This is a genomic window from Hyalangium sp., assembly GCF_045802625.1.
Lineage (GTDB): Bacteria > Myxococcota > Myxococcia > Myxococcales > Myxococcaceae > Hyalangium.
Map to the genome: position 1 here is coordinate 1 of NZ_JBJMQP010000042.1, position 57,205 is coordinate 57,205.

General features: G+C 68.6%; 47 protein-coding genes (1 of these 47 cut by a window edge). 19 read left to right on the plus strand and 28 right to left on the minus strand.

Features of this window, described 5'->3' with window-relative positions; genetic code table 11:
- Positions 1–704: trypsin-like serine peptidase (locus ACJ8AT_RS07640; RefSeq protein WP_407736969.1), on the plus strand; the 704-nt coding region annotated here is incomplete at its 5' end.
- Between the two features lie 36 nt (positions 705–740).
- On the opposite strand, the gene ACJ8AT_RS07645 is transcribed toward ACJ8AT_RS07640, so the two are convergent.
- Positions 741–1,388: a hypothetical protein gene (locus tag ACJ8AT_RS07645; RefSeq protein ID WP_407736970.1), complete on the minus strand. Its 648-nt coding sequence runs from the start codon at positions 1,386–1,388 to the stop codon at positions 741–743.
- Between the two features lie 61 nt (positions 1,389–1,449).
- On the opposite strand from ACJ8AT_RS07645, the gene ACJ8AT_RS07650 reads away from it, so the two are divergent.
- From ACJ8AT_RS07650 to ACJ8AT_RS07680, 7 genes are all read left to right on the plus strand, one after another.
- Positions 1,450–1,932, plus strand: coding sequence for a tetratricopeptide repeat protein (locus ACJ8AT_RS07650; protein WP_407736971.1), 483 nt, complete (start codon positions 1,450–1,452; stop codon positions 1,930–1,932).
- 162 nt (positions 1,933–2,094) lie between these two features.
- Positions 2,095–3,192, plus strand: a complete 1,098-nt coding sequence (locus ACJ8AT_RS07655) for a 6-phosphofructokinase (RefSeq protein ID WP_407736972.1) — start codon at positions 2,095–2,097, stop codon at positions 3,190–3,192.
- An 18-nt stretch (positions 3,193–3,210) separates the two neighbouring features.
- Positions 3,211–5,043, plus strand: a complete 1,833-nt coding sequence (locus ACJ8AT_RS07660) for a protein kinase domain-containing protein (protein ID WP_407736973.1) — start codon at positions 3,211–3,213, stop codon at positions 5,041–5,043.
- Positions 5,040–6,026, plus strand: a complete 987-nt coding sequence (locus ACJ8AT_RS07665; RefSeq protein WP_407736974.1) for a hypothetical protein — start codon at positions 5,040–5,042, stop codon at positions 6,024–6,026. The genes ACJ8AT_RS07660 and ACJ8AT_RS07665 overlap by 4 nt, the downstream gene beginning before the upstream one ends.
- Positions 6,027–6,050: 24 nt before the next feature.
- Positions 6,051–7,931 (plus strand): sigma 54-interacting transcriptional regulator, encoded by a 1,881-nt coding sequence (locus tag ACJ8AT_RS07670; RefSeq protein WP_407736975.1) that lies wholly within the window; start codon positions 6,051–6,053, stop codon positions 7,929–7,931.
- Between the two features lie 72 nt (positions 7,932–8,003).
- Complete coding sequence (locus ACJ8AT_RS07675) at positions 8,004–8,594, plus strand: hypothetical protein (RefSeq protein WP_407736976.1); 591 nt, start codon at positions 8,004–8,006, stop codon at positions 8,592–8,594.
- Entirely contained in the window at positions 8,591–10,198 is a 1,608-nt protein-coding gene (locus ACJ8AT_RS07680) for a carboxypeptidase regulatory-like domain-containing protein (protein ID WP_407736977.1), read from the plus strand. The genes ACJ8AT_RS07675 and ACJ8AT_RS07680 overlap by 4 nt, the downstream gene beginning before the upstream one ends.
- Before the next feature lie 68 nt (positions 10,199–10,266).
- Here ACJ8AT_RS07680 and ACJ8AT_RS07685 read toward each other — a convergent pair whose 3' ends face one another.
- The 6 genes from ACJ8AT_RS07685 to mutL form a co-directional block, all read right to left on the minus strand.
- Positions 10,267–10,563, minus strand: coding sequence for a putative quinol monooxygenase (locus ACJ8AT_RS07685; protein WP_407736978.1), 297 nt, complete (start codon positions 10,561–10,563; stop codon positions 10,267–10,269).
- A 90-nt stretch (positions 10,564–10,653) separates the two neighbouring features.
- Positions 10,654–11,199: an ester cyclase gene (locus ACJ8AT_RS07690; protein WP_407736979.1), complete on the minus strand. Its 546-nt coding sequence runs from the start codon at positions 11,197–11,199 to the stop codon at positions 10,654–10,656.
- Positions 11,200–11,390: 191 nt separating this feature from the next.
- Positions 11,391–11,909 carry a hypothetical protein gene (locus ACJ8AT_RS07695; RefSeq protein ID WP_407736980.1) on the minus strand — a complete coding sequence of 173 codons (519 nt, stop codon included), beginning with the start codon at positions 11,907–11,909 and terminating at the stop codon, positions 11,391–11,393.
- Between the two features lie 151 nt (positions 11,910–12,060).
- Entirely contained in the window at positions 12,061–13,107 is a 1,047-nt protein-coding gene (locus tag ACJ8AT_RS07700) for a tetratricopeptide repeat protein (protein WP_407736981.1), read from the minus strand.
- 159 nt (positions 13,108–13,266) lie between these two features.
- A complete protein-coding gene (locus tag ACJ8AT_RS07705; RefSeq protein WP_407737051.1) occupies positions 13,267–13,944 on the minus strand; it encodes a hypothetical protein in 678 nt (225 codons plus the stop codon).
- Between the two features lie 128 nt (positions 13,945–14,072).
- A complete protein-coding gene (gene mutL / locus ACJ8AT_RS07710; protein ID WP_407736982.1) occupies positions 14,073–15,872 on the minus strand; it encodes a DNA mismatch repair endonuclease MutL in 1,800 nt (599 codons plus the stop codon).
- Between the two features lie 171 nt (positions 15,873–16,043).
- On the opposite strand from mutL, the gene ACJ8AT_RS07715 reads away from it, so the two are divergent.
- From ACJ8AT_RS07715 to ACJ8AT_RS07725, 3 genes are all read left to right on the plus strand, one after another.
- On the plus strand, positions 16,044–17,363 hold the full coding sequence (locus ACJ8AT_RS07715) for a DUF418 domain-containing protein (protein ID WP_407736983.1): 1,320 nt from the start codon (positions 16,044–16,046) through the stop codon (positions 17,361–17,363).
- A 70-nt stretch (positions 17,364–17,433) separates the two neighbouring features.
- Positions 17,434–18,396 carry an SDR family oxidoreductase gene (locus ACJ8AT_RS07720; protein ID WP_407736984.1) on the plus strand — a complete coding sequence of 321 codons (963 nt, stop codon included), beginning with the start codon at positions 17,434–17,436 and terminating at the stop codon, positions 18,394–18,396.
- A 3-nt stretch (positions 18,397–18,399) separates the two neighbouring features.
- The gene (locus ACJ8AT_RS07725) at positions 18,400–20,325 is read left to right on the plus strand and encodes a 1-acyl-sn-glycerol-3-phosphate acyltransferase (RefSeq protein ID WP_407736985.1); all 1,926 of its coding nucleotides are present in this window, start codon (positions 18,400–18,402) and stop codon (positions 20,323–20,325) included.
- A gap of 4 nt (positions 20,326–20,329) precedes the next feature.
- On the opposite strand, the gene coaA is transcribed toward ACJ8AT_RS07725, so the two are convergent.
- The 3 genes from coaA to ACJ8AT_RS07740 form a co-directional block, all read right to left on the minus strand.
- Positions 20,330–21,283, minus strand: a complete 954-nt coding sequence (gene coaA / locus ACJ8AT_RS07730) for a type I pantothenate kinase (protein WP_407736986.1) — start codon at positions 21,281–21,283, stop codon at positions 20,330–20,332.
- Positions 21,284–21,323: 40 nt separating this feature from the next.
- Entirely contained in the window at positions 21,324–23,810 is a 2,487-nt protein-coding gene (locus ACJ8AT_RS07735) for an efflux RND transporter permease subunit (RefSeq protein ID WP_407736987.1), read from the minus strand.
- 220 nt (positions 23,811–24,030) lie between these two features.
- Positions 24,031–24,159: a hypothetical protein gene (locus ACJ8AT_RS07740; protein ID WP_407736988.1), complete on the minus strand. Its 129-nt coding sequence runs from the start codon at positions 24,157–24,159 to the stop codon at positions 24,031–24,033.
- Between the two features lie 214 nt (positions 24,160–24,373).
- On the opposite strand from ACJ8AT_RS07740, the gene ACJ8AT_RS07745 reads away from it, so the two are divergent.
- Complete coding sequence (locus ACJ8AT_RS07745) at positions 24,374–26,518, plus strand: M13 family metallopeptidase (RefSeq protein WP_407736989.1); 2,145 nt, start codon at positions 24,374–24,376, stop codon at positions 26,516–26,518.
- On the opposite strand, the gene ACJ8AT_RS07750 is transcribed toward ACJ8AT_RS07745, so the two are convergent.
- The 7 genes from ACJ8AT_RS07750 to ACJ8AT_RS07780 all read right to left on the minus strand — a co-directional run bounded on the left by ACJ8AT_RS07750 (position 26,482) and on the right by ACJ8AT_RS07780 (position 37,447).
- Entirely contained in the window at positions 26,482–27,345 is an 864-nt protein-coding gene (locus ACJ8AT_RS07750) for a M1 family aminopeptidase (RefSeq protein ID WP_407736990.1), read from the minus strand. The two genes, ACJ8AT_RS07745 and ACJ8AT_RS07750, sit on opposite strands and share 37 nt — an antisense overlap.
- Before the next feature lie 734 nt (positions 27,346–28,079).
- Positions 28,080–30,911, minus strand: a complete 2,832-nt coding sequence (locus ACJ8AT_RS07755) for a tetratricopeptide repeat protein (protein WP_407736991.1) — start codon at positions 30,909–30,911, stop codon at positions 28,080–28,082.
- 21 nt (positions 30,912–30,932) lie between these two features.
- The gene (locus ACJ8AT_RS07760; RefSeq protein WP_407736992.1) at positions 30,933–31,613 is read right to left on the minus strand and encodes a hypothetical protein; all 681 of its coding nucleotides are present in this window, start codon (positions 31,611–31,613) and stop codon (positions 30,933–30,935) included.
- A gap of 234 nt (positions 31,614–31,847) precedes the next feature.
- Positions 31,848–33,095, minus strand: a complete 1,248-nt coding sequence (locus tag ACJ8AT_RS07765; protein ID WP_407736993.1) for an OmpA family protein — start codon at positions 33,093–33,095, stop codon at positions 31,848–31,850.
- Positions 33,096–33,275: 180 nt separating this feature from the next.
- Complete coding sequence (locus ACJ8AT_RS07770) at positions 33,276–33,785, minus strand: N-acetyltransferase family protein (RefSeq protein WP_407736994.1); 510 nt, start codon at positions 33,783–33,785, stop codon at positions 33,276–33,278.
- Between the two features lie 93 nt (positions 33,786–33,878).
- Positions 33,879–34,757: a diguanylate cyclase gene (locus tag ACJ8AT_RS07775; protein ID WP_407736995.1), complete on the minus strand. Its 879-nt coding sequence runs from the start codon at positions 34,755–34,757 to the stop codon at positions 33,879–33,881.
- Between the two features lie 83 nt (positions 34,758–34,840).
- The gene (locus tag ACJ8AT_RS07780; RefSeq protein WP_407736996.1) at positions 34,841–37,447 is read right to left on the minus strand and encodes a dickkopf-related protein; all 2,607 of its coding nucleotides are present in this window, start codon (positions 37,445–37,447) and stop codon (positions 34,841–34,843) included.
- A gap of 124 nt (positions 37,448–37,571) precedes the next feature.
- Here ACJ8AT_RS07780 and ACJ8AT_RS07785 point away from each other — a divergent pair, with 124 nt between their 5' ends.
- Together ACJ8AT_RS07785 and ACJ8AT_RS07790 are read left to right on the plus strand one after the other, a co-directional pair.
- Complete coding sequence (locus ACJ8AT_RS07785; RefSeq protein ID WP_407736997.1) at positions 37,572–37,868, plus strand: DciA family protein; 297 nt, start codon at positions 37,572–37,574, stop codon at positions 37,866–37,868.
- Positions 37,865–39,373: a CAP domain-containing protein gene (locus tag ACJ8AT_RS07790; protein ID WP_407736998.1), complete on the plus strand. Its 1,509-nt coding sequence runs from the start codon at positions 37,865–37,867 to the stop codon at positions 39,371–39,373. The genes ACJ8AT_RS07785 and ACJ8AT_RS07790 overlap by 4 nt, the downstream gene beginning before the upstream one ends.
- 2 nt (positions 39,374–39,375) lie before the next feature.
- Here ACJ8AT_RS07790 and ACJ8AT_RS07795 read toward each other — a convergent pair whose 3' ends face one another.
- Positions 39,376–39,609, minus strand: coding sequence for a hypothetical protein (locus ACJ8AT_RS07795; RefSeq protein WP_224240941.1), 234 nt, complete (start codon positions 39,607–39,609; stop codon positions 39,376–39,378).
- 358 nt (positions 39,610–39,967) lie between these two features.
- On the opposite strand from ACJ8AT_RS07795, the gene ACJ8AT_RS07800 reads away from it, so the two are divergent.
- Positions 39,968–42,103 (plus strand): transglycosylase SLT domain-containing protein, encoded by a 2,136-nt coding sequence (locus ACJ8AT_RS07800; RefSeq protein WP_407736999.1) that lies wholly within the window; start codon positions 39,968–39,970, stop codon positions 42,101–42,103.
- Here the strand turns inward: ACJ8AT_RS07800 and cmk are convergent, their stop codons facing one another.
- Both cmk and ACJ8AT_RS07810 read right to left on the minus strand, forming a co-directional pair.
- Positions 42,104–42,793 carry a (d)CMP kinase gene (gene cmk / locus ACJ8AT_RS07805; protein ID WP_407737000.1) on the minus strand — a complete coding sequence of 230 codons (690 nt, stop codon included), beginning with the start codon at positions 42,791–42,793 and terminating at the stop codon, positions 42,104–42,106.
- 14 nt (positions 42,794–42,807) lie between these two features.
- Positions 42,808–43,776 carry an acetyl-CoA carboxylase carboxyltransferase subunit alpha gene (locus tag ACJ8AT_RS07810; protein ID WP_407737001.1) on the minus strand — a complete coding sequence of 323 codons (969 nt, stop codon included), beginning with the start codon at positions 43,774–43,776 and terminating at the stop codon, positions 42,808–42,810.
- Positions 43,777–43,889: 113 nt separating this feature from the next.
- On the opposite strand from ACJ8AT_RS07810, the gene ACJ8AT_RS07815 reads away from it, so the two are divergent.
- Positions 43,890–44,597 (plus strand): hypothetical protein, encoded by a 708-nt coding sequence (locus tag ACJ8AT_RS07815; protein WP_407737002.1) that lies wholly within the window; start codon positions 43,890–43,892, stop codon positions 44,595–44,597.
- A gap of 69 nt (positions 44,598–44,666) precedes the next feature.
- On the opposite strand, the gene ACJ8AT_RS07820 is transcribed toward ACJ8AT_RS07815, so the two are convergent.
- From ACJ8AT_RS07820 to ACJ8AT_RS07835, 4 genes are all read right to left on the minus strand, one after another.
- The gene (locus ACJ8AT_RS07820) at positions 44,667–46,625 is read right to left on the minus strand and encodes an ArsA family ATPase (protein ID WP_407737003.1); all 1,959 of its coding nucleotides are present in this window, start codon (positions 46,623–46,625) and stop codon (positions 44,667–44,669) included.
- A gap of 287 nt (positions 46,626–46,912) precedes the next feature.
- Positions 46,913–48,352, minus strand: coding sequence for an enhancer binding protein Nla6 (gene nla6 / locus ACJ8AT_RS07825; RefSeq protein ID WP_407737004.1), 1,440 nt, complete (start codon positions 48,350–48,352; stop codon positions 46,913–46,915).
- A 79-nt stretch (positions 48,353–48,431) separates the two neighbouring features.
- The gene (locus ACJ8AT_RS07830) at positions 48,432–49,013 is read right to left on the minus strand and encodes a histidine kinase dimerization/phospho-acceptor domain-containing protein (RefSeq protein WP_407737005.1); all 582 of its coding nucleotides are present in this window, start codon (positions 49,011–49,013) and stop codon (positions 48,432–48,434) included.
- Between the two features lie 335 nt (positions 49,014–49,348).
- Positions 49,349–49,801 carry a deoxycytidylate deaminase gene (locus ACJ8AT_RS07835; RefSeq protein WP_407737006.1) on the minus strand — a complete coding sequence of 151 codons (453 nt, stop codon included), beginning with the start codon at positions 49,799–49,801 and terminating at the stop codon, positions 49,349–49,351.
- Between the two features lie 198 nt (positions 49,802–49,999).
- Between ACJ8AT_RS07835 and ACJ8AT_RS07840 the strand changes: the two genes are divergently transcribed.
- Together ACJ8AT_RS07840 and ACJ8AT_RS07845 are read left to right on the plus strand one after the other, a co-directional pair.
- A complete protein-coding gene (locus tag ACJ8AT_RS07840; RefSeq protein ID WP_407737007.1) occupies positions 50,000–50,272 on the plus strand; it encodes a hypothetical protein in 273 nt (90 codons plus the stop codon).
- A gap of 94 nt (positions 50,273–50,366) precedes the next feature.
- Positions 50,367–50,984 (plus strand): nuclear transport factor 2 family protein, encoded by a 618-nt coding sequence (locus ACJ8AT_RS07845; protein WP_407737008.1) that lies wholly within the window; start codon positions 50,367–50,369, stop codon positions 50,982–50,984.
- Between the two features lie 76 nt (positions 50,985–51,060).
- Here ACJ8AT_RS07845 and msrA read toward each other — a convergent pair whose 3' ends face one another.
- The 4 genes from msrA to ACJ8AT_RS07865 form a co-directional block, all read right to left on the minus strand.
- On the minus strand, positions 51,061–51,762 hold the full coding sequence (gene msrA / locus ACJ8AT_RS07850; protein ID WP_407737009.1) for a peptide-methionine (S)-S-oxide reductase MsrA: 702 nt from the start codon (positions 51,760–51,762) through the stop codon (positions 51,061–51,063).
- Between the two features lie 65 nt (positions 51,763–51,827).
- On the minus strand, positions 51,828–52,223 hold the full coding sequence (locus ACJ8AT_RS07855; RefSeq protein ID WP_407737010.1) for a Kelch repeat-containing protein: 396 nt from the start codon (positions 52,221–52,223) through the stop codon (positions 51,828–51,830).
- 71 nt (positions 52,224–52,294) lie between these two features.
- Positions 52,295–53,170, minus strand: a complete 876-nt coding sequence (locus ACJ8AT_RS07860; protein ID WP_407737011.1) for a serine protease — start codon at positions 53,168–53,170, stop codon at positions 52,295–52,297.
- 116 nt (positions 53,171–53,286) lie between these two features.
- Complete coding sequence (locus ACJ8AT_RS07865) at positions 53,287–55,539, minus strand: PrkA family serine protein kinase (protein WP_407737012.1); 2,253 nt, start codon at positions 55,537–55,539, stop codon at positions 53,287–53,289.
- Positions 55,540–55,949: 410 nt separating this feature from the next.
- On the opposite strand from ACJ8AT_RS07865, the gene ACJ8AT_RS07870 reads away from it, so the two are divergent.
- Positions 55,950–57,205, plus strand: partial view of an Hsp70 family protein gene (locus ACJ8AT_RS07870; protein ID WP_407737013.1) — the 5' portion only. 268 nt of this gene lie beyond the right edge of the window; only the first 1,256 of its 1,524 coding nucleotides appear in the window; the start codon lies at positions 55,950–55,952; the stop codon falls past the right edge of the window.

Genomic DNA, 57,205 nt, shown 5'->3' on the forward strand with positions numbered 1-57,205 from the left:
ATCCTCGCCTCGTCCTTACGGCCGGACATTGCGTATGCCGAGGGCGCGAAGACAAAGACACCACCACCCTCGACAGCTCAACTTGCGAGAAGTTCGCGACGGTCATCGCGATTGCCTATGCCAGCCCAGGACAGCGCCCCTACATCCAGCGCTACACCGGAGTTGTGCGCGCCCATCACGACTTCAAAGCCATCCTCAAGAAGAAGAAACTCCTCGTTCCTCCCGATGCAGCGGTCGAGGGCAGCACGGTTGAAGGAGAAGCACGCTATGTTGTCGTGGACACCGTTCTGGAGAGCCAGGCGGATCTCGCTGTCATCTCCTTGGACAAGGCCGCGGAGAACAGATTCCCAGTCACTCCGCCAGCCAGGAGCGTCCTCAGGGCCAAGGATCCCATCGTCGTCGTTGGCTATGGCGCGGATGCCGTTGAGAACGGCCTCGTTGTGTTCAACGACAACCAGCCTACGCGCCGCTTCGGCAAGAACACGATCACCCTGCCCGGCACTGAAAAATTCACGATCGAGCCACCAGGCTCCCTGGCGCTCCCCGGCGACAGTGGCGGCCCCTGCTTTCGCGAAGACAAACGAGGCCTCTCGCTCGTCGGGATCAATTCGCGATCCGCCCCCGGCAGGAGGGCGACCTTTACGAGCACGTACTACTACCTGGAATGGTTGGATGCGGAGATCGGAAGAGTCACCAAGTTGTGAGTCGCAAGGGCCAAGGCCGCTTCACAAGTGCGCAGCTCAGTGCCTCCGACGGCGCCACGCTGCATAGGAAGCGACCAGCGCGCCCGCCAGCGCTCCCGCCAGCGCTCCCGCGGCCCGGCGTGACAGGCCTCCGTGCGTTGGCGCCTCCATCCGGAGCGTCTCCAGCGAGGCCTCCACCTGCGGCGCCAGTTCCTCCCATCGGGCCGCTGGCGCGCTCACCGTCACCACCGCGTGCCGGCCCTCGGAGGCCAGCCCCACCACCAGCACCGTCCGCACCTGCCCTGCTTCCCGGAGCGTCCCCAGCACCTCCACCCGTGGCGTAGGCCCTGTCATCCGCTCCACCCGGTCCGGCACCAGCGTCAGCCCCAGCTCCTTGTCGAAGTGCCGCACCACCGCCGCCCCGAAGTCGTCCCGCTCCGAAGGGCTGGCCGCCAACGTCCCCTCCACCACCGCCACCAGCAGCATCGCCGCCTCGGGCCCCTCCCCATCCGACAGTGCCGCCGACAAGAACCGCGGAGCCCCTGGGTCCAGCGTCACCGCTCCCGCCCTCGTCCCCGCATAGGGCTCCTGCCGCACCATCCGAAAGCCCGCGGGCGGACGGAAGCTGTAGCCGTCCTTGCGCAGCTCGGAGCCGAGCGCGCCCTGGACCAGCAACAGGCTGAGCGTGAGCGAGGAGAGGAGCATGGGCCTGCCCGAGGATAACCCCGTGCGCCCTGGAGGCCCCGCACGTTAACCTGCGGCTCCAATGACCCTTGAAGCCCGGGCCGACATGCAGGCGCGCGCCGAACGCGCCTTGCGGCGCGGAGATCTCGCCGAGGCGGTCGGCCTCTACGAGACGCTCGTCCAACAGTTCCCCCAGGACGAAGCCCTCGCCCAGAAGCTCGCCCTCCTCCGCGAGTCCCTCCAGCCCATGGAGCTCCACTCCCCCAAGGCCCGTGCGCCCGCCCCCGAGCAACCCGCACGCCAGGGTCCCTCCTCGCCCGTCCAGGAAGGCGAGCGCCTGTTCGCTCTCGGGGACTACGCCGGAGCCGCCGCCGCCTACCGCCGCGCCCTCCAGGAGCGCCCCGACAACGAGCTCATCAAGGAGCGCCTCGTCGAGCTCTACCGCCTGGCCACCACCGCTCCCGTGCACTCCCCCACGGATCGGGCGCTCCCCAAGGAGCCCCAACACCGGCTCCAGGCCTTGCTCGATCGCCTGGCTGCCCGGCGCCGGATCAAGCGAGACTGATTCGGCTCGTCTCCCGCCTTAATGAGGCCCTGAAGTTCGCGTCTCCTCTTCGACGCAGCGCGCGATTCGTGCGTTGCGCACCTGGGGGGTGGGTCCTACAATCCCGCCCCGACGCGGCTGTCATAGGCTCTCCCTTGTCCTCTGACAGCCGCGTCCGACTTTATGCCCCGACCTCTACGACTCGGAGTCCTCACCGGTGGCGGTGACTGCCCCGGCCTCAACGCCCTCATCCGAGGGCTGGTGAAGCGTGGGGTCCACGAGTTCGGCCACGAGTTCGTGGGCATCGAGAACGGCTACATGGGGCTCGTCGAGCCCGATCTCACCCGCCCGCTCACCGAGGAAGACACCCGGGGCATCCTCCCCAAGGGCGGCACCATCCTGGGCACCTCCAACAAGGCCAACCCCTTCCAGTACGCCGTGCTCGAGAACGGCACCTGGGTGGAGAAGGATCTCTCGGAGGTGGCCCTGCACCGCGCCGAGGAGCTGAAGCTCGATGGGCTGATCGCCGTCGGCGGGGACGGCACGCTGACGATCGGCCACAAGCTCACCGAGAAGGGGCTGCGCGTGGTGGGCTGCCCCAAGACGATCGACAACGATCTGTCCGGCACGGACCAGACCTTTGGCTTCGACACCGCCCGCGCCATCTGCACCGAGGCCATTGATCGGCTGCACTCCACCGCCGAGTCCCACGATCGCGTGATGGTGGTGGAGATCATGGGCCGCCACGCGGGCTTCCTCACGCTGGACAGCGGCATCGCCGGGGGCGCGGACGTGATCCTCATCCCCGAGATCCCCTACCGCGTGGAGTCCATCGTCGAGAAGATCCACCGCCGGGGCAGCCGCAAGCGCAGCTTCTCCATCATCGCCGTCGCCGAGGGCGCCTACCCCGTGGGCGGCACCCTGGCCGTGCTCGATCAGGCCGGAGACATCCCCGGGCGCGGCGTGGTGCGCCTGGGCGGCGCGGGCAAGGTGTGCGCGGACCTGCTGGCCAGGCACATCCCGGCGGAGATCCGCGTCACCGTGCTCGGCCACTTGCAGCGCGGCGGCAGCCCGTCGGCGGCGGACCGGCTGCTGGCGACCATGTACGGCTGCAAGGTGCTCGATCTGGTGCGCGACGGGCAGTGGGACTCGATGGTGGCGCTGAGGGAGGGCCGGATCGTCACCGCTCCGCTGAGCGAGTCTCGCAAGGAGCGCCGCGTGGATCCGGACGGCGAGCCCGTGCGTTTCGCCAAGAGCATGGGGATCAGCTTCGGGGACTGAGAGAGAAGCCTGGACACGATGACGCTCATTGGCCGCCAGATCGGTCGTTACCGGATCCTCGAGCAGCTCGGCTCGGGGGGTATGAGCGTCGTGTACAAAGGGCTCGACACCGCTCTGGATCGCGAGGTGGCGGTGAAGGTGCTGCACCCGCACCTGGCCGGCAAGGACGAGTCCCGCCGCCGTCTGGCGCGCGAGGCCAGGGCCGTGGCCCGGCTGCATCACCCCAACATCCTCGAGGTGTTCGACTTCTCCGCGGCCGACTCGCAGAACGCGTACATCGTCACCGAGTACATCCGCGGCCGCACGCTGCGGCAGTTCCTGGACGAGGGTGGGCTGGAGCCGCCCGAGCTCGCCGCGATGATCGTCCACGAGCTGGCCGCGGCGCTCGCCCACGCGCACGAGGAAGGCGTCATCCACCGCGATCTCAAGCCCGAGAACGTCATGATCCGCGAGGACGGCGTGCTCAAGCTGATGGACTTCGGGATCGCCAAGCTCCTGGAGACCGAGGAGCGGATGACCGTCACCGGCGGGCTGGTGGGCTCGCCCGCGCACATGGCCCCCGAGATCATCGAGGGCCTGGAGGCCGGCCCCGAGGCGGACGTCTTCTCGCTGGGCATCATGCTCTACGCCTTCGTCACCGGCCGGCTGCCCTTCAGCGCGCCCAACACGACGGCCACCCTCAAGCGCATCCTGGACGGGGCCTACGAGGATCCACGCCGCCGCGTGGCCGCGCTCTCGGACGAGCTGGCGGAGATCATCTCCCGGTGCCTGCAGCGGGACCGGTACCAGCGCTACCCGAACGCGGGCGGGCTGCGCGATGCGCTCGCCGACTACCTCACCGGGCTGGGCTTCCCTCGCGTGAACGAGGAGCTGACCTCCTTCTTCACGGATCCGGCCTCCTATAAGAAGACGGCTCGCCAGCGCATCGTCGCGACCCTGCTGGAGCGCAGCGAGCGGTTCCTCGCCGAGAAGCGCACCCCGCGCGCCCTGGCCTGCCTCAACCAGGTGCTCGCCCTGGATGGGCAGAACGCCCGCGCCCTCGCGATGCTCGATGGGCTCAACCGCGCCAAGCGCCGCCGGCTGTGGATGAAGCGTGGCGCCCAGGCGGGCGTGACGCTCGTGATCCTCGCGGCGCTCGTCACGGGTGGGTACTTCCTGTTCCGCTCGCGCCAGACGACTGTCGCTCCCCCCAATCCGAGCCCTCCCGAAACACCCACGACGCCACAGGTAACCGATCCAGGGCCGACCGCGCCCCTCCAGCCGCCGGCCTCGCTCTCCGCGACGCCTGAGCCCGCTCATCCCACTTCGGAGGAGCCCTCCTCCGAGGAGCCGGCCTCGACGAAGAAGGCCACCCCTCGCACCGAGACGCCTCGCGTTGAGAGCTCGCGCCCGGCGAAGGTGCACGTGTCGATCCTCGTGCGTCCCTACGGTGCCATCCAGGTCGACACGGAGGTTCCGAGCCCCCAAGCGCTGGCCCAGCATGATCTCCAGCTGGCACCCGGGCGCCACGCCATCACCGTGCGGTGCGAGTGGTGTGAGGACGCCGTGGAGACCATCAACGTGGTCCCGGGCACCGAGAACGTCTTCCGGCTGCGCGCCCAGCTCAAGCCGGCGCGGCTCTCCTTCGACTATCAGCCCGCCGAGGCCCAGGTCCGGGTGGGCAAGGAGCTGCGGACCGCGCGGGACAGCCAGGAGCACCCTTTCACCATCGAGTCGCCCCGAGGCCCCGCGAGCTTCCAGCACCGCGTGGAGTACGAGGTAAGCTCCCCAGGCTATCGGACGGAGAAGCGCATGGTGCTCGTCGAGCCCGGCAAGCCCGTCACCCTGCACGGGAGCCTCGTCGCCGAATGAGCCGCGGCCTGCCGCTCCTGCTCTGCCTGCTGCCAGCGCTGCTGGCACCGGTGGCCGCACGCGCGCAGGACACGAACACGGAGCTGGCCGGCATCCGCGCCGCCTTCGAGTATGGCAAGTACGCCGAGGTGCTCGAGCGCGCTGGCAGCCGGATCGATCGGGGCAGCCTGAGCGACGAGCAGCTCGTCGATCTGCACGAGCTCGCGGGCCTGGCCGCCTTCAACCTCCAGCGGATGAACGACGCCGAGCGCCACTTCAGCGCGCTGCTGCGGCTGGATCCGGACCACAGCCTGGACCCGTTCGTGGTGCCACCGCCCGCCGTGGCCTACTTCGACAAGCTCAAGCAGAAGATGGACTCGGAGCTGGACTTTCTCCGGCAGGAGCGCCGGCTCCAGCAAGAGCGGGCGCGCGTGGAGGCCGAGCGCCGGGAGCGCGAGCGGCTGACCGCCGAGGAGCAACGCCGCCGCACCGAGGCGCTCGCCCGCCAGGTGACGATCCGCACGGTGGAGAAGCGCAACTTCCTGGTGAACTTCGTTCCCTTCGGCGCGGGCCAGTTCCAGCAGGGCCGCACCAGCCTCGGCATCGTCTTCGCCGCCTCCGAGGGTGCACTCGCGGTGACGAGCGTCATCGCCTACTTCGCCTACGAGGCCCTCTTCGAGACATCCACCGTCGAGGTCGATGACGTGCTCACCGAGACGGGCAAGGCCACCCTCACCCTGCGCTACATCCCCACCAACCGCTCCCGGCAGGCGGATGTGTGGCGGCTGCTCAAAATCGGCTCGGCTGCGGGCTTCTATACCGTGTATGCGCTGGGTGTGTCCGACGCCCTCTACCACCACGAGGATCAGGTGGTGACCACCACCATCGAGGAGCGGCCTGCTCCGCTGCCCAGCCCTGCTCCGGCCCACAGTGGCCCCTCGGCCCGGCTTCGGCTCTTTCCCACCTCCGGCGGGCTCGGCGCCGGGCTCACCCTCACCTTCTAGCTCGGCTCACCCGGAGCCCTCACCATGGCCAGCCTCAGCGTCCGTACTCCTGATGGAAAGGTCCGAACGGTCCCCCTGCTCAAGCGCATCACCAGCATCGGGCGAGGCACGGACAACGATGTGCAGCTCAACGATCCGAGCGTCCCAGACAGCGCCCTCCACGTGCTCTTCGATGGCAGCCGCTACCAGGTAGGCAGCCTGGGGGCCACGTTCCAGATCAACGGCAAGAAGCGTGACTCGCACGTGCTGGCCTCCGAGGACGTCATCCGCGTAGGCGGCACCGAGCTGACCTTCACCCGGGACGATGCTCCCGCGCCGCGCCCCACGCCGCTGCCCTCCATCACCACGGAGGCCCCCGCCTCGGACGAGTCCCACACCGCCGAGATCCCCGGCGTCCCCGGCCGCGAGCTGGCCATGCTGCGCCGGCTCACCACGTTCAGCGAGCGGCTGCTGGGCAGCTACGATGTGGACAAGCTCCTCGAGAACCTGATGGACGAGGTCATCGAGGTGACTCGCGCGGACAAGGGCTTCCTCATCCTCATGGAGAGCAACGAGCCGCGGGTGAAGGTGGCGCGCAACCTCTCGCGGGAGAACATCGAGGACGCGGTGGAGAAGCTGTCGGACTCGATCATCTCCAAGGTGGTCAAGGACCAGAAGCCGCTGATCATCGCGGACGCCATCGACGCCCCCGAGTTCAAGGCCAGCGAGTCGGTGGTGAACCTCAAGGTCCACTCCGTCATGTGCGTGCCGCTGATGCACAAGGGCGAGCTGTTCGGCCTGCTCTACGTGGGCAATGACCGGCTGGTGAACCGCTTCGAGCCCAAGAGCCTGGACATGCTCACCATCTTCGCGGCGCAGGCCTCGCTGATCCTGCACAACGCCCTGCTGGTGAACGAGCTGAAGCTGGACAACACCGAGCTGCGCAAGAAGCTGGAGGACCAGCGCTACGGGGACATCGTCGGCGCCTGCCAGGGCATGAAGGACGTGTACAAGCGCATCGACAAGATCGCGCTCACGGACATCTCCGTGCTGATCACCGGCGAGACGGGCACCGGCAAGGAGCTGATCGCCCGGGAGATCCACCGGCACTCGCCGCGCGCCAAGGGCCCCTTCGTCACCATCAACTGCGGCGCCATCCCCGAGAACCTGCTGGAGAGCGAGCTGTTCGGCCACGTGAAGGGCGCCTTCACCGGCGCGGTGGCCACGCGGCCCGGCAAGTTCCAGGCGGCCATCGGCGGCACGCTCTTCCTGGATGAGATCGGCGAGATGCCGCTCCAGCTCCAGGTGAAGCTGCTGCGCGCGCTGCAGGAGAAGGTCGTCTACAAGGTCGGCGACAACCGCGGCGAGGCGGTGGACATCCGCGTGGTGGCCGCGACGAACAAGATCCTCGAGGAGGAGGTGAAGAAGAACACCTTCCGCGAGGATCTCTACTACCGGCTCAACGTCGTCACCCTGAAGCTGCCTCCGCTGCGCGAGCGCGGCGAGGACGTGATCGTCCTGGGCAGGTTCTTCCTCCAGAAGTACGCCAAGGAGTTCGGCTCCAAGGTGAAGGGCTTCACCCCCGCGGCCACCGTGGCCATGAAGAAGTACGCCTGGCCGGGCAACATCCGCGAGCTGGAGAACCGCCTCAAGAAGGCCGTGGTGCTGGCCGACAAGCCGCTGCTCGGGGCGGATGATCTGGATCTCAAGCCCGAGAACCTGGACCCCATCATGCCCCTGCTCCAGGCCAAGGAAGAGTTCCAGAAGCGCTACATCAACGAGGTGCTCGCCCGGAACAACGGCAACCGCACCAAGACGGCCAAGGATCTGGGCGTGGATCCGCGCACCATCTTCCGCCACCTGGAGAAGCTCGAGGCCGAGAAGAATGGCAAGCCCCTACCTCCCGAAGAGGAGGAGCTCCTGTAGCCACCGCGACGCGACTGTCGCGGTCTCCCCGTGCTCCCGGCGTGCTCCTCCTGCCAAGTTCCCATGCTCCCTATGGAATCCACTCGTTCTCCCCTGGCCAGGGGATTGCTTGCACTCCCGCTGAGGTGGCTGGGACTGGCGTGGGCGGCGGGCATGGCGAGCGGGTGCCTCGTTCCCCAGGACGACACGCTCCTGGAGAGCCTGCCCCAGCGCCGCAACCGCCCCCCGCGCATCGTGGAGACCCAGGTGCAGCCCCCCGACCCCATCATCCAGGACTTCGGCGCCAACGGCCTGTGCGAGCTGGACTTCTCCGTCGTCGTGGAGGACCCGGACGTGGATGATCTCATCACGGTGCGCTGGTACCTGGACTACGACGACCAGAACCCCACCGGGGCCTACCGCGAGTTCCAGCTCGCCAACAATGGCGAGCCCCAGCGCGGAGACAGGCCCACGCTGCGCATCAATCTGCGCGCGGCCAACAGCCCGCTCAGCGCGCCGGGGACCCACCTGGTGGAAGCCCTGGTGAGCGACACCCGGCTGGTGGGCCGCGAGCCCGTGCCGGTGGGCAGCATCACCCTGGATGGGGGCACCGTCGTCGTCAACCCGGGCTACGCGGTGACCCACGCGTGGTTCGTCGACACCGTCCGCGGAGACTGCCAATGAGACGCATGCGCATGGCCTTGCTGGCGCTGGCCCTGGGGGGCCTCCGGTGTGCCTATCTGCCGGACTCGCCCAAGGAGAGCCTGCTCGTCTGCCGGAACGACTCCGAGTGCTCGGAGGGCCAGGTGTGCTTCCCGGATGGCTGCGGCGATCCGGGCCAGCACATCGTCGTGGAGGTGACGCCCAACCCGAAGGCGGGCCAGCACGCCCAGGACTTCCCGGTGGACAACCTGCGGGCCCAGCAGAACCTGGAGCTCTTCAAGCCCGCCTCCCTCCAGGGCAAGGTGGTCCGCGAGAGCCTGCTGTCCGGGCCCAGCACCACGGCCTACTCGAGCACCGTCACCGTGCGCACCTCCGGCGAGAGCCTGCTCATCCCTGGGCTGACTCGCCGCTACGAGGGCACGCTCGTTCCGGACAATGGCCTGTACCAGCTCTGGAGCGGCTCCGGCCGCTACACCGTCACCCTGCTCGCCGCGGACCCCGAGGTGCCTCCCCTCCGGCAGGAGGGCGTGGTGGTGGAGCCAGGCCACACGGTGGGGCTCGACTTCCTGCTGCCCGCGCCCACCGCCATCACCCACCTGGCCGGCAAGGTGGTTCGCCTGGGCACCACGCTGGTGAACGCGGATCTGGAAGTCCAGGCGCTGAGTGACGCGCTCAGTCCCCTGTCCCAGCGCGTCCCGGTGACCCGGGCCACGGGGGACTTCGTCCTGGCGCTGCCTCCGTCCGCCGCGAAGCTGGATCATGTGCTCGTCCAGGTGACGGTGCCTCGCGCCGACGTGCTGGTGCCGCAGAAGGCGTTCACCGTGGACCCACGCCCCGGAATCACTCCGCCGCTGGAGCTGGGCGACTACGGCGATCCCGTCACCGTGCAGGGCCGCGTGGTGGACCGGGACGGCCAGCCCGTGGCGAACGCCTCCGTGTACCTCCAGGGCAAGGTGGGCGGCGGAGGCCAGTTCCGCAGCGGCACCGCCGTCACCGGGGCGGATGGGCGCTTCGAGCTGAGCTCCCTGCCGAGCAGCCTGGACACACCCATGACGCTCTATGCGGTGCCGCCGACCAGCTCGGCCGCCGGTATCCTCCTGCAGCCCACGGCCATTCCTCGCGGGGGCGCCGCGCTCAGTGACGTCATCTGCCCGGACAAGGTCATTGCCCAGGGCACCCTGCTGGGGCCTGACGGGGTGCCCGCAGCGGGCGTGCGCGTGGTGGCCGAGCCCGTGGGCGAGGTGCCAGGCTGGCCTCGGCCCGCGATGGGCACCGAGGCGGACTCCGCCACCGACGAGGAGGGCCACTACCGCCTCCGGCTGGATCCGGGCGAGTACCGCTTCGACTTCATCCCCGCGGAGAACCTGCCGCGCGTCAGCCGCTTCGTCACGGTACAGCCCTCCACGAATCTGGAGCTGGCGCCCTTCACCCTCTCCAAGGGCCGCCGCGTCACCGGGCTGGTGATGAACAGCGAGGCTCATGACAGCCCCATCCCCGGCGTCCCCTACGCCTCCATCCGCTTCTTCCGCGTGGTGAATGTGGAGGGCAAGCCCACCTCCGTGCTGCTGGCCCAGACGGTGTCCGACAGCACCGGCGCCTACGCTGCCACCCTGCCCACGCGCTGAGGCGTGGACCCGGCGAGTGGCGGGCAGCTCGCACCGGCTGGAGCGCGAGCCGCCCGGAGTCTGGACGCTCAGCCAATCTGCTTGTAGCGCACGATGTCCGGCGGCGCCGCGAGCAGATCCGGGAGCTGGGAGAAGACCGTCTGGAGGTGCGGAAGCGCCAGGTGCGTGTTGAGATCCGCGTCGGTCTCCCACTCCTCCAGGATGGTCAGCACCGCCGGGTTCTGCCGATCCTGCATCAGCGAGTACCGGCGGCACCCCTTCTCGCGCTTCGTCGGCTCGATGAGCGGCTCGATCAGCTTCCTCAGCCCCTCTTCCTTGCCAGCCCGCGCCTGCAGCTTCGCCACGACGTAGACAATATCCTTCATGAGAGCCCCTCCCTGGGGAGTAGGAGCACTCTAACAGGACCCAGGCAGGCGCGGGATTCTCGACCGCCTGCCCGCGAGCGGAGCCGCGCGTCAGCGCTGGGTGCGCTTGATCAGCTCGTTGAGTGGCGCGGTGTGGCTGAGCATGTTGCGAGCGCTCTCGGCCCCCGGCACGGGCAACTTCGTGTCGGGCAGGAGCCCAGCCTGGAGCAGGATCGTCGCGGTGTCCCAGTAGAGGTTCTCCGCCGCGATCTGATCGCCCTCGGTGTAGACGACCACCACCATGGGGAACTCGATGCGCTTGCCCGTGGGAGGAACGCCCGGCAGCACCCAGTCCATCTGCATGGTGTGGGTGAACTTGATCACGAGCTCGTCCACGACGCGGCTGGCGCCCACCGTGCGCGACACGCTGGTGACCTCGAGATCCGGCGGGAGCTGGTTGAGGAAATGCCGGGCGTAGAAGTTCTTCAGCTCCTCGGGCCCCCTGCCGCCGACCATGATCGGCACGATGGTGACGCGCGGGTTGCTCGTCATCGTCGACATCGCTGCGTCCGGGCTCTTGTGGGCGAACTCCGCCTCCAGGTGCTTGTCCCAAAGACCCGTCATCGCCTTGTCCGCTGCCATCACGGAGTCACTCATGAACGAAACCTTTCTCGAGCTAATAAAATGGACTTCCTGGGAAAGGTTACCAACCTCCCTCCGCGCACAACCAGCCGCCTCCAGTGCAGGACCTCCCCTTCGGCGCAGGCGAGAGATTGCCGCGGGGCTTGGGCCACCCATACACGGGCCTTCAGCATCCGACAGGCTCCAAGGAAGGTGGATCGGCTCGATCAGGGCAGACGGCCAGCCGCCGAGTTGCGGCGGGCGGCGTCAAAGGCCGCCTGGAGCGCATCCACCGCCCCACCCACCTCGCCGGCGTACTGCACCGCGTGGATGGTGTAGAGATCCTGCACCTCTTCGAGGCGGTTGAAGACGGTGCGCAGCTCCGCGCGCTCGCGCGAGTCGATGGCGCAGCGGCTCTCGCGCTCGCGCAGCCGCTGGAGCCAGGCGGTGCGGAAGCGCATCCACTCCTGATCCACATTGCGAGCGGGCACGTCGCGCACCAGCGTCTCGCGCTTGTTCTCCAGTTCCGTCCACAGCGCCTGCGCGGCGTCCACGCACTCGCGGAAGGAGAGCACCTGAGCGGGCTCGGCGGGGGGCAGCGTCTCGGGGGTCATCGCCGCCACCGAGTGGCTCACGTTCACGATGAGCCACAGGCAGAAGATCGTGGTGACGGCCACATGGAACCCATACGCGGCGGCGCGGAACGAGCGGAAGCGAGGGTCTTTCCGGGGGTCGACGTCGGACACGGAGCCCCGTCTTACGACCGAGGCACCTTCGTGGCAACGACGGACTTGCTGCGGTGGGTAGGAACGAAGGGTCATCCGTCCCCCACCCGACTGCTCGACGGTACGGCCCGTGCGGGTGGGGAGCCTGTCCCTCACCCGCTCGAGAGCCGGATCAGTGCGCCGCGGGAGGCGTGGCCGCCGGAGCCGCAGCCGCCGGGGCTGGCTTGGCCGGAGCCGGAGCCGCCGTGGCAGGAGCCGCCGCCGCCGGAGCCGGGGCCGCCGCCGGAGTCTCCGTGGCCGGAGCCGGGGCCGCGCCATCCATCAGGCCGAGCTGCCGCTTGGCCGAGTTCAGCCGCGCCTTCATGGCGCCCAGGTACTGGCTGGCGGGGTACGTGCCGATCGCATCGCGGATGGTGGCCAGCGCCTTCTCTGCCTGGTTGCTCTCCTGGTACGACTGAGCCAGCAGCACCATGGCGTAGTCACGCGTCTTGGACTTCTTGTCCGATTCCACGAAGCGGGCCAGCAGCGGCACCGCCTTGTCGTGCTGACCGATGGCGTTGTAGGCGGCGCCCAGGAAGAAGGACGCCTCCTGCACGTCAGACTCGCTGGGGTTCATGGCCATGAAGCGCGACAGATCCTCGGCGGCGCCCTTCATGTCGTTGCGGCGGAAGGCGGCCTTGCCCCGCTCGAGGGCCGAGTCACCGATCTCCTTGCGCAGCAGCCCGGCGCGATCGTTGAGCGCCTGGCGCTCCAGCGCGGACAGGCGCGAGGTGTCCAGCTTCACCAGCGCGTCAATGCCCTTGAGCCGCTCGTCGCCGGGCAGCGTGGTCATCAGCTTGTAGACGTCCGCGGCGGCGCGCTGGGCGTTCTGGTTGGCGGACAGCTCCGCGCGCTGCTTCTCGAGCTGCGAGGTGAGATCAGCCACGGACTTCTCCAGGCGCTCGCGCTCGGCGTCGGCGGTGGAGGTGCTGGCGCGGGTGGTCATGATCGCGCCGCCCACGGCCAGGATGGCGAACAGGGCGTAGGCCACGCCGGAGGAGAGCCACTGGCGGCGCTGGAAGTCCTCGTGGCGCTTGCCGACCGCCTTCACCTCGGCGTGGAGGTTCTTGAGGAGGTTGTCCGTCTTGATGACGAGGTTACGGGCCTCGATCACCTCCTTGCGGATCTCCGTCAGCTCCTTGTTGTCGGACTCTGGCTTGTTGGTATCGGCTGCTGCCATGGACATCTTCCTGGTAGGCCCGGAAAGGACTTCGGCCGGCTCGCGCATCGTAAAAGTTCCCCTGGAGTTCAACGACTTTCGGCACCGGGAACAGGGCCCGGATGCCCACTCATTTCCGACCGGCGTCCAGGGGCAACCGGAGGGACGAGCGCCCGCGCGCTAGAAGGGGGCCTTCGTGGACGGCCCGAAGTCCTTGGGGAAGGTGTAGTTCACCCCCACGGTGAGCCAGCTTCCCCCGGCGTTGAACGAGCCCACGTTCTGGTTGTTCAGGACCACGGCCCCTCGGGCGAAGATCTGGCGGAACTCGGCGCTGATCCCCCAGGTGGGGTTCAGGCGGAAGGTCGCTCCCACGGTCCCTCCCCAGGCCTGGGAGTATGTCTCGTGGAGAGGCTGGCCCTCGAACGCCGCCGTCGCGAGGATGGGGCCGGTGAGCAGGCCCAGGAAAGGCACCATCCCCTCCGGGCCGATGTCCAGCCACGACCGGAACCGCAGGCCGATCAGCGCGCCATAGCCGACGGTCGTCAGCTGGGGCTGCCCGGTGAGTTGGATCCGCTGGCCGTGGGCGAACAGGTCGATGCCGAGCTCCACCAGATCCGAGATCCCATAAGCGAAGGTGCCCGCCACGAGTGGCCCTCCGCGCGAGGGGCTGGTGCGCGTCAGGCCCTCATTGCCCGGCACCGAGTAGAAGTGGTCGTAGAAGGTGGTGTTGGCGGCATAGCGCCAGCCGCCCTGGATGGAGATGCGGCCTACGCCCTCGAGCGAGGGGCCGTCGTCCTGGGCGGACGCGGTGAAGGCGACGAGGGTGGCAACGAGGGTGAGCAGGTGGCTCGGGCGCATCACGGGTTCTTCCGGCGGAGCGCGAGTCCGTCCCGCGTAGCCTCCGCCCGCCAGTGCTACAGGGGTGTGGCGCACCGTAACAGTGGCCCCCGGAGCGTCAATTTTCCGTCCGTGAGGAGCCTGCTGCGTCAGCGAGCGCGCCGCTCCAGCTCCAGCAGGGGCATCTCCAGCACCACGACGGTGCCGTGCCGGCACGTGGGGTGGAAGTCCGCCGCATCCAGCTGCCCGAGCAGGGAGCGGAGCTGCGCGTCCGTGAGCTTGTCCGCCGAGGCCTGGGCGGAGTGGCAGGCCATGACCCGAAGCGCCTCGGCCAGCCCCACCGCGTCCAGCGAGGTGCCGGGGGGCGGCAGCGCATGGGAGAGCGCCTCCAGGAGGGTTCGGGGATCGACCCCCTCCAGGCCGGGAGGCACCGACTTGAGCGCGAAGCTCGTCCCGCCGAAGGGCTCCACGTCCAGGCCCAGCCGCGCCAGCGCCTCGCGCCCGCCCATGAGCGCCTTGGCCACCGGCAGCGGCAGCTCCACCGTGGTGCCAAAGAGCGAGGGCGCGGGCCCCTGGCCCTCCTCCAGCAGGTGGTGGAAGTCCATCAGCCGTGCACGCTCCAGCGCCGCGTGCCGGTCCAGCACCACCAGCGTGCCGCCAGAGCCCTCACACACCTGGAAGCGCTCGCCGAGCACGCCCATGGGCCGCAGCGAGGCGAAGTAGCCGGGCGGAGGGGCCTCGTTGAGCATCGGCAGGGCCTGACCGAAGGCGGGGGCCCGGCCCATGGGCACGGGCGGCGGCGGCATGCCCGGAGCAGGGGCATCCGCGGCTGTGGGCAGCGGCAGCGGAGCGCCCCAGACGGCCTCCTGCGCCCGGGTGAGGAAGCGCTCCACGGCCTGGGCATAGTGGGCGGCCTGGCGCTTCGGATCGGCCTCCTGGGGCGCGGCGCCCAGCCAGGGAGCGGCCCGGAGCGTGCGGACGATGGCCGCGAGCACCGCGTCGTACACGCCACGCGAGTCGGAGAAGCGAACCTCCAGCTTCTGCGGATGCACGTTCACGTCCACGGTGTGGGGATCCACCTCGAGGAAGAGCACCACGAGCGGCTGGCGCCCGGACGGCAGGTACTCCTGATAGGCGCGCTGGATGGAGGACAGCAGGCCGCGATCCCTCACGTAGCGGCGGTTGACGAAGGTGTAGATGCCGCGAGCGGTGGGCAGGGTGTACTCGGGCGAGGCGATGAAGCCGGTGACGCTGACGCCCAGGCGCCGCTCCTCCACGGGGAACAGGTGGGGGTGCACATCCGCGCCGAGCGCCGCGGCGATGCGCTCGGTGGGATCGTCCGGGCAGGCTGGGCTGGTGAACAGGGGCAGCCCGCCGTGCTCCACGAGGAAGGACACCTCGGGGTGGGCCAGGGCGATGCGGATGACGGCCTCCTCCACGTGCTTGAGCTCCGTCTCGGCGCGGCGCATGAACTTGAGCCGGGCGGGCGTGTTGTAGAAGAGCTCCTCCACCGTCATCACCGTGCCCACTCGCGGCGGCGCGTCCTCCACGTGCAGAGGCCCCCCACCCTCCACCGTCACGCGAGTGCCCACCTCGGCGTCCGGCTCGGCGGTGTGCAGGGAGAAGCGAGACACGGCGGCGATGGCCGGCAGGGCCTCGCCCCGGAAGCCCTTGCTGACCAGGTTGTGCAGATCATCCAGCTCGCGAAGCTTGCTGGTGGCGTGGCGCTCCAGGCAGAGCACCGCGTCCTCGCGCCCCATGCCATGCCCATCATCCGAGATGACGATGCGCTGCAGTCCCCCACCCTCCAGGGCCACCTGCACGGTGCGCGCGCTCGCGTCCAGCGAGTTCTCCACCAACTCCTTCACCACGGAGGCGGGGCGCTCGACCACCTCGCCGGCGGCGATCTTGTTGATCAGATCATTACTGAGTCGGGCGATGCGGGCCATGGGCGCTCTTCAGCCTCTCAGGGTAGGGCGCCAGACGCAACACCTGAGAAGTTGGCACCCATCCCCGGAGAAGTCGTGCCCTGGACTGAAGGATGTACAGCTCAGCGTGTCGTCCGCGAGGTGAAACAGCGGGGGCTGGACGCGGGGTGAATGTGAGCATCTGCTAGGGACATGTCCAAACCCACTCCTCCCGCCTCGGCTCCTGGGGCCCAGGCCCGTCCGGTGGATGTCTCCGAGCGGGTGACCCTGCTGGACGTGCTGCGCGGCTTCGCGCTGTGCGGCGTCTTCGTCTCCAACAGCTTCACCTGGTTCAGCGGCCGCAACCTCCTGCCGCACAAGCAGTCCGAGGCGCTGGCGGCACCTCCGCTCGAGGCAGTGGTCAGCTCCCTCTATCACTTCTTCGTGAACCAGAAGGCGATGACCCTCTTCTCCTTCCTCTTCGGGCTGGGCTTCTCCATCCAGCTCTCGCGCGCCGAGGCTCGGGGAAGTCCCATCGTCCCGCTGTACTCGCGGCGGCTGCTGGTGCTGCTGGGTATCGGCGTGGCGCACATCTTTGGGGTGTGGGCCGGCGACGTCCTCTCCACCTACGCGCTGGTGGGCTTCGTGCTGCTGCTCTTCCGTCAACGCTCGGACCGGACGGTGGTGGCCTGGGCGCTGGTGCTGCTGGTGGCGGTGCCGCTGCTGGTCCCCGCCCTCCAGCGCTTCGGTCCCATCCTGCTGCACGGCGCGCAGGCCGCGGCCGAGTCGGCGAAGGCCGGTGAGGAGCACGCCGCCCAGCTGCGGGCCCGGTTCCTCGCGGGCCTCTCCAGCGGCTCCTTCTGGACGACCCAGAAGGAGAACGCGCGCTATTTCCTCACGGCCATGCTCTTTCAGATGAACCGCCTGCTCTGGATGGCGGGCATCCTGGGCCGCTTCCTGCTGGGCCTGCTCGCGGGGCGGCACCTGCTGATGCAGGAGGTGGAGCGCAACCGCCCCTGGCACCGCCGGCTGCTCGTCTGGGGGCTGGTGCTGGGCGTGCTGGGCAATGGCGCGATGATCGGGATGCAGCGCCTGCGCGTCGCGGGGCTGGTGGACCCGGCGAAGGACGCCTGGACAGTGGTCATGCCCGCCATCCAGGAGCTGGGCTATCTGGGGCTGGGCGCGGTGTACGTGGCCGCCTTCGCCCTGCTCTTCCAGCGCGAGCGCTGGCGCAGGGTGATGCAGGTGCTGGCCCCGGTGGGGCGCATGGCGCTCACCAATTACCTGCTGGAGTCGGTGGTGAGCATCTGCCTCTACGATGGGTGGGGGCTGGGCCTCGTGGGCAGGCTGCCGCCGTCGCGGTGCGTGGCGCTCACGCTGGCCGTCTTCGCGCTCCAGGTGCCCTTCAGCCACGGGTGGCTGTCGCGCTTCCGCTTCGGCCCGGCCGAGTGGCTGTGGCGCTCGCTCACCTACGGCCAGGTGCAGCCCATGCGCCTGGCGCCCCAGAGCGCCACGGATACGGCGGTGAGTTGACGTCTGAAAGCGGCCCCCTCCCTCCTTAGTAGCGTTCCGTCAGCGCTTGGGCTAACACGCCCACCCCGGAATGGATGCGACTCATGCAGGCAAGAGGGGGCTGCGCGTCGCCGTCACCGGCGCCAGCGGGGACTTCGGCCGGCTGCTGTTGCCGCTGCTGGAGAAGGATCCCGCCGTCGAGAGCGTCCTGGTGCTGGACGTCACCCGGCCCGAGGGCGACAAGGTGGAGTACCACCGTGTGGATCTCACGCGCCATGACGCCGAGGGCGAGCTGACCGAGGCCCTCACCGAGCGCCCCGTGGACGCGCTCTACCACCTGGCCTTCCTGTTCGGGCCGGTGCGCAACGGCTCGCTGGCGCACGAGCTGGAGGTGGTGGGCACCATCAACGTGCTGGCCGCCGCGGGGCGCGCGAAGCTGCCCCGGCTCGTGGTGCCCTCGCTCACCGCGGTGTATGGCGCGCGAGGACAGCACCCGGCCCTGCTCCGCGAGGAGGCGCCGCTGGCGGGCTGTCCTCACAGCCGCTTTGTCTCCGACAAGGTGCAGGTGGAGAGCCAGGTGCGCTCCTTCCGAGAGCGCCACCCGGACACGCGCGTGCTCGTGCTGCGGTTCGCTCCGGTGCTCGGCCCCTCGGTGGACAACCCGGCCACGCGCATGCTCAAGCGCCCCGTGGTGCCCACGCTGCTGGGCTTCGATCCGCTGTGGCAGGCCATCCACGAGGAGGACGCCGCCCGCGCCCTGCACATGGCGCTCACGGCGGACGCCTCGGGGGACTTCAACATCGTGGGCCAGGGCGTCCTGCCGCTCTCGGGCCTCATCCGGCAGGCGGGCAGCCGCTCGCTTCCCCTGCCCGGCCCGCTGTTCCGTGCCGCCTTGCACACGCTGGCCACGGTGGGAGCGGCGGCATTGCCCATCGCGCTGCTCGACTACATCCATTACAGCTGGGTCGCGGACGGTGAGCGTGCCGAGAACGCGCTCGGTTTCATTCCCATCCATCACGCCCGGGACGCCGCCGCGGCGCTGAGGAGGAACTGAGTCATGGCCAAGGGTGTGCTTGGGAACGATCCGTTCCAGCGCGGCGCCGCGCAGCGCCCCACCGAAGCGCCCACCTCCGAAGCCCAGCAGCCCCAGGAGGCTCCGGCCTCGAAGAAGGCGAAGCCCGCGGGCGGAAAGAGCGGCAAGGCCGCGAAGAAGGCCACGCCGTCCAAGTCCTCCGGCAAGGCGGAGAAGACCGTCTCGATGCACTCGCTCGAGCGGGCGAAGACCGCCAAGACTCCCGCCGCGGAGACCGCCAAGACTGTCCAGACGCCCAAAGTCACGAAGGCCCCCAAGCCAACCAAGGGGCGCAAGGGCCGGGGCCCCACGGAGGAGGAGGCGCACCGGCTCCGAGAGCCTGCTGCTCCCGAGACGCCACGAAAGCGGCCCCCGGCTCGAGTCCCCGTGGTCGGAGGGACTCCGGAGGCGGCCCTGCCCCAGACGCCGAAGGAGCAGGAGGTGGACCGGGTGCTGGCCACCGCCGTGGCCAGTGAGGCCACGGAGGCTGCTGTCGAGGTCGCCGCCGAGGTCGCCGTGGAGACGGTGATGGCGCTGCACAACCAGCAGTCGGGCACGGGAGCTCCGCCGGGCTCGCTGGACGAGACCTGGAACCGGGAGCTGGCCACCGCCGTCGTGGCGGAAGCCGCCGAGGCCGCCGCCGAGGCCGTGCTGGACGCGGCGCTCGCGGCGGGCACCCCGAGCTCTGGCGAGAAGAAAGAGGCGCAGAGCTTCGAAGAGCGGACGGCGATCGCCGCGGCCTTCGAGGAGGAAGCGGACGAAGAGGAAGCGGACGAAGACGAGGAGCCTTTCACCGCGTTCTCGGCCGAGGTGACGGTCATCGACAGGGCCTACGCCCTGGAGGCACGAGAGGGCCTCGAAGCCGCCCAGGCGCAGGAGGAGTCCGAGGACGAGCAGCCGGATACGGCCGACGACGAGTATCCCCCCGGGCGGCAGCCGCCCATCTCCCTGATTCCTCCCACCTCGGATCGAGAGTCTCCCAAGGAGCCGTTCTTCACCGAGCAGGTCCAGGGGGAGCAGGAGCCCACGGCCCCGCCCTCGGTGGGGATGTTCTCGCTGGCCAAGGAGATCGCCCTCCAGGCGCTGGCGAGCGCGTCGGTGGGCAAGGCGCTGGGGACGGCCCACGGGTTGCTCGACGCGCTGCGCGCGGGCCTGGGCACCAGCGGCAGCACGTCGCTGGACGAGTACGGGCGGGACTCGGAGCTGGTGGGTGGGCTCCAGCCGCTGCTGGACTTCCTGTACGAGCGCTACTGGCGCGTCTCGGTGCAGGGGGCGGATCAGCTCCCCTCGGGCGGGGTCATCCTCGTGGCCAACCACTCCGGGGCGCTGCCGTATGACGGGCTGGTGGCCTCGCTGGCCATCCTCCGCGAGCGGCCGGAGCTGCGCGAGCCGCGCTGGCTGGTAGAGGATCAGATCTTCCACGCGCCGGTGCTGGGCACGCTCTTCAACCGCCTGGGCGCGGTGCGGGCCTGCCCGGAGAACGCGCTGCGGCTGTTGGACGAGCAGCGGCCGGTGCTCGTGTTCCCCGAGGGCTACCAGGGGTTGAGCAAGCCGTTCGCCCAGCGCTACCAGCTCAAGCGCTTTGGGCGCGGAGGCTTCGTGAAGCTGGCGCTGCGCACGGGCGCGCCGATCATCCCGGTGGCCATCGTGGGCTCGGAGGAGACCTCGCCGCTGCTGGGGCGCATCCCCGCCAGCTTCCTGGGGGTGCCCTACGTGCCGCTGACGAGCCCCATGCCGCTTCCGGCCCGGTGGACCCTGCGCTTCGGCGAGCCCATCGGGATGGAGGAGCTGGGCTCGGACGCCGCGGACGATCTGGCCGAGGTGCACCGCCTCACCGAGCGCACCCGCGAGTCCATCCAGGGCATGCTCCAGGCGCTGCTGCGCGAGCGCCGCTCCGTCTTCGCCGGCTGAGCGCCTAGATCTTCCGCATGCGGATGCGCCGCACCTTGTGGTCGGCGCTCTTGCTGAGGATCAGCCGCGCGCGCGAGCGCGTGGGCGCGATGTTCTGCGCCAGGTTGGGTCCGTTGATCGAATCCCAGACGGACTCGGCCCGCGTGATGGCCTGCGCCTCGGTGAACGAGGCGAACTGGCGGAAGAAGGAGCGCTCGTCCCGGAAGGCCGTCTCCCGCAGGCCCAGGAACCGCTGCACGTACCAGCGGCGGATGTCCTCCTCGCTCGCATCCACATAGATGGAGTAGTCGAAGAAGTCGGACAGGAAGACCCGCGGGATGTGCCCATCCTCCATCGGCCCGGTCTGCAGCACGTTGAGCCCCTCGAGGATCAGGATGTCCGGCTGGCGGATCACCTTCACCTCTCCGGGGACCACGTCGTAGATGAGGTGCGAGTAGAGCGGCGCATTCACCTCGGGGCGCCCGGCCTTGAGCTCCGCGAGGAAGCGCACCAGGGCGCGCCGATCGTAGCTCTCGGGGAACCCCTTGCGGTGCATGATGCCGCGCTCGGTGAGCACCCGGTTGGGCAGCAGGAAGCCGTCGGTGGTGACGAGCTCCACGCGCGGGTGATCCGGCCAGCGCGCCAGCAGCGCCTGGAGCAGGCGCGCCGTGGTGCTCTTCCCCACCGCCACGCTGCCGGCGATCCCCAGGATGAAGGGCACCTTCTGGGCAAAACCTCCGAGAAACGTCTGTTGCGCGGCCCACAGGTTCTGTGTCGCCGCGACGTAGAGGTTCAGCAGGCGCGAGAGCGGCAGATAGACATCAGCCACCTCATCGAGATCGAGGTGCTCGCCGAGGCCGCGGAGCTTCTCCACCTCCTCCGCCGAGAGCGGGAGGGGCGTCGCCGCTCGCAGCGCCCGCCACGCCTCCCGGTCGAACTCGACGTACATGGAGCCGCCGGGATTCTTGGAGTGGGGCATAGGGCCTTCCCAGGCTACTGCTCGGTCCTCGGCCAGCCCATCACGCGGCGGCCTTGGGCTTCAGCCGCTGCTCCCGGAAGATCATCCACGCGGGCAGCGCGAACAGCGCGGCGCTGATGCAGGTGAGCTCTCCCAGCGAGGCGAGCAACCCGAAGCCCGCCAGCGCCCGGTTGTCCGCCACCAGCAGCGACGCGTAGCCGATGATCGTGGTGCACGAGCAGAGCGCCACCGCGCTGCCCGTCTCGCGGATGACCCGCGGCAGCGAGCCACGGCCCTCAATCCGGTAGCGCTGAACGATGTTCACCGCATAGTCCACGCCGATGCCGAAGGTGATGGGCAGCACCACGAAGTTGAGGAAGTTCACCCTCACGTGGAACGCCGCGCCCACCCCAATGAGCCACACCACGCCGAGCAACAGCCCCGAGAGCACCGCGGTGATGGGGACCACGCTCCGGAACACCAGGATGACGAGCAGAGCCACCACCCCAAGCGCGATCCCCGTCGCCATGGGCCCGTCCTGGATGATGGCGGAGGCGATGTCCGCGAACAGCAGCGACTGGCTCACCGCCTGGGCATGCGCTCCGGACTCCTGGATGGACCCGCGCACCAGCGCCTTGATCTCGTTGAGGTCCCTGGAGTCCAGCGAGCCCACCTTGCGCGGGAACGCGAGCGCCACCCGCCCCACCGTGCCGTCCCGCTCGGTGAGGGCCAGCCGCGCGGTCTTCGGCAGATCCTGGAGCGTCACCGGCCGCACGTCCTCAGGGGGACGGAACTGCTCCACCTTCGCGCGCTGCTCCGGGCTGAGCTGCGCGATGCGCTCATCGGTCAACTCGGCCCGCAGCTCCTTGAGCAAGGGGATCTTCTGGTCCTGCTCGAAGGGGATGGCCGTGTGGATCGTCCGCACCTCGCGCAGCGGATCGTTCGGCCCGAGCTCGGCGCGGCGCTTCTCCAGCGTGGAGATCACCTTGTCGAGATCCTCCGGGGTGTCTCCCATGATGACCACGGGCGTGAGGTAGATCTTGAAGATCTGATCCAGCCGGTGGCCCCAGTAGACGGCGCCCTGCGTGATGCTCCGCTGGGAGCGCAGCTTGATGACGTCGTACTCGATGAGCTCGCCCCGGTAGCGCAGCACCGCGACGGTGCTCAGCGCGACCAGCACCAGCGAGATCCCCTGCAGCAGGGCCCGCCGGCGCACCACCACCTGGCTCAGCCAGGTCCACACCCGCGACTCGGGGCGAGTGTCGGAGATGTTCAGGGGCCTCCACGCCTCGACGACCGCCAGGAGCGGCGGCAGCAGCACCACCGCCGACACCCAGCAGGTGGCCATGCCCACCGCGCCGATGATGCCGAACTGGTTGAAGCCTCGGAAGTTGGTCACCGCGAGCGACAGGTAGGCGAGCCCCGCCGCGAACGCCGCCACGAAGGTGGCCGCCAGGGTGCTGCGCCAGGCCACCCGGATGCCCTCATTCACCGGCGTCCCCGCCCTGCGCTCCTCCAGGTAGCGGGCCACGATGATGATGGCCACGTTGATGCCATTGCCCACCACGATGGAGCCCAGGAACGCCGTGTTCGCGTTGAGGTGGCCCACCAGGAAGTAGGACAGGCCAAAGGTCACCGCACAGCCGGCCGCCAGCGAGCCGAAGATGGCTCCAATGGCGGGCCAGTGGCGGAAGAAGAGCCACAGCGCCGCCATCACGAACACCAGCACCACGACGGTGGAAGACACCAGGTCCTCCATCAAGGACTCCTGCTCCTCCACCAGCGAGGGCACCTCACCGGTGTAGCCCACCTTCATGGTGGGATCGAAGGAGTGCGGATCGAGCTCCTTGATCTCCTTGCGCACGTGATCGAGCAGCTTCTTGTTGAAGGAGTAGCCGGAGGCCACCTCCGGCGGCCGGATGAGCAGCGCCAGCAGGTTGCCCTCGGGCGTCTGGTAGTAGCCATCCCGGAAGTGCGAGAGCGCGTTCTGGCCCGCGGAGTACTTCTTCTCCAGATCGCTGAAGTCCAGCGACGGCGGCTGCTCCTCTTCCCCCAGCAGATCCACCAGCAGCGGGTTGGCGTGGCGCTTCTCCCACGACACCCGGGCCCGGATGCGCTCGAGCACCGTGCGCAAGTCCGCCTTGTCGGCGTAGAGCAGCCCGAAGCGCTTGAGGAACTCCGCGTCGGCGTCCGTGCGGTACTCCACCGCCTCCACCTGATCCGGAGGCAACGCCTTGAGCCGCGCGGCGAGCGCCTCGGCGAAGCGCTGCAGGCCCTTGGGGTCCTTGCCCTCCAGCACCACCGACAGGTGCGTCACGGAGTGCAGCTTGGGACCCCAGCGCTTGGCGGCAACCACGCTCGGCGCGTCCGAGGGCAGCAGCTCCTCCACCTCGCTGCGCAGGTCGCCATACAGGCGCACCGAGAAAAAGATGCCCACCAGGCCCAGCAAGATCGCGCCCACGAGCACGCCACGCCGGTGGTGGATCAGCCAAGGCACCAGCCGATGGGAGAGGCGCTCCACGGGCGTCTGCGGCATCGCCGAGGCCAAGGCCTTGCCATCCGTCCCCTCTCCATTCGGGCCAAGTTGCGGCTGAACCTGTCGTGACTCAGAGGACACGGACACTCCGTAGCTGCATCGGAGGCACTCTCAGTGGCTCCGGTGCTCAGGGGCTCTCGCGGCAGCCGTCCACCGCTGGGCGAGGGCCTGGGGTGATGAACTGGAGTGCACTGATAAAGCCTCGCGGGCCGCTTGCCCACGAAATTCCCACTCAGTTCGAGGGGCTGGCCGCGTCCAGGGGCACCTCATGCTCTCGCAGCACCCGTCCCAGCAACCTGTCCACCACCGTCACCCGATGCTGACCACTCAACATCCGGGCCAGCGCGCGGCGGAACAGCACCGAGCTCGCGAAGCGCTGGGCTCAGCTGTTTGCGCAAAAACTTAACACGCTGTGCCATGGCGCGACTACCCCGCCCGGTCACCTTGCGCCTGGAGCGCGCTCACACCCAGTCGCTAACGCCCAGGGAGTGTCGATCCCGCTCACGATGGATTAAGCAGCCGGTCTGTCCGTTGGGTGGCCTGTTCGATCCCCGACCCAGGACCCTCACACTCCTATGCTCTCTCGCTTCAGACGTATCCCGGGCGCCGTACGCGTGGTGCTCGCGGCCAGTGCCTCCACTTGGCTTGCCGCGTGTGCCACCTCCGCGCCACTGGACAAGGCGGCCGCTTCGACGCAGCAGGCCACCTCACCCGCCTCGGCCTCTTCCGCGAAACCCACCTACGGCAGCTTCGGCGTCGACACCGCGGGGATGGACCCGTCCGTCGCGCCCGGTGACGACTTCAACCGCTACGTCAACGGCACCTGGCTCCAGAAGACCGAGATCCCGGCGGACCGCTCCAGCTTCGGCACCTTCACCGTGCTCGCGGAAGAGGCGAGCCGGCGCACCCGCGAGCTGATCGAGGAAGCCACGCGCGCTGGCGCCCCGGCCGGCGGCGAGGTCCGAAAGCTGGGGGATCTCTTCGCCAGCTTCATGGATGAGGCAGCCATCGAGACGCGGGGCCTGGCGCCGCTCCAGCCCGAGCTCCAGCGCATCAACGCCATCGCCAACCGGAAGGAACTCGCCGCCACTCTGGGCGATACCCTGCGCGCCGACATCGATGCGCTCAACACGGGTGATCTCACCACCAGCCGGCTCTTCGGCCTCTGGGTCACCCAGGATCTCAACGATCCGTCGCGCTACATCGCCTATCTGTTCCAGGGCGGCCTGGGCATGCCGGATCGCAGCTACTACCTCTCCGAGGACGCCAAGCTCACGGAGGTGCGCCAGAAGTACCAGCAGCACATCGTCGCCATGCTGCGCCTTGCGGGCCTCTCGGATGCCGACGCCCGAGCCCGCGGCATCTTCGAGCTCGAGCGAAAGATCGCGCAGGCCCACTGGACTCAGGTGGATACGCAGGACATCACCAAGACCAACAACCCCTGGCCTCGAGATCAGTTCGCGCAGCGCGCCCCGGGGCTCGACTGGGACGCCTACTTCGGCGCCGCGGACCTCGGGAAGCAGCGTGACTTCGGCGTCTGGCAGCCGAGCGCGATCATGGGCATCGCGAAGCTCGCTGGCAGCGAGCCGCTCCCGGTCTGGAAGGACTACCTGATCTTCCACGCCCTCGATCGCGCCGCGCCCTTCCTGTCCAAGGCCTTCGTGGATGAGTCCTTCGAGTTCTACGGCCGCGTGCTCTCCGGCGCGCAGCAGCAGCGCGCGCGATGGGAGCGCGGGGTGGACTTCACCAGCCAGGCGATGGGCGAGGCCATCGGCAAGCTCTACGTCGCGAAGTACTTCCCGCCGGAGACCCAGGCGGAGGCCGAGAGGATGGTGCGCAACATCATCGCGGCGCTCGGCCAGCACATCGACGCGCTCACGTGGATGACCCCGGAGACGAAGGCCCGCGCGAAGGAGAAGCTGTCCACCCTCCAGGTCGGCATCGGCTACCCGGCGAAGTGGCGTGACTACTCGGGGCTGGAGATCATCCGCGGGGACGCCTACGGCAACGCCGACCGCGCCTCGCGCTTCGAGTACCGGCGCAACCTGAACAAGCTCGGCCAGCCCGTGGATCGATCCGAGTGGTTCATGGTGCCGCAGCTCGTGAACGCGCTGAACTCTCCGCAGCAGAACTCCATCATCTTCCCCGCGGCCATCCTCCAGCCGCCCTACTTCGACCCGAACGCCGACCCGGCGGTGAACTACGGCGGCATCGGCGCGGTCATCGGGCATGAGATCGTGCACAGCTTCGACGACACCGGCGCGCAGTTCGACGCGAAGGGCAAGCTGGCGAACTGGTGGACGAAGGAGGACGCGGCGAAGTTCAAGGCCGCGGGCGAGGCGCTGGCCGCCCAGTTCAACGCCTACCGCGCGCTGCCCGACCTGTCGGTGAATGGCGAGCTGACCCTCGGGGAGAACATCGCCGATGTCGCCGGCGTGTCGATCGCCTACGACGCCTACAAGCGCTCATTGGGAGGAAAAGCGGCGCCCGTGCTCGACGGCTTTACAGGCGACCAGCGCTTCTTCCTCGGCTTCAGTCAGGTCTGGCGCAACAAGTACCGCGAGCAGCTCCTGCGCCGCCTGCTGCTGACGAACGAGCACGCCCCGAGCCAGTTCCGTGTCGCGACCGTGCGCAACATCGATGCCTGGTACCAGGCCTTCGACGTCAAGCCCGGACAGGGGCTCTACCTCGCTCCCGAGAAGCGCGTGCGCGTCTGGTGAGCCAGGCTCCACTGGACTAACGCGTGATGGGCGTCTGTGGCGGGCGCGGCGTGGAGCGCTGGTCGAGGAAGGACTGGATGCTGCCGCCCTGCGCCGCCTTCAGCGCGATGCACTGATCCACGCGCTCCAACACCTGGGCCAGCACCCGGGGTCCTCCCGGCGCATGCGCGTTGCGCTCGGTGAAGAAGCCAGCCACCTGCTGGCGCCGGTCCGCGTCGCAGAAGGCGCCACTGGTGCGCCAGCTCGTGCACCTGCGTCTGGGCGAAGCGGCGCTGGCGCTGGAGGGTGTCCTCCTCCGGCTTGGAGAGGAGAGAGCGCGGGTTGAACGTCACCAGGCCCGGGTGCTCCATGGCGCCGCTGAGCACTGGCTGCGCGAGCACGTCCAGCTTCTCGTAGGCGTAGGGGATGCCGAAGTAGCTCTCCAGCGCGGCGAGGATCTGGGGTGTCACCTCGGCGGCGTAGGTGCCCTCCACAGCGCGGCCGCGTGGGGTGATGATGCGCGTCTTCACCTTCTTCTGCCCGGCGTCGGCGGCGGGGAGGAAGTCGAAGGGGCCCACGCCGAAGGCGATGAGGTAGCTGGGCAGCGGCTGGGTGCGCGCGAAGCGGAAGGTGCGGCTGCCGTCGGGGCGGGCCTCCTCGGCCGCGGTGGGCTGCGGCACCGGAGTGGAGGCGGGCGGCGCGGCGGGGAGAGACTGCCGGGCACCGCACGCGCTGAGGAGGGCGATGGAGGCCAGGGCCACCAAACGAAGCAGGTTGCGCATGGCGCGCAGTGTGTCCCAAGCCAGGCAGGCGAGATAGCTCGGAGCGCGGGTGTGCTCGTGCGTCACGGCGGCCTCCACACCGAGCCCCCATCAACTCTGATGCGCCGTCGACGGTTGGCCGCTGAGCATGCCCCCCATATGTTGGTGGGACCTCATGACCCGACTTCATGCATTCTCTGTCGGCACCCTCCTCTTGGCGTGTGCGCCGGTTCCTGATTCAAAGCCTTCGCCAATATCGCCGTCTACAGAGATGGCCTTGACCTCGGATCGGCCGCCAGAAACTCCACACGACGAACATGAGCCGACCATCAAAGACCCTTGGAAGTCACTTGCGTGCACGCAGGCGTGCGAGGCCGGAAGTGAGGCATCATCTTCTGCAATGCTTACTTCGGTCCCCCTGCGAAACCCCGCCACTGAGGTGACTCGTGCCTGATAATGATTGGCGCCCGAAATTGAGCAGGATCGAAGATCCCATCGCGGATGACCACTGGAGATACATCGATCCTCAGGGCAAGCGGCGTATTTCAAGACTCACGATAGGGCGACCTGTCCACTTCCCTCAGGAGCGTTGTTGGTATTCACCCGTCATGATCGAAGGATACCTGACCAAGATTACGCCGGTCTTCGGTGAAGGGCCCGTGGATTCGCTTATGAATGCGATGGCTCTCGTCAAGAAGTTCCACGATGAGAACCGTGAGATCGTGCCCGGAGCTAAGAGCCGCAAGGCTGCCAGGAAAACGACCCAACCCAAGAGACGATCCAGCCCCACGAACAAGCCGCAACGGAAGCGCGGAAGCTCCTTATCGCTTCGGTAGCTCTGAGGAACCAGGCGCCAACGCGCGCAGAGGAGTCTCCTGGCCCAGGGCGATAAAGGGCGCCCAGTAGTGGGGGTGAGGTTGAGTCAACCGCAGTGCGCGCATCGCCTCGCGCAGCGCGCTGGCGCGCCCCTGCCCCGCCAGCAGGTTGCGGTAGTAGGCCTCCATCAGCTCGCGGGTCGTCTCGTCGTTCACCTCCCACAAGCTCATGACGACCGTCTCCGCTCCCGCCGCGACGAAGGCCCGGCGCAGCCCATACACGCCTTGTCCCAGCCTCACGTCCCCTCTGCCGGTGTCACACGCGGACAGGACGACCAGCTGGGTGCCCCACAGGTTCAAACCCGCCAACTCCAGCGCCGTCACCAGCGCGCTGTCCAGGGAGTGGCTGGCTGCGCCAGAGTCCTCGGGAGCGGGAGCCTGCGCGCCAGCCAGAACGAGCCCCGAGCGCAACAGCGGATCCGGCGGGCGTGGGGCGAGAACATCGTCTCCCAGGCCGCCGAAGTTGACCGCGGCCCTGGAGTCCTCAGGGGGCGAAGTCTCGTCAAGGAAGAAGCCGTGGGTGGCGATGTGCAGCACCCCCGGGGCGGACACGTGCAGCAGGCGCTCCTTCGTCGCCTCAGGCCCAAGGTAGAGCTGGGCCTGGGGAAACATGTGCTGGATGGCTTGGGCCTCCTTGCGGCTGCCCGGCAGCGGGGCCCAGGGCCGGTGCGACAGGTTGGTGCGCAGCGTGGAGAACAGCTGATCGAGCGACGGAGCGCGTTCGGCCAGCTCCGGCGCCTCCTCGAGCGTTTCGGCAGAGGCCTGAGGCAAGGCGCTCCAGTCCGGGTCCGCGAGGACGACCACCGAGCTCGACGGCTCAATCTGCTGGGTGCGTGGCAGCAGATCCTTGCCCGAGGTGAGGTACGTAAAGTCGTAGGTGTCGACGAGGAACTGCTGGCCATCGTGCAAGGTGGCAAAGGGCACGAGACCCAGCTGGCCTTCGGGCGAGAGGAAGACATGGTGGGTGTCGCCCAGGCACATCAGCAAGGGTTGGAAGACGAGCCGATAGAGCGTCTGCGCGGGGGCCAGGTACTCCTTGTCGCGACGCGCCAGGGCCGAGCGCAGCAGCGAGGCGACGCGATCGATGGGCTCGGTGCTCCCCAGATCGCTCACGCAGGTGGCTCCCGAGTCCGAGAGCACCAGCGCCATGTAGCGGAGCTGACCGGGGAGCCGCTCGCTGGGCGCGCCGGACTTTCGCTGGAGCGCGCGGTCCGTATAGGCGACGAACTCGACGAGGGCGCTGTCCCGAGGAAGCGCCGCTGCGACGCGGTCGACCATGTCCTCGGGAGGCGGCAGCGTGGTCAGCGCGCGCAGGCTGGCCGAGCGCGTGGCCAGATCCGCCTCGAGAGCGTCCCCCTGGGTGGCGAGCTCTTGGAGCCGCCGCTGATAATCCCGGGGAGAGAGCGAGCCGTCCCCCTGGAATGACAGGGTCGCCAGTTGGGTGCGCACGCTGCGGAGCTGCTCAAAGGCCCTACGGTCCTGAGCGCTGAGGCTCCGGTAGACGGCGCGGGAGATCTCAGCGGTCTCCTCCAGAGAGCGGCCCTTGCGCAGGAGCACGGCGGCCAGCGCCGCGCGCTGTACGTCGGGATTGTCCAGCTGCATCCGCAAGAGCGCGTAGAGCAGGTCCTCGTCGGCACGCAGCTGCTCGAGGAAACGGGCCAGCCGTGACTCGGAGAAGCTGAGCGTCTTCCTCCGGAGGAGCAATTCGGGAATGGCGAACGCTCGCATCAAGAGCGGCAGGGCATCAGCGCGGCGGTGCTGAGCCAGACGCAGCAGGGCGAAGTTATGGAGCAGCTCGGCGACGGAGGGATGGTTCCTGCCCAGCGCCGCCTGCCGGATGGCGAGCGCGCGCTCATAGAGCGGCTCGGCGCGGCTGAGCAGCCCCTGCCCCGCGTAGGCCAGGGCGAGATTGTTCAGGGAGATGGCCAGGCGGGAGTCGTCCTTGCCGAGCACCGCCTCCTCAATGGCAAGCGCGCGCTCGGAGAGCGCCCCGGCCCGAGCGTACTCTCCCTGGGACAGGCAAAAGGTGGCGAGGTTGTTGAGTGAGGTAGCCACATCGGGGTGGTTCTTGCCCAAGGCCGCCTCGACGATGACCAGCGCGCGCTCATAGAGCGGTCTGGCCTGGTCATACAGCCCCTGGGCCGCATACAGCTGGGCACGACTGGTGAGCACCATGGCGACGTCGGGGTGAGCCTTGCCCAGGGCCGCCTCGACGATGTCCAGCGCGCGCTCATAGAGAGGCTCGGCACGGCCATACAGCCCCTGCTCCGCGTAGAATCGAGCGAGGCTGTTGAGCGTCTGGGCCACGTCCGGATGGTTCGGGCCCAGCGCCGCCTCTTGAATGGCAATCGCGCGTGAATAGAGCGGCTCGGCTCGACCGTACATTCCTCGGCCTCGGTAGAGGTTGGCCAGGTGGTTGAGCGTCTGAGCCACGTCCGGGTGGTTTGGGCCCAAGACCGTCTCACGGAGCTCGAGCCCGCGCTGAAGCAGCGGTTCAGCCCGGGCGTAGTCCCCCTGAAGCCCGTAGAGAACACCCAACCAGTCCAGACGCTCGGCGAGCTGGGGCTTCCTTCCCCCGAGCACCGCCTCTCGCAACGCCATCTCGCCCTGCGCAATGGCATCGGCGTACTTGCCCGCCTCATAGAGCGCCTTCGCCCGATCGTAAGCCGTCTGCGCCGGCTGCAGCCGCACCTCCGGCCGAGTCGCCTCGTCCGCCCTCCCCTCCGCTCCACGGAAGACAACCGCCACCATCACCACGAATACGAGAGCCTGCCTCATCTCACGCTCCTCGAGGCGGCGCTACAGCGTTCCGGCAAGGCCTACCGTGGCGCCCAAACCCTGGCTTGCCAGGGACAGCACCGGAGCGAATTGCCGCGGAGCCGGCGTCTCTTCTGGCGCGCGAGCCAATAACAGCCACGACTTGGGAGCAGAGAGCTCATACCCCACCATGGCTCCCACCGAGGGCACGACAAAGAGCCAGAGCAGGCTCGCGACCACGGGCTTTATCTCTCCACAGCCATTGCCGGAGCTGCCTGCACAGCCGCTGAAGTGAATCATCCCGATGCCCAGGATGAGCGGCGCCACGCAACTGATGGTGCTTCCCAGCAACGCATAGCCAAACCTGCCGCGCCCATTCATCATGGAGCCCACGAGCGTGACCCCCGTGCTGCCTCCCAGAAGCAGGACCGAGACGGGGATCACCAGGGACGTGGGCGACTCGAGCTTGGAGCCCAGCGCCAGGGCTGTCAGACCACCCCCCAGAAGCCCTACCGCCGTGCCCGCCAGGAATTCGAGGAAGATACGATTCGCGGTCTCGTCATTGATCTGTTCATTTCCCATCGTATCCGTCAGGTGGAACGCCGGGTCCCGCGGGGCGGGCAGCGTCATGGAGGGTGCCACCCGCAGCTGGAATGGGCTGGAGCGCGCCGATTCCGGGGAAAGAGACGAGAGAATGGCGGTCAAAAGGACGAGCGTGGGCATGAGTCTTCCCTGAGGGGCGAGAAGAGACAGCAGGTGGAGGCCATGAGCGTGAACCCGAGGCTGCCCTTGGAGAGCCAGTGACCTCGGAAATCATGCACAAAATCCGCGCGGGTCTCCCCGCACCGGGCGAGGCGGAGGGGTGCCCCCCTCTACGCCTCGGCATCCGCCCACTCACCCGATGGACTCAATTCCTTGCCGGCATCCTTCCAACTCGGAGCAATGTGAAGGAGTCCTTTATTTGCCGCCTGCTGCTCGCACGCAGGTCAGCTCGACGCGGCGGTTTCGGGCCCGGCCCTCGTCGCTGTCATTGGTGGCAATGGGCTTGCTCTTGCCATACCCCTTGGACGAGAGGCGATCGGCGGCCACCCCGTGCCCCACCAGCCAGGTGCGCACCGCCTCTGCTCGCTGGTCCGAGAGCCGAGCGTTGTAGGCGTCATCGCCCACGTTGTCCGTGTGGCCTTGGACCTCGATCTTCAGCTGCGGCAGGGACTGGAGCGTGGTGGCCGCCTTCTGGAGTACCGAGGTGCTCTCCGGCCGGAGCGTGGCCTTGTTGAAATCGAAGTTCACTCCGAGCAGGGTCAGCCGGCAGTCCTGCCGCAGCGCCTTGGCCCAGTCCTGAGCGCCGATGTCCGCCACCATCACGGTGAGTCCCTCGCCCGAGTCATCCGCGCCGCGGACGAGGAAGGCCCAGATGTTGCGGCCATTCTTCGTGTAGTGCGCCTCCACCTGCCCATTGAGGTGCTGGGAATCGGACGCGGGCAGCACGTCCCAGCCAGCGCGGGCCAGCGCATCGCGCATGGACACCTCGAACTCGTAGGCCGAGAGCGTGGGAGGCGGCCGGTACCCCTTGCGGATGCGGCCGTCGGCCACCACCGAGGCGTACTCGTCGCCCGGCAGCTTGACGAGGAAGGGCATCGAGTCCTCGACGATGGTGGCCGTCAGCTTGGCGCCGGGAAAGGGCACCAGGTAGGGCCAGTCCTGCGTGTCGGAGACCTTCTCGATCTTGGGCGCCGGGCTGGGCGGAGCCAGGGTGAGCCGGGTGGGCTGGCCCTTGAGCTCGAGCAGGGTGAGCTTGGGATCGGCGTAGTCGCCCAGCTCCACCGCGAGCAGGCTCTCCACGGGGCCGTCCTTGCGCGAGAGCGTATGCAGCTCATCGCCGCGCTGCCCCACCACCTTCCACCCCGCCTTGGCCAGCAGCGGAGCCCACGCCTTCCACGTTTCCGCGGCGGGCCGGTGCCCCTCGGGTTGGAACGCCAGCCACGCGGTGCTCAGCTTCCCCTGCCGCATCACCTGCTGCTCGCCGATCTGGAACTCGGCTGAGTCCCAGTTCGTCACCCGGGTGCCGGGATCCTTGACGGTGACATCCCCGGGCAGGCTCACCGAAGCGGGAAAGCCCTCGGCCGCGAAGGCAGCCGGGCTGAGGACCAGAGCGAGGACCGGCACAGTGGCTCGCAGCCACATGGAGACATCCGAGGTGCGCATGAAAGCTCCTGAAGTTCGAGAGGCCGCAGGCTAGCACGGCGGTGCCGGCCGCAAGGAGGGGCTGCTGAACAACCTCTACAGTCAGGTATGGCTCCCTTGAGCAAGCATCCTGATCGGTGCAGGGAGTCAGCGCTGTGAAAGCTTTCACGCGCCCAAGATAAAGCCTTTCATAGACTTGATTTAGAGTTTCAGCGTGAGCACGAGATCGCGCTGCGGATCGCTCCCGAGCAGGAAGCTCATCTCCCCCACTTCAACAAAACCCCACCGCGAGTAGAAGGCGCGAGCCCTGGTGTTGTGCTCCCAGACGCCCAGCCACAGCACGTCATGCCCGCGGGCGCGGCCCTCCTCCAGACACCGGGCCATGAGCGCCGCCCCCACCTTCGCTCCCAGGTACGGCCGGTCCACGTACAGCCGGACCAGGTTCAACGGACGCTCTGCTTGAACCCCCTGCTCCCGGACCCCGTCGCGCAGCAGCGCGAACCCGGCAGGCACTCCCGAGACCTCCGCCAGCAGGTACAGGTTGCGCGGATCCCTCAGCTCCGCCTCCTGCAGCTCCGGCCGGTAGTGCGTGGAGAGGAACGCCTCCATGTCCTCGGGCGTGTTGTCCTGGGCGAACGAGTCCCGGAACGTGCGCGCCCCGAGCTCCGTCAGCACCGCCGCATCCGCCAACACCGCGGCACGAATGCGCACCTCAGGGCCCTCTTTCATCTCAGCGATCGACATCGGCGCCACCCTACCCCAACCGGCGCTCGGGCTCCTCCACCGCGCTCGCCTGAGCCGCCGTCAGCCGCACACGCGGTTGCGGCCGCCCGTCTTCGCCTCGTAGAGCTTCGCGTCCGCCGCGCCCACCAGATCCCCCGCCTCGCGGTGCTCGGGCTTGAGCACCGCCACGCCCACCGACACCGTCACGGGGATGTGCTGCTTGTCGAACGTGATCAGCTGCTTGGACACCAGCTGCCTCACCTTCTCCGCGAACTGCTTCGCGCCCTTCAGCTCAATCTCCGGGAGGATGATCGCGAACTCCTCGCCTCCGTACCGCGCGAACACGTCCTCACGCCGGATCTTCGTCCGCACCGTCGACGCCAGCTGCTTGAGGACGTAGTCCCCCGCCAGGTGCCCGTGCTGATCGTTGATCTGCTTGAAGTGATCGATGTCCAGCATCACCAACGACAGCCCCCGCTCGTAGCGCCGCGCCCGAGACAGCTCCCGATCGATCTGCTCATCGAAGTAGCGACGGTTGTGGACCTGCGTCAGCCCGTCCATCGTCGTCAGCCGGTAGATCTCGTCGTGGTACGCCGCCTCGATGTTCCCTCCGGCGATGTACTTGAAGATCGTCCGGCCAATCTTCACCAAGTCCCCGTTGCGCAGGTCCCGCTCGCCCTCCACCAGCTCGTCGTTGATGAACGTCCCGTTGGTGGAGCCCAGATCCTTGATGCGCACGCCCTTCTTCGAGATGGTGATCTCCGCGTGGTTGCGGCTCACCGCCTCCTGATCGATGCAGATGTCCGCCTTGGACGAGCGCCCGATGATCGTCTCGCCCTGCTTCAGATCGTGCTTCCGCCCCAGATCCTCGCCGTGGATCACCACCAGCGCCGCATCCAGGTTCAGCGGTCGATCGGAGATCTTCGAAATGGCTGTGACGACGGTCTCGTTCTGCGCCATGCCCGAACAATTCTAACAGCCTGCAAATCCAGAAACGAGTGGGAGGCGATGTAGGTGTGCACAGGAGGACCCTACCCCTCAGGTCAAGGGAGGTTGATCCGCCGGGTGCTGAAGACGGAGGGGCGCAGCGGCGCTCCCGAGGGATCCACCAGCGTGGCGGTGAGGGAAACCCCCAACCCGAAGCAGCCCGAAGGCAGCTTCAGCTCCACCTCGCCCCGGCCCTGGGAGTCCTCCACGGCTCCGCGCACCGTCTGGCCCTCGCAGCCCGTGCCCCCCGAGAAGGAGAGCAGCACGAAGCCGTCATCCGTGGGCCCGCTGCCCACTCGGAAGCCCGTGGTCCGCACCTTCACGGTGGACTCGCGCGACACGCTCTGCCCGTCCGCTTCGGGAGCGATCCAGGACACCTCCGGGCGGCGGTAGTCGAGCGCGGCCCAGGCGCGGGTGAAGTCGCTGATCCGCGAGAGGCTCACGTCGTCCGACTCGGTCAGCTCCACCGGGCCGAGCGCGCTGCCATCGCTCCTGCTCGCGGCGAGGGCCTGCACGAGCAGCAACGAGCGCGTGCCCGTGACATCCCCGGAGTAGGTCCGGTCCTCGAAGGGCGAGGGCGGCACCGGCAGGCGGAACCCCGAGGTGGCGCGCGAGGGCTCCAGCAGCACCGTCCAGCGGTGGCCCTGCCGGTTGGTGAAGACCACGCGCACCAGCGTGGCGCCGCTCAGCCCGGGATCCGTCAGGAAGCGGAACTGGCGGCCCTCCAGGCCCTGGTAGGGCGCCGCGTCGAAGTTGTACCGGGCTCCGTCGGGGATGGGCAGGAAGCTGCTGGCGAGCTGCACCGGCGTGCTGCCCTTCGCGTCGAAGGTGAGCCCCTCCAGGGGTTGCACGAGCGCGCTGCTGGCCGAGCCCGCCGCCGCGTCGTCATGGAGCCCCGCGTGGGAGGTGGCGAGGACGATCAGCCGGTAGGCGCTGCCCTCCAGGCCGTGGTGCGCGGGAGCCATGCGGACGCTCACGAGCCCCGGAGCCGGGAGCCCCGCCTGCACATCCGTGTTGGGATCCGCCGGAGCCACGTTCACCGCGAGCCCCAGGCCCAGCGGCACCCCCCCCCGCCCCGGCACGCTCACCGTCCCGAGCACGAAGGCCTCGTCCAGGAAGGCGCCGCGGTAGCGAGGCAGCGAGGGGACTCGCACGGCGAACTGGAAGCCCAGGGGCAGTTGCTGGAAGTCATGATCCACCGAGGCGAAGTGCGTGGTGTCGTGGAGATCTGGCGCCCCGCTGGCGGCCCCAGGCGTGGGAAGCAGCCGGAACTGCACGTCGCGGACGACGGAGGACTGGAGGCGCCGCAGCAGCGGGATGCTCTGCATGAGCACCTGGCTCACGTCGAGCGTGGGGCCTAGCAGGCTCGGCGGGATCTCCGTGGGCGGCACATCCCCCGCGAGCGCCCACCCGGTCCGTGTGCCGCATGTCCCCGAGCGGATGGATTCCTCGGCGTTGGCGATGCCCGCGAGGCTGGCGTCACACACTCCCGCCACTCCGGGCGCCGAGTACTCGGCCCGCACCGGGTTGGAGGGCAACGCCAGGTACGCGTTCGCCGGCAGCACCCACTCGCGCGGCAGCCCTCCCAGGTTCACCGTCACCTCGCTCGCGGGGCCCATGAGCTGCTCGGGCGCCAGCTCCTCGCCAAGCCCTGGCATGGACAGGCCCGCGTAGCCCACGTGGAGGTTCGACGTGGCCGGCAGGTCGCGGAAGGTGCCCCGGGCTCCGCCGTAGAGCTCCAGCGGATTGCGCCGCAGCGGCAGCACCAGCTCCCCTGTCCCCGCGTCCGCGTCATAGTGCGCCAGCGTGAGGTAGCCGTGGTCCGCGTGGAAGGCCGTGAGGCTCACCACGCCCGCGGCGGGCACGTTCGCCACGCCACTCGCGTCCGTCCCGCCCGTGCCGATCGGAGTGCCCGTCGCATCCGCGGCCACCACGACCGCGCCCTGCAGCGGCCGTCCGGTCAGCTCGTCCGTCACCACCACGCGCAGCGAACGAGCGTCCAGCTTCGGAGCCAGCACCGTCACCCGAGCGCGGCAGCTCGCCGAGCCCACCCGGGCCTCGACGGCCTCCGAGGAGGGAGCGGGTGTCTCGAGCGTGAAGGTGGCGCTCGTCCCCGAGCCAGCGCCCGTCACCGCTGCTCCCACCCCGGCCCAGGTGATGCCCTCCGTGAGCACCACGGGCTTGCCCGCGCCATCACTCACCGTCACGTCGAAGCGCACCTGCGTCCCCGAGCGGCCGATGACGAAGTCCGGCGTCACCTGGCAGGACGCCGCGGCCGACGCCGCCGGAGCCGCCCCGCACCGCCCATCCCGGCACGCCAGCCCCGCGCCGCAGTCGGCGTCCCTCGAGCACAGCGACGCCACGCACTTGCCCGAGTCGCACTGGCAGCCCAGCGGGTTGGTGTCGCACTCGGCCAGCGCATACGTGCCCCGCTTCGCCGCGCCACAGTCCTCCCGGGCGCGGCAGGCCGCCTCGCACCGGGACGCCGCCGTGTTGCAGAAGAACAGCGACGGATCCGGGCAGTCCTGATCCACCGTGCACGGCGTATCTCCCGCCGTGGGAGGCCGAGGGGCCTCCGAGCCATCATCTGACGCACAGCCATTCAGCGCCGGGCCCATGCAGAGCAGGCCCAGCAGCGGCACCAGGCGAGCCACAGGGTTCATCGCGCACTCCGTGTTCTTTCGCAGACAAGCTCGCCTGACCTTACAGACAGCCAGGGGGCCTGTCGCGCGCAGGCCCCGCATCCCACCATTGGATTTCCCGCCGCGCCGGTCGATGATTCGGACCATGGCCCGCCAAGAGCCCAAGTCCCTGGAATCTCTCCTGCCTCGCATCCTCGCTCGTATCGCCGAGGAGTCCGGGAAGGGACACTCCCTGGCCCCCGTCTGGGCCGCGGCAGTAGGCCCCCAGATTGCCAGGCACACCTCTCCGTACACCCTTCAAGCCGGCACGCTGGTGGTCACCGTGGCGAGCGCCGAGTGGGCTCGGACCTTGTCGCTGGAAGAGGCCTCGCTGTGCGAGCGGCTCAATGCCCGGCTGGGAGCGGGCACGGTGAAGGCGCTGTCGTTCCGGCTGGGGGGATGATGTTCACCGTCGCCCTCACCGTCCTGCTGGCCGCCGCGCCGCTGACGCCCGAGTCCATGGAGCGGCAGGCCGCCCAGCACGTGCTGCGCGAGTTCGAGCGCGTGGGGCGCCGCTCGCCCGTGCAGGATCCCGCGCTCACCGAGGCCGCGCGCCGGCTGGCCCGCGAGGCGCTGAGCTCGCGCAACCCCACGGGCGTGCCGGATCTGCACTCGCTCACGCTGGCCCTCAGCGACTCGGGCGCGGCCGACCCGAGCCCCTTCCACTTCGTCATCCGCGCCTGGGCCCACTCCCACGCCATCGAGACCTTCCTGGCGCGCAAGGACTTCAACACCGCGCCGGCCACCCACTTTGGCGTGGGCGTGGTCACCGCGGGCGAGCGCGCGGCCCTGTTCCTGCTGCTCTCGGACCGGAAGGCGGAGCTGCAGCGCTTCCCGCGCGACTTCCCGCGCCCCGGCGCCACCCAGGAGCTGTGCGGCGAGCTGGTGCCTCAAATGACTGGGGCGGACGTGTACGTCACCCTGCCGGACGGCAACGTGGACCGGGTGCCGCTCACGCGCGAGGTGGGCCAGAAGTTCTGCACGCAGCTCAAGTTCCCCAAGGCCGGTGGCTACACCGTGGAGGTGATTGGCCGCTCGCCCAAGGGCCCCGAGGTGGCGGCCCTCTTCCTGGTGGACGTGGGCGGCCCCAGCCAGCGCGGCGACGAGGAGCCCGTCTCCGAGCCCACCACCGTCCCGGAGGCCCGGCAGGCCATCCTCCAGCGCATCAACAGCCTGCGCCACGCGTTCAACCTGAGCGCCTTGACGCCGGATCCCGCGCTGGATGCGGTGGCGCAGGCCTACAGCGATCGCATGGCGCGCGAGGGCTTCTTCGCCCACGTGGCGCCGGACGGCTCGGACCTGCGAGGGCGGATGGCGGCCTCGGGCCCGGCCTACCGCAGCGCGGGGGAGAACCTGGGCATGGCGCCGGGCCCGCTGTCCGCGCACTTCGGCATCGAGCACAGCCCGGGCCACCGCAAGAACCTGCTCTCGCCGCAGTTCACCAACGCGGGCATCGGCGTGACGTTCCAGACGGTGGAGGGCCGTCCCCAGGCCATCGTCACCGAGGTGTTCTCCGCCTCCGTGCTGCCCGCCACGGCCGATCCGCTCGTGGAGACGTACAAGGCGCTGGACGGCATCCGCAAGCAGTACAAGCTGCCGCCGCTCAAGCGCAACGAGGTGCTCGAGCAGATCGCCACCGACCATGTGAAGCGCGCGCTCAAGCAGGACACGCCCAAGGCGCACCTGCCCGACTCGAACGTGCACGAGCGTGTCTTCCACGCCGCGCCGGACGCCAAGAGCGCGGCGGTGGATATCTACGTGGCGGAGGATCCCACCGCCGCGCCCGAGTCCAAGAGCCTGCTCGATGCCCGCAACAACCAGGTGGGCGTGGGCATCATCCGCGGAGACTCGGCGAGCTTCGGCAAGGACCGGTATTGGGTGGTGGTCATCTACACCACGCCCCGGTGAACCTAGACGGGGCGGCGCTGGGTGGCGTAGGCCTCGATGCCCATCTGCGGCGGCGCCACCTGTTGGTACAGCGGGCACTTCATGCAGGAGAAGGACTGCCAGCCGCGGCGCACCGCCTCGTCGAGGCAGTTGTCGTAGTGGTGGCAGTTCAGATTGCGATGGCTCTCGACGCCAGCGCGCTTGGGACCCGCTTCGGGGTTGATGGTCTGCGGCAGATCAGACGGACACGGCTTCATGAATGGAGCCCTCCCACGGTAAGCAATTCCCCCCCGGAGCTCAGATGAATCAGCGAAGCAACCTACGAAGGCCTCCCCTACCAGCGGTAGAGGGCTACGGCTTGTGGCGGCGCAACCTAATGAGGTCTGGGCTGTGACGCAACGGGTCGAGACAGCATGTCTCCCTACCTGACACTTCACCTTGGCGGCTTGGAACCCGAGCGACAGGGGCTGAACATTTCCAGGCCTTCTTGGGCGCGCCGATCTAGGACTTGTTGGGGCGGCTGTCAAACCACCCCCAGGATACCCGGCCGGGGGAATGCCCCCCGAACGCCTTGCGTTAAAGTGCGCCCAGGGTGAGAGCGGAGAGGCAAGACCCATGAAGTGGAGTGGATTGGTGGCGGGGCTCTTTTCGGGGGCGGCGCTGGCACAGGCGCCGGCGACGCTGGAGGCCGTGCGGCTTCACCGGCCCGAGGCGAGCGCTCTCGTCCGTGAGGAGCTGAAGGCCTGTGATGCCAGCAAGTGCCCGGATTCCGCGCGGTTGGCGCTCCTGGCAGGCACGCTGGTGCTCTCGGACGGCGAGGTGGCCGAGGCCCGGCAGCTCCTCGATTCGCACCCGGCTCCTGCGGGGCTGGAGGCCTTCCACGCTTATTACCGGGGTCAGGCGCTCTTCTACTCGGGGGACGCGGAGGGGGCCGCCGGAGCCTTCTCCCTGGCGGTGCAGCAGGCGCCACCCTCGCTGGAGCCCCGCGCGAGAGCCCGGCTGGGCGAGGCGCTGCTGAAGGCCGGCAAGTTCGCCCGAGCCATGCCCGTGCTGGAGACGGCCGCGAACCAGACGCCCTCCGCGGAGCTGCTCTTCGAGCGCGCGCAGGCTCGCAGCGCCACGGGCAATGCCGCGGGCGCGCGGGAGGACCTGCGCGCGGTGGCGCTGCGCTACCCCACGCACCCGTACGCGGATGAGGCGCTCGCGAAGCTGGAGGCGCTCACCCCGCCGGTGCGGCTGGCGCTCCCCGAGCACTTGAAGCGAGCCCGCGCGCTGCTGGAGGGCGGTCAACCCTCTCGCGCGCTGACGGAGCTGGAGACAGCGGAGCAGCGCAAGCTGGTGAAGGGCCCGGCGCCGAAGGCGGAGGTGGCCCTCATCCGGGCGCAGGCGCTGTACGCCACGGGGCACGCGGAGGATGCGGAGAAGGCGCTGGCCGAGGCGCGCAAGGGGCCGCCGGTGGTGGCCGCCGAGGCGGCGCTGGTGACGGCGCGGCGAGCCTTGAGGGCCAACGAGAACGACAAGGCCCGGCAGCTGATGGCCGCGCTGGACAAGAGCTGGTCCAAGCAGCCCGCCGGGGACGAGGGAGGCTTCTTCGCGGCCTGGCTGGACCTGCAGGGCGGACGCTACGAGGACGCGGTGAAGTCCTTCACCCTCTTCGAGAAGCGCTACCCGCACTCGCGGCGGCGTGACGAGGGTATGTGGTTCCACGCGCTCTCGCTGCTGGAGCTGAAGAAGTACTCCGAGGCTCGCGACGAGCTGGGCCGGCTGGTGGACAACTTCCCGCGCAGCAGCCTGGTGCCGCAGGCGCGCTACTGGATGGCTCGGAGCCAGGAGCTGGGCGGCGCTTCGGCGGACGTGACCGGGCCGGCGTACGAGAGCGTGCTCACCATCGCCCCGGCCTCCTTCTACGCGCTGCTGGCCAGCGAGCGCCTGCGCGCGCTGGGCCGCACGCCTCCGCCCGCCTTCCCCGAGCCGCCGAAGCAGCTCACCGTCCCGCGTCCGCCGGAGCTGGAGCTGGCGGTGGCACTCACTCAGGCGGGCCTCTTCCCGGACGCCGCCGAGGAGGTGGAATCCCGCGCCGCGCGCATCCACTCTCCCGAGCAGGCCTTGCCCTTCGTGCACGCGCTGCTGTCCATGGGCGAGTACGGCTATGCCCACGCCGTCGCCGCGCGGCACCTGTGGGGCCGGGCCTTCGGCGAGCGGGCCCCGGACGCGCTGGCCGCCTTCTATCCCCGAGCGTTCGAGTCGGCGGTGGAGTCGGCGGCCACTCGCGCCGAGGTGGAGCCGTACCTCGTCTGGGCGATCATGCGCCGCGAGAGCGCCTTCCGCCCCGAAGTGGCCAGCGCGGCGGATGCGCGCGGGCTGATGCAGCTCATCCCTCCCACGGGCACGGCCATCGCGGAGAAGCTCGCCGAGCCCAAGCCCAACCCGGCGGATCTCTTCGCGCCGGACCTCAACATCCGCTACGGCTCCTGGTACCTGGGGCAGCTGATGAAGCGCTTCGCGCACCCGGTGCTCGCGGCGGCGGCCTACAACGCGGGCCCCAAGGCCACGGCGAAGTGGGCCAAGGAGAAGGGCTCGCTGCCGTTGGATCTCTTCGTCGAGGAGATCCCCTTCCGCGAGACGCGCGGCTACGTGAAGCAGGTGGTGGCGGATCTGTACCTTTACCGCACGTTCTACGGCGGCAAGACGGCGCTGCCTCCGCTGACGTTGACGGTCCCCGCTCCCGCGACGGAGGGCGTGAACTTCTAGCTACGCGCCGCGCCGGGCGAGCCGGCGCCGGATCTCATCCTCCAGCTTGTGCACCACCTCGGACAGGGGCATGGAGCTGGAGTCCATGCGCACCGCGTCCTCGGCGGCCTTGAGCGGCGCCACGGCTCGCGCCGAGTCATCCCTGTCCCGCTTGGTCTGATCCGACAGCACGTCCTCGAGCGAGCTCTCCACGCCCTTCTGGAAGAGCTCCTCGAAGCGGCGCCGGGCGCGCACCTCGGGCGAGGCCTCCAGGAAGAACTTGGCGTCCGCGTCCGGGAACACCACGGTGCCAATGTCGCGGCCCTCGAGGATGGCGCCCTTCTCCGCCTCCAGCGCCAGCCGCCGCTGCAGCGCCAGCAGCCCCGAGCGCACCACTGGCCGGCTGGACACCTGCGAGGCCGCCATGGAGTTCTCCGGCGTGCGGATCTCCCCGGACACGTCCTGCCCGTCCAGGAAGACGTGGTTCTCCTCGCCCACCACCTGGAAGTGGATGCGGATGCGCCCGAGCAGCTCGCCCAGCCGCGCGTCGTCATCGAAGGCGATGCTCTCGCGACGGGCCATCAGCGCCACGCAGCGGTAGATGGCGCCCGTGTCCACCAGATCGAACCCGAGCCGCCGCGCCAGCAGCTTGGACACGGTGGACTTGCCAGCCCCCGCGGGCCCGTCGATGGCGACGATGAAGGGTCTCACGTGCGCACTCTCCCTCAGCGCCCGGAGAACACGCCGAGCGCGCGGAACTTTTCGTAGCGGTCCTTCACCAGCTCGTCGGGCGTGAGCTCGGCCAGCTCGCTCAGGTGCTTGCGCAGCACCTTGCCCAGGTTCTCGGCTGTCTTGGGATGATCCCGGTGGGCGCCGCCAGCGGGCTCGGGCACCACCTCGTCAATGACCTTCATGCCCAGCAGATCCTTGGCGGTGAGCTTGAGCGCGTCCGCTGCCTTGTCCGCCTGCGTGGAGTCCCGGAAGAGGATGGAGGCGCAGCCCTCGGGCGAGATGACCGAGTAGACGCTGTTCTGCATCATCAGCACGCGGTTGCCCACGCCGATGGCCAGCGCGCCGCCCGAGCCGCCCTCGCCAATCACGGTGGAGATGATGGGCACCTTCAGCCGGCTCATGACCTCCAGGTTGACGGCGATGGCCTCGGCCTGGCCGCGCTCCTCGGCGCCGATGCCGGGGTAGGCGCCCGGGGTGTCCACGAAGGTGAAGATGGGCTTCTCGAAGCGCTCGGCCAGCTCCATCAGCCGCCGCGCCTTGCGGTAGCCCTCGGGGCGCGGCATGCCGAAGTTGCGCGCCATGTTCTCCTTGGTGCTGCGGCCCTTCTGGTGGCCAATCAGCATGACGGGCTTGCCATCCAGCCGGGCGAAGCCGCCGACGATGGAGGGATCCTCGCCAAAGAGCCGGTCCCCGCACAGCTCGAAGAAGTCGGTGAACAGCAGCTGCACGTAGTCCTGGAAGTAGGGCCGGGCGTTGTGGCGGGACAGCTGCACCACCTGCCACCGCGACAGATCGCTGAAGATCTCCGTCTGGAGCTTCTTGGCCTTCTTCTCCAGCTTGGAGATCTCGGAGGAGAAGTCCACGGACCCACTGGTGGAGAGGACCTTGAGTTCCTCGATTTTCTTCTCCAGTTCGATGAGCGGGCGTTCGAAGTCGAGCGCGTAGCCAGTACCAGTCGCCATGGGGCCGACCTAGCACCTGCCCCCAGGGAGGTTCAATGCGCAAGCCACTTCGCACCCCCCCACTGTTACGCCGTGCGTAGAATGCGTGCCCGCCGCCTCCCGTCCGGAGAGACATGATGCGCCTGGCCCTCCCGCTGCTCGCCCTGCTCCTGGCCCTGCCGGCCGCCGCCCAGCCAGCTCCGGCGGGGCAGTCCGCCAAGGAGCTCAACACCACGGGGTTCCGCCTGTACCAGGAAGGCAAGTACGGCGAGGCGCTCGAGAAGTTCCGAGCCGCCACCCAGGCGGACCCCAAGCACGCGCTGGCCCAGTACAACGTGGCCGCCACGCTCGGGGTGCTGCGCAAGCAGGGCAAGGTCTGCGACTACGACGCCTACCGGGAGACCATCCTCCAGTACCTCACGGCGGCGGTGAAGCTGGACCCCAAGCGGCTCAAGCGGGCCAAGGAGGACGCGGATCTGGATCCCATTCGGGACACGGTGGGGTGGCAGCGCCTGCTCGGCCGTTCGCCCACACGAGCGGCGGACGTGCCGGAGATCCTCCGCCAGGTGAGCTGGTTCGGCCCTGGGGTGGGCGCCTACGGAACGCTGGTGACGCTGCGCTTCGAGGAGGGTGGCAAGGCCGTGCTGATCCGAAAGACTCCACGGGACGAAGGCCCGCCGAAGGCCGAAACAATCACCGGCACCTACAGCGTGAAGGGCACCCAGGTGCAGGTGCAGTTCCCAGGAGAGCAACCGGACACCGGCAGCCTCGACGCACAGGGGACGCTGACCTTCAAGAAGCTGGGCCGCTTCACCGACTCGCCCTCCGAGTGCGAGGCCTGAACGACGACGCCCCCTCCCGCGCTTCCAAGAGCGCCAGGACGGGGGCGTCATGCGTTACACCGGCTCGCCTCAGGCGGCCTTGATCTTCACCGGGGCGGAGAGGGCGTACCACGCGGTGCGGAAAGCCTTGAGTTCGCGCAGGCCCGCTGGGTGGCGGCCGAGCGCCGGAGCCATGGTGACAGGCAGGCCGATCTTCTTCTCGATGACCTTGGCCGCGTTCAGCTCCAGCTTGCGGCGGTTCTCGCACTTGGGGCAGGTGGACTTCGGGCCCACGCGGTTGACGAGCACCCGCTCCACATGGAGCTTCTTCGCCTGGAGGTACTCCACCAGCCGCTCGGTGCGCGAGGCCGCCAGATCCTCGCCGCGCGTGACGACGACGAAGCGCGACTCGGTGGGGGTGGCCAGCGCCTGCTCGAAGCGCTGAACGTGCTTGAGCATGGCGGCCACGTCATCAGCCAGCTCGCCCAGGCCCTTGGACTTGTACTTGGCCACGATCGCGTGGAGCGCGCCCAGCCACGTCTTCGCCGTGTCGGCCAGCTCCACCACCCGCATGGAGTTGATCATGGGCGCCGGGTCCACGACGATGCGCTTGAAGCGCTCCTGCACCAGCGCGTCCGTGAGGCACGAGAGCGCCGCGAACTCGTCGATGCCCGGAGGCGCGCACTCCAGCAGGTTGCGCAGCGCGGCCAGATCCGCCGGCACGTCCCCGCCCGCCTTCGGAGCGCCCTCGAAGGCCTTCTCCGCCTTCTCCTTCAGGCGCTTGCGCAGGGCGTTGAACCAGCCGTTCACGTCCAGCTCGCGGGCGTAGAGGCCCTTGGTGCCCTTCACCTGCGTCTCGGTGTCGGTGAGGCGGCTCTGCAGCACGTCCGACAGCGAGTGCGCCGGATCCGTGGAGATGAGGAGCACCGGCCCCTCCTTCTCCGTCAGCGTCACCGCGGCGGCCGCGGCACAGGAGCTCTTGCCCACCCCGCCCTGCCCCACGAAGAAGATCAGCCGAGTGGGAGGCAGCGGCGGCGCGGCGATGGGAGGCATGGACGGGGCGCGCACCAGCGCTGGCGGACCCTCGGCGGCGGAGAACTCCAGCGCCTTGGTCTCCTTGCCGCCCATCCACTGGCCCGCGAACTCCTTGAGCCCATCCAGCCCGCGCGGAGCCAGCTCCCGCTTGGCGATGAGCTGCACCGGTACCGCCTTGTCCAGCCCCTGGAACTTGCGAACGTGCGGCGCTTGAAGGCCCCGGCGGCCCTGACAGGCAGGACAGCCGCCCTTCTCCTCCACCTGGTTGACGAGGATCTCCGCCACCGGGATGGCGCGCTCGCGCAGCTGCGCGAAGTACATGCGCGTCTGCGCCTCGGGCACCGGCTCGGCCAGCGCCACCAGGTGGAACGCGGAGCGAGTGCCGTCCTTGATCAGCGCCAGCAAGCGCTCGGCCTTGGCGGCCACCTCGTCCAGGAAGCTTCCCTCGGCCGGCGCGGCCTCCTTCTTGCCCTTGCCGCCCGAGGCCGCCTTCTCCGCGCCAACCTTCACAATGCCCAGGAACTTGCGCAGGCCCTGGGGCAGATCGAACAGGCGCAGCGTGTGGCTGGTGGGGGACGTGTCGACGACGACGCGGTCGAACTCCTTGCCCTCGAGGAACTCCAGCACCTGGAAGAGGCCCACCAGCTCCTCGAGCCCCGGCACCGCCTGGGCGAAGAGCTTGCCGAGATCCTCCTCCGTCAGCACCGTGCCCTTGCCGGCGGCCTTCTCCAGCGCGGGGACATACCTGGCGGCGAAGGCCTTGAGCAGCGCCGCGGGCTCCAGCTCCGCCGCGTACAGGCCCCCCTCGCCCTTGCCGGCCACCAGCTTCGTGGGCTTCGCCGGCAGCTTCTTCTTCACCAGATCGGACAGCGACCGCGTCGGATCCAGGGAGACGAGGAGCACCTTCTCCTTGGGCGCGTTGTCAGCCAGCTCCAACGCATAGGACGCCGCGAGCGTGCTCTTTCCAACACCGCCCTTGCCGCCGAAGAAGTGAAGAACTTGCGCATCGCTCATTGCGTCGTGGCCTTCCTTGACGCCCCCCGACGGCTTCCGAATCGTCCATCCGTAGACAGCCGCGGATCAGGCGCTGGAGTCCCCAGCCAGGTCATGGCCTGAGCCGGAACCCCATGTATGAGAGGCCCCGAGAATCCCCCGTCCGGAGGGTAAAAGTCAAGAAGTGACGCGGGTTTTGCAGCCCTGGCCCACCATTTGACGCGGTGTGCCAGGTTGCTCGGAAGCTCGGCGTCCGGCGAACTCCAAAGGCGCGAAATCCGGACTGGAATCCCTACCTGGAGGGTCTACTACCGGAGATCGGCCTCACCGGATCCACTGCCACTCTCCCCCCCCGCCGCTTTGATCAAGCCGCCCGTCATGGACTGCCCCTGCTGGCGGGCCTCGGCCGCATAGCGGTTGAGCTTGTTGTAGAGGGTCTTTTCCGACACCCCGAGGATCTCCGCGGTGCGGGCCTTGTTGTTCCCGTTCCGCTGGAGGCTGCCGAGGATGTACTCGCGCTCCACGGCGTCCAGCGACAGGCCGTAGGGCAGGCGGAAGTTGTGGCGCTCGGGGCTCTTGCCCGCCATGTCGGGGGGCAGGTGCTCGCGGGTGATCAGCTCGCCGTCGCAGAGGATGACGGCGCGCTCCACGGCGTTGCGCAGCTCGCGGATGTTGCCCGGCCAGTCATGGGCCTTGAGCACCTCCAAGGCCTCCGGGTGCACGCCGGTGACGCGCTTGGCCGAGTCCCCGCCGAACTTCTCCACGAAGTGCTGCACGAGGATCGGGATGTCCTCGCGGCGCTCGCGCAGCGGTGGCAGGTGGACCTGGAAGACGTTGAGGCGGAAGTAGAGATCCTCGCGGAAGCGCTGGTTCTTGATCTCCTGCTTGAGATCGCGGTTCGTGGCGCACAGCACGCGCACGTCCACCTCGATCTCCACCTTGCCGCCCAGCCTTCGCAGCCTGCCCTCTTCCAGCACGCGCAGCAGCTTGGCCTGCAGCTCGATGGGGATCTCCCCCAGCTCGTCCAGGAAGAGCGTGCCGCCGTGAGCCATCTCGAAGACGCCCGGGCGGCGCTGATCGGCGCCGGTGAAGGCGCCACGCTCGTGGCCGAAGAACTCGGACTCGATCAGCGTGGCCGGGATGGAGGCGCAGTTGATGGCGATGAAGGGCTTCTCGCGCCGCAGGGACAGGTTGTGGATGGCGCGCGCCACCACCTCCTTGCCCGTGCCGGACTCGCCCGAGATGGCCACGCTGGCCTTGGAGGGCGCCACCTTCTCGATCAGCTCGCCCACCTTGCGCATGGCCCCGGACTGGGCAATCAGCTCCTGCTGCCCGAGCTGCTTGAGGCGCCGGCGCAGCGTCTGCACCTCGCGCAGCGTCTCCTTCTTCTCCAGCGCGCGCTCGATGCAGACCTTCAACCGAGCAATATTGAGCGGCTTCTCGATGAAGTCGTAGGCGCCCTCCTTGATCGCCGCCACGGCGGCGTCGATGGTGCCTCGGCCCGTGAGGAAGACGACGGGGCAGTCCGGCAGCTCCTCGCGGAGCTGGCGCAACAGCCACAGGCCATCCGTTTCCGGCATGGCCAGGTCCGACAGGACGACATCCGGCCGGAACTCGCCTGCCTTCCGCAGGGCATCGTGCCCGTCGAACGCGACCTCGACTTTGTGCCCCCAGGTGCCGAGCATCTCTGCCAGCGCCTCGCACGTCGCGCGCTCGTCATCTACGGCCAGAATTCGTGCGCTGCCCAAGATGGAGACCTCCCTACTGCGTTGCTCGCAAACGAAAATCCAGACTGAAAGTGAAGCCGCGCGTCCGGGTTGGACGAACTCAGGCGCGCGTGAAGAGGAAGCGGCAGATCCCGGCTCGGATCTGGAACTCGACGCCCAGCTGCGCGCAGCGCAGGCCCAGCGCCGCCACCACGTCCGGCGCCTGCTCGGGAGCGCCGCCGCCCGCGTCCGTCACCTCGAGCACGGCGCAGGGGCCCTCGACGCGAACGCAGACGCCCACCTCGGTGCCCATCTCGGAGCGCCCGAAGGCGCGCAGCAGGGCCTGCACCAGGAAGAAGCTCAGCTCGCTGGTGTCCTGGAGCCGCACGCGGATATCCGGCTCGATCGCCGTCTGCAGCTTGAGGCGCCGCCGCCGGCTCTCGTGGGCGAGCACCTCCAGCGAGCGCTTGGCCACCTCCGACAAGGCCGCGTCCCCCGGCGCGCTGCTGCGCAGGACGATGAAGTCCGAGAACTGGCGGAGGATGCCGTCCACGCGCTGGATCTGATCGCGCATGGCCTTGATGTTCTTGGCCTGCGACGGAGGCACCTCGCCGGTCTCCGCCTTCAGCTTCTCGGAGAGCACCTCGAGGTTGATCGAGAGCGCGTTGAGCGGGTTGCGGACATCATGCAGAAGGCTGTCCATGAGCGTGGGGACAGCGCCGTAGCGCGCGGCCCCCACCACTGGATCCGACCCCTCCTGAACCGCAGGCACACTGGTCACAGCCGTGGACATAACCACCGGGAACTCCTCAGGATTTATCACCATCCGCCGCGCCCCGCCTACCGGTGCGAGGATTTAGGGAGTGCTCCAGGAAACGGCAACCCCTGGGCCGGTAATTCTTGCCGAAGTCGGGGAATTTCCTTGTCAGTCCGCCTGCTTGGCAACCGGTTGGAGTGTCCTTGAGGAGACGTTGCCCCCGCACAGCCCCTGTTGGCGTGCCTGGAGGTGTCGCTGAGTGAACGAAGCGGGGGGCGCGATCAGCGCGGCTCGGGCGGCTGGGCGGCTTCCCCGAGGCCGGTGAGCTCCAGGCCGATCTTGGCGGCGTACTCGAAGATGCGGGGATCTCTGTAGAACTCGCCGAAGACGATGCGGGTGCAGCCGCTGTTGGCGATCAGCTTGAAGCACGGCCAGCAGGGGCTGGCGGTGGTGTAGATGGTGGCGCCGTCAATGCCCACGCCATTCTTGGCGGCCTGGATGATGGCGTTGGCCTCGGCGTGGACGGTGGCGACGCAGTGGCCGTTCTCCATCATGTGGCCCACGTCGTCGCAGTGAGGCAGCCCGCGGATGGAGCCGTTGTAGCCGGTGGAGAGGATGGTGCGATCACGGACCAGCAGGGCTCCCACGTGCTTGCGATCGCACGTGGCCCGAGTGGCCACCTGGCGCGCGATGTCCATGAAGTACTGATCCCACGAGCTGCGCTGCTGGCCCAAGGTGTCCCCTCCTAGCCGAAAGCCGCGGGCGATGTAGCGCGATGGGCTTGGGATGCCAATGGCCGAGACCTGTCGAGTGATCGACGAACGGCTCGCTCCAACCTTGGTCCGATGGGAGAGCGTCCCCAGTTTCCCTACTGGGGGACGGTCGGGATGGGTCGAGGGTACGGGGCGTTGTGGGGAGCATGGCTGGGAGCAGTGCCCGCACTGGCGCAGGAGCCACCGGCCGAGGTGCGCAGCCTGCATGAGGTGCAGGGTTCCATCGCGGCGGTGGATGCGAGCGGAGGCACGCTGACGCTGGAGCACCCGAGCGGGAAGGTGCAGCTGCGAGTGGACGGCAACACGACGATCTTCCTGCCCGGCCACACGGGGCGGCTGACGGAGCTGAAGGCGGGCCAGCACGTGCGGGCCGCGTACGAGCCGAGAGAGCGCGGCGCGGTAGCGCAGTGGATCGAACTATTGGAGCCCTGAGGCAGGCCCCAACTGTCCATCAGCGAACTCCTGGGTTTGACTCGGGGCGCGTGTTGCCCTACGCAGCCGCGCACCACCCAAGGAGGGGGGACTGATGAAGCGTACGATTCTGGTGTGTACCGCTGCCGTTGTGCTTGCTGGTTCGGCCTGGGCTCAGGGCAAGGACGCGAAGAGCGCCGCAACTCCTGCCGCGCCCGCGCAGGGCAACGCGATGCAGGGCATGGACATGAGCAAGATGGGCCCGGAGGCTCGCAAGCCCACCAACGAGAAGCAGACGAAGAAGGAGATCGAGGACTTCTTCAAGAAGCAGGAAGAGGCCATGCAGAAGGGCGACATGGAGGCGGCCACCGCGGCGGTGGACTTCCCGATCTACATGGCGACCGACGACATGAAGGGCACGCCCGAGACGAAGGAGTACAACCGCGAGCAGTACATCGCGATGATGAAGCCCTTCCACGACAGCATGCCGAAGGACACGAAGGTGACGCACAAGCCGACGATCACGGTCCTCTCGGACTCGCTGGCGAACGTGACCGACGAGTTCACCATGACGATGGGCAAGCAGAAGATGAGCGGCCGCAACGCGGGCCTGCTGGTGAAGCGTGACGGCCAGTGGAAGTGGAAGTCGATGGTCGAGGCGGGCTGGGGCGGGATGGCTCCGCCGCAGGGTGCCAGCGGCAGCGGTCAGATGATGCCCGAGGGCAAGAAGTAAAAGCGGTCACCCGCTCCCCTGCCCCACTCCCTCTCCTGGGACTGGGGCAGGGTTGTGGGAGTCTCCCGGCAATGGGTCAGTGCTTGGCCGAGTCGTCGCCCCAGAGCTCCTTCAGGCGCGCATCGCGGCCACAGCCGAAGCGGTAGTAGCGATAGCGCACGGGGTTCTTCAGGTAGTAGTCCTGGTGGTAATCCTCGGCCGGGTAGAAGGTGGAGGCCGGGACGATCTGGGTGACGATGGGCTGCTTGAAGCGGCCCGAGGCCTCGAGCTGGCGCTTGGATTCCTCGGCGAGCCGCTGCTGCTCCGCATCGTGGTAGAAGATGACGGAGCGGTACTGGGTGCCGTGGTCGCAGAACTGCGCGTTCGACGTGAGCGGATCCACGTTGTGCCAGAAGACCTCGAGCAGCTGCGAGTAGGTCACCTTGCTCGGGTCAAAGACCACCTGGACGGACTCGGCGTGGCCGGTGGTGCCGCTGGAGACCTCTTCGTACGTGGGGTTGACCTTCGTCCCACCCGTGTAGCCCGACGTCGTGGAGATCACCCCCGGCAGCTTGTCGAACGGGCCTTCCATGCACCAGAAGCAGCCCCCGGCGAACGTGGCCGTGGCCAGCTTCGGCTCCTCCTTCTTCTCGGGCGCGGGCGCGGGTGTGGAGGTCCCAACCTGGGGCTCCGGCTTCTTTGGGGACTCGGGAGCAGCCGGCCCGGCGGCGAAGGCGCCGATTCCCACGAGTGTGGAGGCCAGGGCGAACAAGACAAGACGGGTGGAGCGAGAGAGCATGGCGGTCCTTTCCTTCTCTCGCTTCTACGCACGAACCGCCTGAGCCGTTACATCCTCCGCGAGGCTCACGGGACGTAGAGCTCCGTTCCGGCCAGCGGACCACTGCTCGAGTGGCCGCCCGCGACCAGGACGTCTCCCGTGGGCAGCACGCAAGCGGTGTGGTGCGATCGAGCCGTGGCCAACGCGCCCGCGGCCTCCCACTGCTCCGTGCTCGGGTCGAACAGCTCCGCGCTGGCCAGGACGCTGGAATTCATTCCCCCCACCACCAGCACCTGTCCCGTAGGAAGCAGGGTCGCCGTGTGGAAGGCACGAGTCCTGGCCGTGGGAGCAACCCCGGACCAGGTCCCCGTCACCGGGTCGTACTCCTCCGCGCTGGCCAGCCCGCCATGCGCTCCGAGCCCTCCCACCACCAGGACCTTGCCAGTGGGCAGCAGCACCACCGTGTGCTCGTAGCGAGCCACGGCCAGGCGCCCTGAAGGAAGGTGCCTGTACCCCTCCAGGTGCATGGACCCGGTCTCGCCGGGCCCTTCCCCTACCGCTGCGCGGTCTGCCCGGAGCCACCCTCGGAGGCGCGCACCAGCAGCCGGCCGTAGCCCTTGGACTCGAGGAACTTGCGCACCTTGGAGGTCGGCGCCGCGAACGTCTCCCCGGGCATCGGCACGTCGAAGCTGTAGTCCTTGTCCGCCACCGCGAAGCCCACCTTCGCCGTGCGGTAGCCCTCGACGATCGCCAGCAGCTTGCCCGTCTCCAGGCTGAAGATGCCGCCACCCGAGGCCCCGTACCCGATCGGCGCGTCCGTCTTCACCATCTTCGGGCACTTGCTCTCGTGGTCCCACTCCACCTGCGACAGCATCCCGCCCGACAGCGACAACGCCTTTCCGAACGGACACGCCGCCACCACCACGTTCTCACCCAGCTCCAGCTCCGGGTCCGTCGCCAGCTCGGCCGGAGACAGCTCCTGGCCCGGCACGCGCAGCAGCGCCAGATCCATCTCCGGCACATGGCCCACGGCCACCACCTGCACCGGATACTCCGTCACCTCGGCCTGGTGCTCCTGGGTGACGACCATCTTCGGATCCTGCAGATCATCCACCTCCACCGCGTGCGCGTTGGTGATGATGTAGCTCGACACCCCAGCGGGCGTGCGCTCGGAGCCAATCACCACGCCCGAGGCCGTGCGCCGGGCCTTGCCGCCCTCGCTCACCACCAGCCGTACCGTGTGCGGGATGATCCCCTGGACTACCTGCTTGCGCGAAGGCCTCAGCTCGGTGACGGCCACCGCGTGCTCTACCGGCGCCGACAGGCGAGGAGCCTGCGTCACAGCGGCGGGAGGAGGCGACGGCGGAGTGGCGCTGGCACAGGACAGCAGGGTGAACAGGGCGGGAGCCCCGAGCAGGAACCGGTTCATCAACGCTCCGGGTGAGGGGTACGCGAGTACGTACAACCTTGAGGGGTAGATCTTCCCGTCCCGCGCCGTGATGCGAAAGCATCACGCCCTCCCAGCCCTCCCCTGCCCGGCTGCCCTCAGGCGTAGCGCTTCTTCATCAGGAAGAGGATCGCGTCCTTGGCGCAGTGCTCGCAGTAGCCGTACTTGTCCGCCATCGTCTTGAGCGTGCTCTCCACCTGGGCCTGCTCGCGTGGGGTGAGCATCCCGCGATCCTCGGACAGGTACTTGAGGACGTTCTCCTTGTTCTTGCGCAGCACCCGCTTGCGCTCCTCGAAGTAGTGGTCGCGCAGGCGCTTGAAGATGTCCGGGAAGATGACCGAGTAGTCCATCCCCCCCGCCTCCGGGTTGTCCAGCCGGTGCGCGCCGATCGTCGAGATCAGCCCGCGGCGGAACTCGCCCGCATCCTCTCCCTTGGGCATGACGATGGCTTCCAGCTCCGCCATGCGCTGCTCGTCCGGCCGCTCCATCTCGCCGGTGACGCGGTTGCGCATCTTCTCCCCGCGCACCCAGTGGCTCACGTGCTGGACGTAGCGCTCCACCAGCTCGCGGTACTGGCCCTCGGACACCAGGCCCATCGAGTCGCGCACCTCCGAGTCCACCAGCTCCAGGTACTGGCCCTCGACGGCCCGGACGAACTCCTCGTGATCGTGGTAGCCGTCGACGATCTCCTGCTGCAGGAACTCGAAGACGCTCTTGTCCTGGCAGATGGCCTCGAGCTCCTCGAGCACCGCCAGCGCGTGCAGGCACTTGTAGTCGGCGCTCTGCGCCGCGTTGAAGAGCGCCATCTTGATCTCTCTCGCGCTGGCGCCCGAGCGGCCCTCGTAGTTGGGGTACGCGTCCGACTCCTCGTAGAGATCCTGGCGCAGCTTCTTGAGCTCCTTGGTGTTCGCCATGCTCAGCCGCGCCGGGGCCCGCCCCTCCTCGTAGAGGTGCATCTTCTCCACCGGGGTGACGTGATCGACCAGCTCCTTCACGTCCGCGGCGTAGCGCTCCGGGATGGGCTTCTTCAGGCGCGTGAGCACCGCCCACATGGCGGCCACCTCGGTGGCGTGCGGCGCCACGTGCTTGCCCACCGACGTCGGGGTGATCTCCGCGTCGTACACCTCCTGCTCCAGCTTGTAGCGGCGCAGGTAGGGCACGCGCACCAGCTCGATGCGGCCCTTGAACGAGGCGAAGTCCGGCAGCTCCTTGAAGGCCCCCAGGTGCTTCTCGTTCGCCGAGGCGATCAGCACCTCGTCCAGCTGCAGCACGAAGGGCTCCAGGGGCACCTGAGCCGTCTCGCTGAAGCCCAGCAGGTACTTGAAGGCCTCCAGCGGGCGCTTGAGCAGATCCGAGAATTCGATCAGGCCGCGGTTGGCGTGCACCAGCGGGCCGTGCGGCTCGTAGAGCACCACGCCGTGTAGCGCCGCCGGCAGGTTGAGCTGGGTGCGATCCGCGGTGATCTGCTGGGCGATGGCGTCCACGCTCATCTGCGGCTCCACCGTCACCGTGCCCACCTGGTAGCGCCGGGAGATGTAGAAGCGCTCGATCTGCACGTGGCGCAGCACCTTCAGGTAGTCGCCCGCGTACGAGGCGAGCAGCGCCGAGTAGATGCGCCGGCACTTGTGGCACATCTCCCCGTCCCGGATGTAGTCCGAGAGGATGAAGTCCCCTGTCTCCCCGTCTCCGTTTCCCAGGCCCTTCTTCTTCAGCGCGGACTCCAGCATCTTCCGGCGCTCGGGGGGCGGGATGACGAACAGCGGGTGATCATTGAGCTCGCACGGCATCCGGACATCGATGGACTCCGCGTCCAGGTGCGCGTACGAGGTGGGATCGTCGCCGGAGGTGGGCACACGCTCGCCGAAGCCGATGGAGCCCTTGATCAGCTTCTCCGAGGGGAACACCCAGCCCAGCCGGTAGAGCGCGCCCTGCGGCTGGCGCGAGTAGTCCTCCATGCCCGTCTTGAGCGCGTTGATCAGGGTGGACTTGGCGCTGCCGTTGGGGCCGTGCAGGAGGATGAGCTTGTTGATGCGGCCGGCGCGCACGAAGTTGCCCAGCAGCCGGTAGATGGCGTTCTGGATCTCCTCCTGGCCAGCCACCCGCCCATCCTTGTCGCTGGAGGGCACGTCGAACACCTTGAAGCGCCGGATGGTGCCCGTGGGGTGCGGCACCTGCTCGGCGCCGTAGTGGTCCATCACGTCGTGCAGGTACTGGGCGGCGTTGCGCGCCTGGCCGCGCGGATCGTTGAAGAACAAGGTGACGTACTCTTCGAAGGACAGGATGGACCTGTTCTTGACGAAGTCCGCGGACACCTGACCCCCGATGTCCTGCAGGTAGCGCTTGGCTTCCACGGTGTCTCTCCCGGGTGCTTGAGTCGTGGCCTATCTATCCATGCCACCGAGCCACCGCCATTGCTCGGGGGAACACAGGAACTTTCCCCCCGGTGCAACAGATGTCCAGGGCCTCGCTCGCACATGTGTTGGTGGCTACGCGCTCCGGGGGCTCGTCCCGCTCGCCGAGGGGTAGCCCGCCTCCCACGGCCCGGCTTCACCCCGGGTATCGGACGAAGACCCGGCCAAGCCGGAATCCGCTACAAGCGAGATAGTGCTCGTGGATCTTTCGGCTCCCACTACCCGGGAGGACTTCCGGGAGCGAAGCGACGGAGCGTGCCGTGCCACCTGAATGCTTACTCGCGGGCGCATTCCTGGTGAAATAGGGTCGTCTTCCGTCCTCTTCCGGCCACTCTGGGAGTCCCCGCCCGATGCAAAAGAAGGAGCCCATCATCGGCATCGATCTCGGCACGACGAACTCGTGCGCGGCGTATGTCGACGACAGTGGGAACACGAAGCTCATCCCCTACAAGGGCGGTGACTACACCATCCCCTCCATCTTCGCGATTGACGACAAGGGCAACGAGCTCATCGGCTACGAGGCCAAGCGCCAGTGGCAGCTCAACCCGCGCAACACCGTCTACGGCGCCAAGCGCCTGGTGGGCCGGGGCTACAAGAGCGACATCGTCGACACGATGAAGAAGGTCGTGGCGTACCAGATGCGCCCCGGCAAGAAGAACGAAGTCGTCCTGGACGTGGGCAAGAAGGAGTTCTCGCTCCAGGAGATCAGCGCCAAGCTGCTGAACAAGATCCGGGACGTCGCCTCCAACTACCTGAAGGTGCCCATCAAGCGCGCGGTGGTGACGGTGCCGGCGTACTTCAACGATCGGCAGCGCCAGTCGGTGAAGGACGCGGGCAAGCTGATCGATCTCGAGGTGGTGCGCATCATCAACGAGCCCACCGCGGCGGCGCTGGCCTACGGCGTGGGCAAGAGCCTCAAGGAGAAGGTGGTCATCTACGATCTGGGCGGCGGCACGTTCGACGTGTCGATCATCGAGATCCGCGATCGCGTCTTCGAGGTGAAGGCCACCGGCGGCGACATCTTCCTGGGCGGCATCGACTTCGACAACGCGATCATCCACCACGTGCTGAAGGACTTCGCGTCGAAGACGGGCATCGATCTGGCCACGGATCCGGTGGCCATGCAGCGCATCAAGGATCTGGCCGAGCGCACGAAGATCGATCTGTCGGCGCGCGAGGAGGTGCCCTTCAACATCCCCTTCATCACGATGACGGCGCAGGGCCAGCCGCTGAACATCGAGATGAAGTTCACGCGGAAGATCCTGGAGATGCTGACCAGCCACCTGATCGACAAGTCGCTGCAGATTGTCGCGCGGGTGCTGGTGGACGCGGGGCTGTCCACGAAGGAGGTGGACGAGGTGATGCTGGTGGGCGGGCAGACGCGCATGCCCATCGTCCAGGATCGGCTGACGAAGTTCTTCGGCAAGCCGCCGAGCAAGGGCGTGCACCCGGACGAGGCCGTGGCCATTGGCGCGGCGCTCTACGCGCACTCGTTGCAGGACGACACCAACCTGCGCATCCAGCTCTTGGACGTGATCCCGATGGCGATCGGGCTGGAGAAGGCGGGTGGGATGTTCCACACGGTGTTCCCGCGCAACGCGGCCAT

Coding starts and splice junctions, on each gene's coding strand:
- ACJ8AT_RS07775 (WP_407736995.1), bottom strand. CDS start 34,757: ATGGCGCAGAACGAGACCGTCGTCACAGCCATTTCGAAGATCTCCGAT.
- ACJ8AT_RS07765 (WP_407736993.1), bottom strand. CDS start 33,095: ATGCGCACCTCGGATGTCTCCATGTGGCTGCGAGCCACTGTGCCGGTC.
- ACJ8AT_RS07715 (WP_407736983.1), top strand. CDS start 16,044: ATGTCCAAACCCACTCCTCCCGCCTCGGCTCCTGGGGCCCAGGCCCGT.
- ACJ8AT_RS07670 (WP_407736975.1), top strand. CDS start 6,051: ATGGCCAGCCTCAGCGTCCGTACTCCTGATGGAAAGGTCCGAACGGTC.
- ACJ8AT_RS07700 (WP_407736981.1), bottom strand. CDS start 13,107: ATGGCAGCAGCCGATACCAACAAGCCAGAGTCCGACAACAAGGAGCTG.
- ACJ8AT_RS07760 (WP_407736992.1), bottom strand. CDS start 31,613: ATGCCCACGCTCGTCCTTTTGACCGCCATTCTCTCGTCTCTTTCCCCG.
- ACJ8AT_RS07650 (WP_407736971.1), top strand. CDS start 1,450: ATGACCCTTGAAGCCCGGGCCGACATGCAGGCGCGCGCCGAACGCGCC.
- mutL (WP_407736982.1), bottom strand. CDS start 15,872: ATGGCCCGCATCGCCCGACTCAGTAATGATCTGATCAACAAGATCGCC.
- ACJ8AT_RS07800 (WP_407736999.1), top strand. CDS start 39,968: ATGAAGTGGAGTGGATTGGTGGCGGGGCTCTTTTCGGGGGCGGCGCTG.
- ACJ8AT_RS07815 (WP_407737002.1), top strand. CDS start 43,890: ATGATGCGCCTGGCCCTCCCGCTGCTCGCCCTGCTCCTGGCCCTGCCG.
- ACJ8AT_RS07755 (WP_407736991.1), bottom strand. CDS start 30,911: ATGAGGCAGGCTCTCGTATTCGTGGTGATGGTGGCGGTTGTCTTCCGT.
- ACJ8AT_RS07720 (WP_407736984.1), top strand. CDS start 17,434: ATGGATGCGACTCATGCAGGCAAGAGGGGGCTGCGCGTCGCCGTCACC.
- msrA (WP_407737009.1), bottom strand. CDS start 51,762: ATGCTCTCTCGCTCCACCCGTCTTGTCTTGTTCGCCCTGGCCTCCACA.
- ACJ8AT_RS07790 (WP_407736998.1), top strand. CDS start 37,865: ATGATGTTCACCGTCGCCCTCACCGTCCTGCTGGCCGCCGCGCCGCTG.
- ACJ8AT_RS07725 (WP_407736985.1), top strand. CDS start 18,400: ATGGCCAAGGGTGTGCTTGGGAACGATCCGTTCCAGCGCGGCGCCGCG.
- ACJ8AT_RS07705 (WP_407737051.1), bottom strand. CDS start 13,944: ATGCGCCCGAGCCACCTGCTCACCCTCGTTGCCACCCTCGTCGCCTTC.
- ACJ8AT_RS07860 (WP_407737011.1), bottom strand. CDS start 53,170: ATGAACCGGTTCCTGCTCGGGGCTCCCGCCCTGTTCACCCTGCTGTCC.
- ACJ8AT_RS07675 (WP_407736976.1), top strand. CDS start 8,004: ATGGAATCCACTCGTTCTCCCCTGGCCAGGGGATTGCTTGCACTCCCG.
- ACJ8AT_RS07660 (WP_407736973.1), top strand. CDS start 3,211: ATGACGCTCATTGGCCGCCAGATCGGTCGTTACCGGATCCTCGAGCAG.
- ACJ8AT_RS07685 (WP_407736978.1), bottom strand. CDS start 10,563: ATGAAGGATATTGTCTACGTCGTGGCGAAGCTGCAGGCGCGGGCTGGC.
- ACJ8AT_RS07810 (WP_407737001.1), bottom strand. CDS start 43,776: ATGGCGACTGGTACTGGCTACGCGCTCGACTTCGAACGCCCGCTCATC.
- ACJ8AT_RS07830 (WP_407737005.1), bottom strand. CDS start 49,013: ATGGACAGCCTTCTGCATGATGTCCGCAACCCGCTCAACGCGCTCTCG.
- ACJ8AT_RS07655 (WP_407736972.1), top strand. CDS start 2,095: ATGCCCCGACCTCTACGACTCGGAGTCCTCACCGGTGGCGGTGACTGC.
- ACJ8AT_RS07665 (WP_407736974.1), top strand. CDS start 5,040: ATGAGCCGCGGCCTGCCGCTCCTGCTCTGCCTGCTGCCAGCGCTGCTG.
- ACJ8AT_RS07845 (WP_407737008.1), top strand. CDS start 50,367: ATGAAGCGTACGATTCTGGTGTGTACCGCTGCCGTTGTGCTTGCTGGT.
- ACJ8AT_RS07745 (WP_407736989.1), top strand. CDS start 24,374: ATGCTCTCTCGCTTCAGACGTATCCCGGGCGCCGTACGCGTGGTGCTC.
- ACJ8AT_RS07690 (WP_407736979.1), bottom strand. CDS start 11,199: ATGAGTGACTCCGTGATGGCAGCGGACAAGGCGATGACGGGTCTTTGG.
- ACJ8AT_RS07680 (WP_407736977.1), top strand. CDS start 8,591: ATGAGACGCATGCGCATGGCCTTGCTGGCGCTGGCCCTGGGGGGCCTC.
- ACJ8AT_RS07795 (WP_224240941.1), bottom strand. CDS start 39,609: ATGAAGCCGTGTCCGTCTGATCTGCCGCAGACCATCAACCCCGAAGCG.
- ACJ8AT_RS07820 (WP_407737003.1), bottom strand. CDS start 46,625: ATGAGCGATGCGCAAGTTCTTCACTTCTTCGGCGGCAAGGGCGGTGTT.
- coaA (WP_407736986.1), bottom strand. CDS start 21,283: ATGCCCCACTCCAAGAATCCCGGCGGCTCCATGTACGTCGAGTTCGAC.
- ACJ8AT_RS07780 (WP_407736996.1), bottom strand. CDS start 37,447: ATGAACCCTGTGGCTCGCCTGGTGCCGCTGCTGGGCCTGCTCTGCATG.
- ACJ8AT_RS07645 (WP_407736970.1), bottom strand. CDS start 1,388: ATGCTCCTCTCCTCGCTCACGCTCAGCCTGTTGCTGGTCCAGGGCGCG.
- ACJ8AT_RS07785 (WP_407736997.1), top strand. CDS start 37,572: ATGGCCCGCCAAGAGCCCAAGTCCCTGGAATCTCTCCTGCCTCGCATC.